Raw genomic sequence first — 45,492 nt, forward strand, 5'->3', positions numbered from 1 at the left:
CCTGCGCGAGCAGCCTGCCGCGTAACCCGTCAGATCTGAAACCCTCTTGCTCGGGTAAGAGGGTTTTTTATTGCCGTTTATCGGGCAGCCGCAACCTGCTGGAATGAAGCATCGACCAGATAGTAAATCTGCGAATCTTTCAGCGAGCCGTCCAGAAACAGCGTACTCCAGTGTGACTTGTTCAGATGTTCACTGGGAATGATGTCGCTATGCTCTTCGCGCAGTAATTCGGCCAGCGCAGGCGTCGATTTCAGCGAAACCGCTGGCCGCCCTTTTGCCTCATGCACCATTGCAAACAGCACACCGTTGCTTTTAATCTGCGTTGCCTTCCAGTCACTGTGGACGCTCTGCTCCGCGCCCGGCTTGCTCATGCAGTAGGTCAGTAAATCTGAGTTATTCATTACGACTCCCCTTGTAACGTAGCGACAATCCGCCTGGCACCGCCCTCAATGCGATGCTCGCCCAGCCAGATACCCTGCCAGGTGCCCAGCACCAGACGCCCCCGCTGAACCGGCAATAACAGCGAAACGCCTACAATCGATGATTTGATATGCGCCGGCATATCGTCACGCCCTTCGTAGTCGTGCTGATAAGGTGCGTTCTCCGGCACATGCCGCATGAAATGCTGCTCCATGTCGCTGCGCACCGTCGGGTCACAATTCTCATTTAAGGTTAACGATGCCGAGGTGTGCTGTAACAGCAGATGCAGCAGACCGGTTTTGATATCACGCAGTCCGGAGAGCGAGTTAACGATCTCATCGGTGACCAGATGAAATCCACGCGGCTTCGCGCTCAGCGTAATAGTTTGTTGATGCCACATAGCGTATTCCTGAAACGGTTATCCCGTTTAAGTGTGCAGCATGACGCCGAAAGGTAAACCCTGACCCATAAAAAAACCGCCAGAGCGAACCCTGACGGTTTTATTTACAGCCAGACAGCCGTTACATCACGGCGGCAAAGGCTTCAGCGACCTGATGCACGTTTTTGCTGTTCAGACCGGCCACACACATGCGGCCGCTGCCCACCAGATAGATGCCAAACTCGTTACGCAGACGATCGACCTGCTGCGCACTCAGGCCGGTATAGCTGAACATGCCACGCTGCTTCAGCAGGTAGTCAAAGTTTTTACCTGGCAGCGCGGTACTCAGCACATCCACCAGCGACTGACGCATCGCGAGAATACGCAGACGCATCGCTTCCACTTCAGCCAGCCAGCTGGCTTTCAGTGCCTCATCATTGAGAACGCGCGCAACCACCTGCGCACCAAAGTTAGGCGGGCTGGAGTAGTTGCGGCGAACGGTGGCTTTCAGCTGGCCCAGTACGCGCGCTGACTCTTCGGCGCTGTCACATACGATGGAGAGACCGCCTACGCGCTCGCCATAGAGCGAAAAGATTTTGGAGAAGGAGTTACTGACCAGCGCAGGCAGACCCGCCGCCGCGACCGCACGCAGTGCATAAGCGTCCTGCTGCATACCGGCACCAAAGCCCTGATAGGCGATATCAAGGAAAGGAATCAGCTGCTGTGCTTTCAGCACCTCAACGGTCTGATCCCACTGCGCATCAGTCAGGTCAGCGCCGGTCGGGTTATGGCAGCAGGGATGCAGCAGCACGATGCTCTGCGCAGGCAAGGTTTTCAGCGTGCTGATAAAGGCATCAAATCGCACACCGTGGGTCTCTGCGTCATACCAGGGATAGGTATTCACCTCAAAACCTGCACCATTAAAGATCGCGATGTGGTTTTCCCAGGTTGGATCGCTCACCCAGACTGCAGATTGCGGGAAGTAGCGCTTCAGGAAATCCGCGCCCACTTTCAGCGCGCCAGAACCACCCAGCGTCTGAATCGATGCAATCCGGCCCGCGTTTAACACCGGATGATCGGCACCAAACAGCAGTGGTGCAATCGCACTGCGGTAACTGTTCAGCCCTTCCATCGGCAGATAGAGGGAAGCCTGATGCGGCTCAGCATAGATCTGCTCTTCGGCAGCGGCTACGGCCTTCAGCTGCGGGATGATATTCTGTTCGTCGTAATAGAGCCCGATGCTCAGGTTAACTTTGTGTTCTCGTGGATCTTGTTTGAACGCTTCCATCAACGACAGAATCGGATCGCCAGCATAGGCATCAACGTTTTGAAACACGGTGTAGGTCTCCATGATTGGTCCAGAGTTCAGAGGCGGATTAAACCCGATAGCGTCCCGGACGATGGTTCATTGCAATTATCAGATTCAGGATCACCGCGCCCGCAATAGACGCAAGCAGGATGGGGCCGCTCACCACAAACAGTGAGGCCAGCACGACGAAGGTATCAACCGCCATTTGCAGTTTACCCGCGCGGATCCCAAAGCGATCCTGTAGCCACAGGGCCAGAATATTGATGCCGCCCAGGCTCGCCTTATGACGAAATAACACTATAAACCCGATTCCCATGATGACGTTACCGAACAGTGTCGCATAGAAGGGGTTAAGGTCAGAAAAGTGGACGAACAGCGGGTGCAGCTGGGTAAACAGCGACACCAGTCCGACGGCACAGAACGTTTTAAGGGTAAATTCCCAGCCCATGCGTTTTACCGCCAGCCAGTAAAAAGGGATGTTGATCAGGAAGAACGCACTGCCAAACGAAAGCGGCGAGAGATAACTGATCAGAAAGGCGATGCCTGCGGTGCTGCCGGTCAGTGCGCCCGCCTGTTTCAGCATAATGACGCCGAACGAGACCATCAGGGTGCCGAGCACCATCGCCAGCGCATCTTCAATGCGCGAATGTGGGACGCGGGAGGGTTCTGCGATGTTATCCATGGAGGTTTTCTCAGTGCAAAAGATGCCGTTTCTATGCAAAAAACACACCAGCGTCACAACCCTTAACGGCTGTAAACGAAGTGCCCGCGATATCCTGTTGATATCTAAGGCGCTTTATAACGGAAACGTGTGCACAAATTCTGGCCTGCACCATCAACCTATGCATTAAAGTCCGTTAACATGCGTGTTATTTGCATTTATTGCCGCAAGTGTGCACCAAAACCGCACGTCACGCACCTTTTTAGCGCGTCTTCTCTCCGGGGATCATCATCAGCCCGTTCTCTTTCATTCGTCCCAGTACTACCGAGGTTTTCACATGGGAAACGCTCTGGTGGCCCGCGACTAACTGGCTGATTAGTGCACTGAGGGAATTGAGATCGGCCACTGCCACTTTAAGCAGATAGTCAGCGTCGCCGGTCGTTTTGTAAGCGTCCACGATCGCCTGCTCCTGCTCCACCATGCGGTGAAAGCTCTCGACATATTCTGCGGTGTGGTTAATTAAGCGCACCTCAATTAATCCCACCATGCCAAGTCCGATCGCATCGGGCGACAACCGGGCGTGATAACCCAGGATGAGATTAGCCTGTTCCAGATTGATACGGCGGCGGGAACATTGTGAGGCGGAAAGGCCGACCAGATCGCTAAGTTCCTGATTGGTCAGACGGCCGTTAGATTGTAATAAAGTGAGGATTTTAAGGTCGTAATCGTCTACGTGAGTCATTCCGTTTCCACATCGGTCCAGGCGTCGCTTTATTACAGATAACCCGATAACCCGAGAGGTTGTCCAACACTATTTTCTGATGATGGGTGCTGTCATGCACAGATCGTGCATGACAGCACAAACCGGCGATTATTCGTCGTCGTATTGCGGGCCCGCGTAGTTATCAAAGCGCGACCACTGACCGTTAAAGGTCAGGCGTACCGTACCGATGGGACCATTACGCTGTTTACCCAGAATGATCTCTGCGATCCCTTTGAGATCGCTGTTTTCGTGGTAAACCTCATCGCGGTAGATAAACATGATCAAATCCGCATCCTGCTCGATCGAGCCCGATTCACGCAGATCCGAGTTGACCGGACGCTTGTCAGCACGCTGTTCCAGTGAGCGGTTGAGCTGCGACAGCGCCACCACCGGTACATTCAGCTCTTTGGCCAGCGCTTTCAGCGAGCGGGAGATCTCCGCAATTTCCAGCGTACGGTTGTCCGACAGCGCCGGCACACGCATCAGCTGTAAGTAGTCGATCATGATCATGCTTAAGCCACCGTTTTCACGGTAGATGCGCCGGGCGCGCGAACGCACTTCGGTAGGCGTCAGGCCAGAAGAGTCATCAATGTACATGTTCTTCTTCTCCAGCAGGATGCCCATGGTGCCGGAGATTCGCGCCCAGTCCTCATCATCCAGCTGTCCGGTTCGGATGCGGGTCTGATCGACGCGGGAGAGTGAGGCCAGCATACGCATCATGATCTGCTCGCTGGGCATCTCCAGACTGAATATCAGCACCGGCTTTTCCTGCAGCATGGCGGCGTTTTCGCACAGGTTCATCGCAAAGGTGGTTTTACCCATTGATGGACGTGCGGCGACAATAATCAGGTCAGAGCCCTGCAGGCCTGCGGTCTTTTTATTCAGATCCTGATAGCCGGTATCGACGCCGGTGACACCATCGTGCGGCGTCTGATAGAGCGATTCGATACGGGAGACGGTCGATTCCAGAATCTGCTCAATGTTTTTCGGGCCAGCATCTTTATCCGCGCGCGCTTCCGCAATTTTAAAGACGTTCGACTCGGCAAAATCGAGCAGCTCTTCGCTGTTACGTCCCTGCGGATCGTAACCGGCATCGGCAATCTGGTTGGCGACGGAGATCATCTCACGCACCACCGCACGTTCACGCACGATGTCAGCATACGCGCCAATGTTTGCCGCGCTCGGGGTGTTTTTCGCCAGTTCAGCCAGATAGGCGAATCCGCCCGCCATCTCCAGTTCACCACGGGTTTCCAGCGATTCAGAGAGCGTAATCAGGTCAATGGGTTTGCTGTTTTCCAGCAGCCGCTGCATCTCGGAAAAAATCAGCCGATGCGAGCGGTTGTAAAAGTCATTCGCGACGACGCGCTCAGAGACGTTATCCCAGCGCTCGTTATCCAGCATTAACCCACCGAGCACCGACTGCTCCGCTTCCAGAGAATGCGGGGGCATTTTCACGCCTGCGAGCTGGCGATCCTGCGTTTCGTTCGATTTGTTGGTGGGTTTATTTCCTGCCATAGTGAATGCATTACCGATCTTCTGTGGGGACGCGCAAGTATACCTTAGTTGGGGTGCGTGCCTCACCCTCATGATGAAACAATCACAGGAGTCAGAATGGCAAAGCGTATTCAGTTCAGCGCACATGGCGGTCCGGACGTTTTAGCGTGGACGGATTTTGAACCTGCTGACCCCGCTGAACATGAAGTGCAGGTTGAAAATCGCGCTATCGGGATTAATTACATCGATACTTATGTTCGCAGCGGGCTCTATCCGGTTGCCGATTTTCCCTCAGGCCTGGGGACGGAAGCCGCGGGCGTGGTGTCGCGCGTAGGCCATGGTGTGACCCTGTTTAAACCCGGCGATCGCGTGGTCTACTGCATGGCGGCTATGGGTGCTTACAGTGACGTGCACAACGTGGCGGAAGATCGCCTGATGCATCTTCCGGAAGCCATCAGCTTTGAGCAGGGCGCAGCCAGCTTTCTGAAAGGACTCACCACGCAATATCTGTTGCGCCAGACCTATAAAATCAGCGCCGGTGAGACCTTCCTGTTTCATGCTGCCGCCGGCGGCGTCGGGTTAATCGCCTGTCAGTGGGCAAAAGCGCTGGGTGCGCATTTGATCGGCACCGTGGGTTCAGCGGAAAAAGCCACAATGGCGAAAAATGCCGGCGCCTGGGCGACCATTAATTACCGCGAAGAGAACATTGCACAGCGCGTCAGCGAGCTGACTGAAGGGAAAAAAGTGGCCGTGGTGTATGACTCCGTGGGTAAAGATACCTGGGAGGCGTCGCTGGACTCGCTGCGCCGTCATGGCCTGATGGTCAGTTTTGGTAACGCATCGGGGCCGGTAACCGGCGTTGATCTCAGTATTCTGAATAAGAAAGGCTCACTGTTTGTGACACGCCCTTCACTCTTTGGCTATGTCACCAACCGTCAGGAGCTGGAAATCGCCAGCGCCGAACTGTTCTCTCTGCTGGCGAGTGGCGCAATTAAAGTGGATGTGCCGGAACAGCAGAAGTTTGCGCTGAAAGAGGCCAGCAAAGCGCACCAATTGCTGGAGAGCCGCGCCACGCAGGGATCCTGTCTGTTAATCCCGTAATTGCAGGCAACAAAAAGGGCTTCCCATAGGAAGCCCTCTTCTGTTTTTTATTTTTTGTTCGCGCTGGTGTAGGGACAGCGGCGATGAATTCATGTCGAGTCGATGGCACATCGATTTGACCTCAGGCATCCTGCCAGAAAACATAAGTAAAAAGTATGGTTAATTGCAGTTCAGCGCTGAGCAATCTCTCACAGTGTGATCATCACCGCATTTAGCGCCAGCCTTTACGGTCCAGCCTGTCGATTTTACGTCTCAGCTTACGACGCGCTCGCGCATCGCTGTCGCCAAAAAAGGCCCGATGCAGCCACACAGCAATCACCGCCAGCACCAGCCACGGCAACACTTTGATCACGAGTGCGAACAGTCCACCGACAAACATCACGATGGTTGCGACAACCAGTGCCGCCAGCACACCAATCAGCGAAACACCGGTCAGCAACAGCATCAGGAAAAACCCTAATACGAATAAAATTTCCACGTCAGCGCTCCTTTTTTGAAATCGATTGTTATAGCTATTACAAGAAGCGTGCCAACCATTAACTAATTGATTTTTATATAATAAAAATCAAAAGCCGCATGACGCTTTGGCGAAAAAAACCATAAAGTGGCGTAAAAAAAACCAGCCCTGATGGCTGGTTTTTCAGGACGGGATTGCAGATCAGGCTTCCTGCGGGATCTTATCCGCTACCAGCGCCAGCGCGGCTTCCAGCACACGGACATCAGCACCCGGTTTGTGGGCGTTTTCACTCAGGTGACGTCGCCACTGCCGAGCGCCGGGAATGCCCTGGAACAGTCCCAGCATATGGCGCGTGATGTGCCCCAGATAGGTGCCCTTCGCCAGTTCCGCTTCAATATAGGGATACATGGCGCGCACCACGTCCACCGGGTTAGCCGCCGGATGCTGACGACCAAACAACGTCTGATCGACCTGCGCCAGAATGCCGGGGTTTTGATAGGCTTCACGTCCCATCATCACACCATCGAGGTGTTGCAGATGAGTCTGTGCCTCTTCCAGCGTTTTCACGCCGCCATTCAGCGCGATCGTCAGATGCGGAAAATCGCGTTTCAGCTGATAGACGCGTGGATAATCCAGTGGGGGAATTTCGCGGTTCTCTTTAGGGCTGAGGCCAGAGAGCCAGGCTTTGCGCGCATGAATGATAAATGTCTCGCACTCGCCGCGTCCCGCCACCGTGCCGATGAAATCAGTCAGGAATTCATAGCTATCCAGCTCATCAATCCCGATGCGGGTTTTCACCGTGACCGGAATGGAGACCACGTCGCGCATCGCTTTAATGGCATCCGCAACGAGATTTGCCTCGGCCATCAGGCAGGCACCGAAACGACCATTCTGTACGCGATCGGAGGGACAGCCGACATTGAGGTTCACTTCATCGTAGCCACGCTGCTCTGCCAGCTTCGCGCATTGCGCCAGCGCCGCCGGATCGCTTCCACCGAGCTGCAATGCGACCGGATGTTCCGCCTCACTGTAAGCCAGGTAATCCCCTTTGCCATGAATGATCGCGCCCGTGGTCACCATTTCGGTGTAGAGCAGCGTATCGCCGGTCAGCTGACGATGAAAATAGCGACAGTGACGATCGGTCCAGTCGAGCATGGGGGCGATAGAGAAGCGTTGCGAAGAGAAATTAGACATGAAGCGCAGGCAATCCGGTAATTAAAGATGATGGAATTCTGTGCAAGGATAACACAAGGGCGGGCGATAGTGCATCGCCCGCCCCCGAACAGCCTGAATAACGCGGTTAGAAGTTAAAGCCGAGCTGCATCATCGCGCCCCAGGTGTTGTTAGCACCCACTGAGCCAGCCAGATCCAGATGGACGGCTTTGTTAAACGGTGACACACCAAAACCTGCTGTGGCGACATTCTCGTCGTGAGAACGCATGTCCGCACGATAACCGCCACGCAGCTGCAGCCAGTCAAATACGCGGTATTCCGCGCCCACAGCCGCATACTGGCTGTTATCCTGGCTTTTGAAGCGTTTGGTTTCCGTCAGATCCACATCGCCCGTCACGGTAAACGGGCCTTTATCCCAGGAGAGACCGCTGGTGACCAGCGGGCGAATCTGGTAGGTGTCGCGGTAACCATTAACCTCTTTGGTCTGCAGATCGCGTGAAACCAGGTTCTGTCCGGTCACGCCCAGCGTCCAGTTTTCGGCAAAGGTGGTCGCCAGACCGGCATCAACGTTAAAGCCGGTGTCGGTGCTGCGATACTGGCTATTGTTGATGTCGTTCTTGTCGTAGTTATAGATGCTGGCAGTGTAGTTGTAGAGCCAGGTTTTCTGCACTTTTGGCGTCACACCAACGGATACCGGCTGACCGGCGATGGTGAACTCATGCGCCACAGCCACACCGTAATCGGTGGTCAGCGCCGCTAAGCCATTTGCGCTGGAGCGCAGGTTATTTTGATCGCCCGGGCGTGGGAACCGCGTACCGTCAGCAACACCGCGCAGATAGTCGATATCACCCTGTACGACATTGGCGCGGACATGCGCCGTACCGTAGGCTTTGGTGATAAAGGCGAAAGGCAGGGTCTCATTGGGTATGGTCACGGCCACGGCCGCACCCGCACTGCCATCCGCTTTGTTGCCACGCAAATCGCTGAGTTTGTTGGCGACATCGCCGGAGGCGGCGCGTAATTCAGGGTAGCCGCGGAAGAAATCCGCTGGCGTAAAGTTATTCAGCACTGTGCGGTAACGATCCACGGTGTCCGTAATATCATCGACTTTATCAAGCAGGTGATCTTTGTCCGTCACCTGAATACCCGCTGAAGGAACAATAATGCTGACGTTATCGTCGGGTTTAGCACGCGTCATCAATGCCGGGTTCGCCAGCACTGCGGAACCATAAAGAGAAGATGCTACGCCGGTGCCACCCATGGCGTCATTCCGGGCATCGTACCAGGTCCCTGCCGCCATGGCGGAAGAAGAAAGGAAAAGCGCGGTCACTACAGCGGAGTACTTCAGCGCTGAACGTTGAGCGGATTTTTTCACCATTTGCCTGCCATCACCTGAGAAATTGTCATTGAAACATTCAACGACTGAATAGTTTGTTAGCCCTATTGTGAACCCTGGCTAACGCGTTATTGCTGTGAATTCAAAGGAAACAGTGTCTTAATTCAAAGGATTGGACGTTTTCCAATCAAAAAACCGTTGTAATAGTTCAGACTGCATCGGTGCATTTCAAACAATGCCAGACTTTTCTTAAGTCTTTCTGAACATTACTTCTTAACTCAGTGAGATGCAAAGCAAAATGCCAACAAATTCCGCTTCAGACGGTTGCAGAATGGATCTGAATTATCGTCAGATTTGAGATAAAGGGCGGACTGAACTCTAAATATGCTGCTTTATCAGGCGAATAATGCTGTTTTATCAGACGAAAACCAACCTCAGCACCGCGAAACTATGTGTGATAAAATAACATCACTTATCCAGCGGAGAATTCTCATGACCAACATGACATCGCAGCAAATTTTGATTCAGGCCGAAAAAATGTGCCTGCAGCGCGGTGTGCGTCTGACTTCGCAGCGTGCTGAGGTGTTGCGCCTGATGGCGGAACAACCGGGCTCTATCAGCGCCTACGACCTGCTGGATCAACTTCGCGTCAGCGAACCACAGGCTAAGCCGCCCACGGTCTATCGGGCGCTGGATTTCCTGCTGGAACAGGGTTTCATTCATCGGGTGGAATCCAGCAATAGCTACGTCATGTGTCACCACTTTGAAGCACCAGCACATACGTCGGTTATGCTGGTCTGTGACCGCTGTGCCGCCGTTACAGAGAAACAGGCACAGGGCGTAGAAAAGATTATCGCGACGCTGGCGGGTGAAGCGCAGTTTGCATTACGCCACAGCGTGATTGAAGCACATGGTTTATGTGAAAGTTGTGCCGTCGTTGAAGCCTGCACGCACCATGAGAGTTGCGATCATAATCATCAGGATGAGGGTAAAAAGCGGGGAAAACGCGGCTGACTGGCACATCCTTGTGCGGTTCCATCCCTGTACTGTTCCGGCGCAGGCGCGCCGGAACGATTTTCGCGGGCTATCGGGGAATGCGCTGATTACCAGCGGTGATCTTTATTGTTGCCTTCCCAGTCTGCTACTTCGCGCTCTGCTTCATCTTTTGCATAGCCGTAACGTTCCTGGATTTTACCGACCAGCTGATCGCGTTTACCTTCGATAACCTGCATATCATCGTCGGTCAGCTTGCCCCATTTCTCTTTCATTTTGCCTTTGAACTGCTTCCAGTTGCCGCTCGCTTCATCTTTGTTCATGGCAGACCTCCAATCCTCGGGTTAAATAATTATCTTGCTGCTTAACAAAATAACGATACAAAGCGCGGGTTAACTTCGCTTGTTAGAGTTAATTGTAGTAGCCAATTTCAAAAATGCAGAATAATACAGAATAATCCGTATCCCTCCGGGTCAGTGCTGCAGGATCACGCCTCAAACCAGCTGTTCTGACGCCAGTGCTTACGCCAGATAAGCCACAGTGACAGGCCGCGCAGCGCCAGAAATACCGTCACCGCCAGCCAGAGACCGTGGTTGCCCAGCAACGGTACGCTGAGCAGTGTCAGAAAGTAGCCAGCCGCCGCCACGACCATGCTGTTACGCATCTCGCGTCCACGTGTCGCCCCGATGAACATCCCATCCAGCAGATAACACCAGACGCCGATCAGCGGCATGATTATCTGCCAGACCAGATAGCGGTCAGCTGTCTGCTGCAGTGACTCAAGAGAGGTCAGCAGGGTAACAATCTGCGGGCCAAAAATGGCATAAACCAGCGAGAAGAAGAGCGCGACTACCAACGCCTGCCGACAGGCTGAGTGCCAGACGTGCTGCAATTTACTGCCATCTTTTGCGCCATGTGCTTCGCCGGCAAAAGCTTCAACCGCGTAGGCAAAACCATCCAGCGCGTAGGCAGTAAAGGTAATGAACATCAGTAATACCGCGTTAACCGCCACCACGTCCGGACCCAGCCGCGCACCCAGCACGGTCAGCGAGGCGAAACAGAGCTGCAGCATCAGAGAGCGCAACATGATATCCCGGTTCAGTCGCAGCAGTCGGCCGCTGTCACCGCGCCAGCTCTGCTTCAACAGATTAAACGTAATACCGCGCAGCTTTAACACCCGCCAGACCATGATGCCGCCGACGCCCAGCGTGATGTACTCCGCCAGCGCCGTGGCGGTTGCTGCTCCCGCGACACCCCAGTGCAGCCCCATCACCAGCCAGAGATCGAGCACGATGTTAACCAGATTGCCCACTATCAGCAGGATTACCGGCGCCCGCGCATATTGAACGCCGAGCAGCCAGCCCAGGATGACCAGGTTTGCCAGCGTGGCAGGTGCACTGAGCCAGCGAATCTGAATAAACAGCGCCGCCTGTTCCAGTACATCAGGATTGCCACCTACCAAATGGGTCGCCAGCTGAATAATCGGATAACGCAATGCGATGAACAGCACGCCGGCCAGCAGCGCAATGATCAGCGGCTGCGTCAGCGCGCGTGCCAGAGCGGTTTTATCGCCCGCACCAAACGCCTGCGCCGTCAGGCCAGTGGTACTCATTCGAAGGAAAAGCAGCAGCATAAAGAGGAAGCTGGTCACTGTGGTCCCGACCGCAACCCCGCCAAGATAGACAGGGCTGTCGAGATGACCAATAACTGCAGTATCGACCACGCCCAGTAAGGGAACGGTGATATTTGAAAGGATCATCGGCAGCGCAAGCCGCCAGAGATTTTTATCCGTTGCCGTGATAAAGCGCATTCGCCGTTCCGTGCTCAGTGTCGCTGCAGCAAAGCAGGCAACAAAATTAGGGCAGACAGAATAGCATCAGAAAAGGCGAATGCACGCAGGCCTCAGAATCAAAGCCACTCGCCGTTACGCACCACGCCAACCGCAAGACCTTCAATGGTCAGTGACTGCGCACGGGTGTCGACCACAATGGGATCAAAATCGCTGTTTTCAGGCAGAAGATGCACGATAGCACCCTGCTTTTTCCAGCGTTTAACGGTGACTTCATCATCAATACGTGCAACGACAACCTGACCGTTGCGCACATCCTGGGTTTTATGTACCGCGAGCAGGTCGCCGTCCATAATCCCGATATCTTTCATCGACATTCCGCTGACGCGCAGCAGGAAGTCGGCAGAAGGCTTGAACAGGCCTGGATCCACTTTGTAGTGGGTTTCGATATGTTCCTGCGCCATGATCGGCTCACCGGCAGCAACCCGGCCAATCAGCGGTAGTCCTTCTGAAACTTCTTCTTCCATTAACAGACGAATGCCGCGTGATGCACCCGAAACGATCTCAATGACGCCTTTACGCGCCAGCGCTTTCAGATGCTCTTCAGCCGCATTTGGCGAACGGAAGCCCAGTTGCGCGGCGATCTCTGCACGCGTAGGCGGCATGCCCGTTGAAGATATATGGTCGCGAATCAGGTCATAGACCTGCTGCTGCCTGCTGGTTAATGCTTTCATCCCGCCCCCTGGTTGTTTATACAGTCGCTGTGAGTATATACAGGTATTGGCGAAATGGAAACCGATTGTCAGGGAAAACGCGCCCTCAGGCGCGTTATGGAAGGCTTATCGCAAATGTGTCCAGAGCAGCGCGACCCAGACAAACAGGGCCAGTAAGATGCTGATCAGTACCGCCGCCGAGCCCATGTCTTTGGCCCGGCCCGCCAGGGGATGATGTTCCTGACCAATCCGGTCAACCACCGCTTCAATGGCGCTATTGAGGATTTCGACAATGACGACCAGCACCACGGCGCCAATCATGAGGATGCGGGCGATCACATCGACATCCAGCCAGCACGCGATAATAATAGCGGCCAGCGCAGCCAGTGCTTCCTGCCGAAATGCGGCTTCATGCTGCCAGGCGGCACGCAGTCCCTGCCAGGAGTAACCTGCGGCTTTTACTATTCTGATAAGTCCGGTGGCATTATTTGCCATGATGTGGGAACCCTTTCATTCGTTTGACGTCAATGTCTGGGCTGCGTGCAATTGGCACCACCACAGATCTTCGCTGCGCTTTCTGGTATGCTTGCGGCGCTTTGCTAACAAGAGGCTTCATGTTGTCTATGTCAGGTTGGCGTAAACTCTATTACAAATTACTTAATTTACCACTCTCCTTTTTGGTAAAAAGTAAGGCCATTCCGGCCGATCCCGTGTCTGAACATGGTCTGGATCCGACCCGACCTATTATGTATGTTTTGCCTTACGATTCGAAGGCTGACTTACTGACTTTACGCGCACAGTGTCTGCGGCATCATCTGCCCGACCCGCTCATTCCGCTGGAGATTGATGGTTCGCTGCTGCCGCGCCACGTGTTTATTCATAATGGCCCACGCGTATTCCCCTATTTTGTACCCAGCGTTGAATCGGTAAAAATCTTTCACGATTACCTCGATCTGCATCGCAATAATCCTGAGCTGGATATTCAGATGCTGCCGGTCACCGTGATGTTTGGCCGTGCGCCAGGACGTGAAGTCCAGGGCGAAGCTACGCCGCATCTGCGTGTGCTGAATGGGGTGCAGAAATTCTTTGCGGTCATCTGGCACGGACGTGACAGTTTTGTCCGCTTCTCGCCGACCGTCTCGCTGCGCCGCATGGCAACGGAACACGGTACGGACAAGTCGATTGCCCAGAAACTGGCTCGCGTGGCACGCATCCATTTTGCCCGTCAGCGACTGGCGGCGATCGGCCCGCGTTTACCGGCTCGTCAGGATCTGTTTAATCGTCTGCTGCAATCCAAAGCGATTGAAAAAGCCGTCGAAGATGAAGCGCGCAGCAAAAAAATCTCCCATGAGAAAGCCCAGCAGAATGCTGTTGAGATGATGGAAGAGATCGCTGCTAACTTCTCTTACGAAGCGATTCGCGTCACCGACCGTGTGATGGGCTGGCTCTGGAGTCGTCTCTACCAGGGCATCAACGTCAATGGCGGTGAAAAAGTTCGCCAGCTGGCGCAGGATGGCCACGAGATTGTCTATGTGCCCTGTCATCGCAGTCACATGGATTATCTGCTGCTCTCCTATGTGCTCTATCATCAGGGGCTGGTGCCGCCGCACATTGCCGCAGGTATCAATCTCAACTTCTGGCCAGCCGGCCCGATTTTCCGTCGTCTGGGCGCCTTCTTTATTCGTCGTACCTTTAAAGGCAATAAGCTTTACGCCACGGTATTCCGCGAATATCTCGGCGAGCTGTTCACCCGCGGCTATTCAGTTGAATACTTTGTCGAAGGAGGCCGTTCACGTACCGGTCGCCTGCTGGACCCGAAAACCGGCACCTTAGCCATGACCTTACAGGCGATGCTGCGCGGCGGAAATCGCCCCATCACGCTGGTGCCGATCTACATCGGTTATGAGCACGTGATGGAAGTGGGCACTTACGCCAAAGAACTACGCGGTGCAGCCAAAGAGAAAGAGGGCTTCATGCAGATGGTGCGCGGCTTACGCAAGCTGCGCAATCTCGGTCAGGGTTACGTTAACTTCGGCGAACCGCTGCCGCTGGTCAACTATCTCAATAAACGGGTGCCGGAATGGCGCGACGCGATCGATCCCATTGAGCCGCAACGTCCGAGCTGGTTAACGCCGACCGTCAATGATATCGCGGCCAGTCTGATGGTGCGTATTAATGAAGCGGGCGCGGCTAACGCCATGAACCTCTGTGTCACGGCGCTACTGGCGTCACGTCAGCGCTCACTAACCCGTGAACAACTGATTGAACAGCTGGAGTGCTATACCCAGTTGCTGCGTAATGTGCCTTATTCGCCCAATGCGACCGTACCCGATCTTTCAGCGGAAGCGCTGCTGGATCACGCCCTGGGTATGAACAAATTTGAGAGTGAAAAAGACAGTATTGGCGACATCATCATTCTGCCACGTGAGCAGGCAGTGTTGATGACCTACTACCGTAACAACATTCATCACATGCTGGTGATGCCGTCGCTGATTGCCGCCATTGTTCAGCAGCATCAGACGCTGAGTGAAGCGGAACTGCTGCGTCAGGTGAGCCTGGTCTATCCGATGCTGAAGAGTGAACTGTTCCTGCGCTGGCAGACCGATGAGCTGCCACAACTGCTGACTGACGTAAGTCAGGAGCTGGCACGTCAGGGCCTGATTACCGTCGAAGCGGGTGAGTTGCGCTTTACCGCAGCACGCTATCGCACGCTGCAACTGCTGGCTGCTGGTGTGCGCGAAACGCTGCAGCGTTATGCCATTACCTTCTCGATTCTCAGCGCCAAGCCGACGATTAACCGTGGCACGCTGGAGAAAGAGAGCCGGACGCTGGCACAGCGTCTGTCAGTGTTGCACGGAATCAATGCGCCGGAGTTCTTCGACAAAGCGGTCTTTACCTCACTGGTACTGACGTTGCGTGATGAAGGGTATATCAGCGACAGCGGTGATGCCGATGTCGCGCAGACCCTGGCGACCTGGCATATTCTGGCTGACCTGGTCACCAGTGATGTCCGCATGACCATTGAAACCGCGGTGGCGCACGACTGACCGCCGCGCGCATTGTAAAAAGGCGACCTCATGAGGTCGCCTTTTTTATGCCCAAAACTTTCAGAGCAGCTGACTGAACGGCGGCGTATTCATCAGTACGCCCAGGAACAGCACCATACCGACGTAGTTGTTATTCAGGAAAGCCTGGAAGCAGGGCTGACGTTCGCGCCCGGCGATCAGCTTCTGCTGATAAACAAACAGCGCAGCCGCCAGCAGCAGCGTCCAGTAGAAGGCACCATTCAGGTGCAGCATCATGCCCACCAGCGCCATCAGCAGCAGGGTCGCCAGTTGCAGCAGGCCAATGATCAGCTTGTCGAAGCGACCAAATAAAATCGCCGTCGATTTCACACCAATCTTCAGATCATCATCCCGGTCCACCATCGCATACTGCGTGTCATAAGCCACCGTCCAGCAGATGTTGGCAATAAATACCAGCCAGCAGACGAGAGGTAAGGACTCACTAACTGCGGACCACGCCATGGGAATTGCCCAGCCAAACGCGGCACCCAAAACGACCTGCGGCAGATGGGTATAGCGCTTCATAAAGGGATAGACCCAGGCCAGTGCCAGACCCACGACGGAGAGCATAATCGTCATCAGATTCATGGTCAGCACCAGCGCAAACGCCACCAGCGCCAGAATCACAAACAGCAGCTTAGCCTCTTTTGCACTGACCGCGCCGCTGGCCAGTGGACGGTGCTTTGTGCGCTCCACGTGACCATCGACTTTGCGATCGGCGTAGTCATTGATCACACAACCGGCTGCTCGCATCACAAAAACCCCGGCCACAAACACCGCCAGCACCGGCAGCGGCGGAATCGACATATCCGCCAGCCATAATGCCCAGAGCGTTGGCCACATCAGCAGCAGCGTACCGATCGGTTTGTCGATACGCATCAGGCGAGCATAGGCCCGCCACTTATTCATACTTACGCTATTTTGCACCACAGAATCCTCAGACCAGATCGCGATAGAGCGGCGATGCCGGCAAAAACAGTTCAGTCAGCAGCAGCGGTTTGCCGGAGAGACGCAGGCGTGAACGCCGTCCCCACAATCCCTCTACCTGGCCCGGATCAATAAAATCGCGGGTCAGCGTCGATGAGGAGAAGAGATAGCGCCCCAGAGGACGGGTGCCCAGCTGTTGCAGCATCGCCTCTGGCCCGTTGAGGGTACTTTCCGGCACCAGCGTGCGGCCAGCCAGCCAGGGCTGATCGTCGCCGAACAGCAGCACTTCACGCAGCCAGAAGCGTTCGTCGTCTGGCAATAATGCCCTTTCCTCACCCACCTCGCTGGCGTCGATAAAGCCTTCACGCAGCGGCTGAACCGTGACCCGCTGACAGTGCTGTTCAAAACGGCGCGTCATTGAATCCTCCTCCATCAGCCAGTCAAGCAATGGCGGCGCAAGGGTGGCCTGCGACGGAGAAAGCCAGTTGAGCGAACGTAATAAGCTGAGTGCGTCTTGCGACATAGCACCACTCCCGATAATTTTCAGGTCGCTAGTTTAGCGCAGAGAGGCGATGCGAACACCTGCCGTCGTGTCAGACGGCAGGAGAATTACTCGCGTTTCAGCCGGTTGCTGTTTGCCAGCCACAGGGTGACGACAAGAATCAGAATCGCCGCAGAGTAGCAGAGCGTATCGAAGGGATTTTTATGGTCGACGATGATCAGGCGGATAATAGCCGTGATCCCGATATAGACAAAATAGCGCAGGGGAAAATGATAGCCCGACTGAAAGTACTTAACAATCAGGGCGATAAATTCGAAATAGAGGAAATAGATGACGATTCCATCAATCAGCAGATAGGAGGAAGCCTGCTCGCTGGTGTTAAACAGCACGTTTGCCAGATGAATCGTTTCTTTGCCTAAAAAGACGATCAGGATAATCGCCAGACTCAGCAGCCCCAGATTCAGCACCCATTGCAGTACCGTTGCAAGGTGGCGGGCCAAAGGATTTTTGTCACTCATGTTGCGCCTTTAAAAAGGAGTTATTAGCGCAGCATCATGCGCGAGTGTGACGCAAATCACAATAACGCCTCAGGCCTCCACATCAACACAGAGCGCATCGTAACGCCAGTATTCACAATCGCAGTCAATCACCTCTTTTTGCTGATTGCGGTTGATACGGGTGATCAGCAAGCCAGGGCTGCCCGGTGCCACATTCAGTGTGGGCGCTGCGACCTCGGGTAAAGGGCCTGGCATAATCGTAAAACGCGCGCCGCCATAACGAATACCGTAGCGCTGATCATAGAGATCGGTCAGGGAACGGGTCAGGTCTTCATCAAGCAGGCCAGGGAAAAAACGTGGGTTGAGGTAGTGCTCAACATAGAGCACCGCACGCCCATCAATGCGCCGCAGGCGGCGTATGCAGTAAACCGCCGAGCCGGGTGCCAGCCGCAACGCAGTGGCTACGCTCTCGTGCGCCGCAACCTGCTCAGCGGCGATCACCTCAGTGGTTGCCTGACGCCCCTGCTGCGTCGCCATGGTATGAAAGTGGCTGTGATGCAGCGGGTTGTAGATCAGACGCGGCGGCGCGATAAACCAGCCACGACGCAGTTCCCGGTAGATCATCCCCTGCGCTTCCAGCTTGCCCAGCGCTTCCCGCAGAGTAATCCGCGTGGTGCTGAACGCCTCGCTTAAGGCACGCTCTGCCGGCAGGCGTCCGCCGCTGAACTCACCTGCCTGAATGCGTGTCAGCAGTGCGCTGGCTATCGCATCAGCCGTTTTGAGTGCTATCGACTCCACAACAGTAGCCTCATTTTGGTGCGACTTCGCACTTTTACTGGTCAGATAAACACGCCTGTGGCGGGCGAACGCGCCACGTCTTTCATCGCCCATTCCCCGCACAGCGCCGCTTTGTCATAAATCGTTCATATAGAGGGGCTACATTGGCTCGGTTCTTGCTGGACTAGACCAGCCAGGCCCATCAACTTACACCCGGAGCAACTGAGATGAAAGCGTTTATCGCCTCTGTAGTAGCCAGTGCTGTAGTCCTCACCCTGCCCGTTGCGCAGGCCGCCGATAACGACCTCGCCGCGCTGGAAAAAGCGGCGCGCAGTGAAGGTCAGGTCAACAGCGTCGGGATGCCAGACAGCTGGGCCAACTGGAAAGATACCTGGAACGACATCAGCACCAAATATGGCCTTAAGCACAGCGATACCGATATGTCATCGGCGCAGGAGCTGGCGAAATTTGATGCAGAGAAAGAGAACGCCAGCGCTGACATCGGCGACGTGGGCGCCGCCTTTGGTCCAATCGCTGTCGCGAAGGGTGTAGCCCAGCCCTACAAACCGACGCACTGGGATCAGATTCCGGCCTGGGCCAAAGATAAAGAGGGTAACTGGGCACTGGCTTACACCGGCACCATCGCTTTTCTGATCGACAAGCAGCAGGTTAAAGATATCCCCCACAGCTGGGCCGATCTGAAGAAAGGTAAGTATGTGGTTACTATCGGTGACGTCGGCGTGGCAGCTCAGGCGGCGAATGGCGTCCTGGCTGCCAACTACGCCTTAGGGGGTGATGAGAAGAACCTGAAACCGGCGCTGGCCTTCTTTGCCGATCTGGCAAAACAGGGGCGTCTTGGCGTGACCGATCCGGTGATTGCCAACATTGAAAAAGGTGAAGTGCAGATGGCAGTAGTGTGGGACTTTAACGCCCTTAACTACCGCGACCAGATTGACAGAAATCGCTACGAAGTGGTGATCCCGTCTGATGGCTCAGTGACCTCCGGCTACACCACTATCATCAACAAATATGCGAAACACCCTAACGCCGCAAAACTGACGCGCGAATATATCTTCTCAGACCAGGGACAGATCAATCTGGCTAAAGGCTATGCCCGCCCGATTCGTGCTGAGCATCTGACACTGCCAGCGGATGTTCAGGCTCGCCTGCTGCCGCAATCAGAATATAAAAATGCCCGTCCGGTTAAGGATCAGGCTGCCTGGGATAAATCGTCGAAAATGCTGCCGCGCCTGTGGCAGGAAAACGTCATCATCAACATGCAGCAGTAATTCGCGGCAGGGAGAACGGAATGAAGACCATCCTGATAGTGCTGGACGGCCTGAGCAATCAGGTCGCACAACATGCAATGGGTTACCTGCATGCCGAATGTTCACAGGGTAACGGGTTCTATTACCGTATGACCTGTGAATTGCCGTCGCTGTCGCGCCCGCTTTATGAGTGCATTCTGACCGGGGTTCCGCCGGTCAGAAGCGGCATTATTCATAATGGCGTCAGCCGGTTAAGCCGCGAGCGCAGCGTGTTTCATTTTGCGCGTGCGGCGGGCCTGACCACGGCGGCGGCGGCCTACCACTGGGTGAGTGAGCTTTACAACCGCACTCCGTTCGTTCCGGCGCGCGATCGTCACACCGATGCGCCGGACCTACCCATTCAGTTCGGCCACTTCTACTCTGACGATAGCTATCCTGACTCGCATCTGTTTGAAGATGCGGAGAGCCTGCGGCTGCGTCACGATCCCGATTTTCTGCTGATCCATCCGATGAATATCGACGATGCCGGTCATAAGTCGGGGCTCTCCTCGCCGCAGTACCGCAACCGGGCACGTATCGCCGACGGCCTGCTGTCGCAGTGGATGCCGCTGTGGCTGGCCGAGGGCTATCAGGTGATGGTGACCGCCGATCACGGCATGAATGACGATCGCTCCCACGGCGGGATTCTGCCGGAGGAGACCACGGTGCCGCTGTTTGTCTTTGGCCGGGCTTTCTCGCTGCAGCCTGACCTTGCGCCGCAGCAGACCGACCTGTGTGGCACGCTGTGTGAACTGCTTGAGGTGGCGCATGACAAGCCGGTCTGTCGCGGCCTGCTGGCGGAGTCACAAAGATGAAGGGAAAAGGCATCGCACTGCTGCTGCTGTTACCTTTCACCCTGTTCTGGATCGCCTTCCAGCTGGCACCGCTGTTGTGGATCGCCATCAACAGCTTCTGGAGTGACATGAACAGCCAGTGGGGCTGGGATAACTATCACGACATCCTCACCTCACCCTTCTACCAGCAGGCATTTCGCTTTTCGCTGGATATCTCGCTCTGGTCCAGCGTCTGGGGATTACTGATTGCGCTGGTCACCGGCTATTCGCTGCACCAACTCGGCGGCGGACGACTGCAGCGCTTTCTTATCTCCTTTACCAACATGACAAGTAACTTTGCCGGTGTCCCGCTGGCGTTTGCCTTTGTGATTCTGCTGGGGCTGAACGGCTGCCTGACGCTGCTGCTGCGCCATTATGGTGTGATTGAGAGCTTCAGACTCTTCTCGCGCAACGGCATGGTTCTGGTCTACACCTGGTTTCAGATTCCGCTGGGCGTGCTGCTGCTCTATCCGGCTTTCGACGGGCTGAAAAAAGAGTGGCAGGAGTCGGCTGCACTGCTGGGCGCCAGCCGCTGGCGCTACTGGTGGCACATCGGCCTGCCAATTCTGTTCCCGGCGCTGCTTGGAACCTTTGTGATCCTGCTGGCGAATGCCCTGGGCGCTTACGCCACGATTTACGCCCTGACCACCGGTAATTTCAACGTGGTTCCGGTGCGCATCGCTGCATTGGTTTCCGGTGATATCTCGCTGGATCCCAACACCGGCAGCGCGCTGGCAATGTTGCTGGTGGCTATCATGGCGCTGATTACCCTGGTACAGCAGTATCTGGTGCGCCGCAGCTATCTCAATGCGAAACAGCCATGAAAGGAGCCGTCATGTCACGTGCTGAGCACCTCTATCATCGAATCATGGTCGGGTTACTCTTTACCCTGCTGGCGCTGCCGTTGCTGGCCACGCTGCTTTATGCAATCTCCTCCGACTGGAGCAATACCATTCTGCCGCAGGGCTACAGCCTGAAGTGGTTCATCCAGCTCTGGAGCGACTCGCGATTTCTGACGGCGCTGGGCCATTCGCTGCTGATTTGCTTTGGTGCACTGCTGTTCTCGCTAGCGCTGGTGCTGCCTGCCATGTTTGTAATTGCTTACTACTTTCCCCGGCTGGATTCAGTAATGAACATCCTGATCCTGATGCCGTTCGCCGTGCCGCCAGTGGTGTCATCTGTGGGATTACTCCAGCTCTACTCGTCGTCACCACTGATGCTGACCGGTACGCCGTGGATCCTGATTGGCTGTTATTTCACTATCGCACTCCCCTTTATCTACCGGGCACTGGCGAACAATATGCAGGCGATCAATCTCAAAGAGCTGATTGATGCTGCACAGCTGCTGGGGGCCAGTACCTGGCAGGCAGCGATCTGGGTGGTGCTCCCCAACCTGCGCAAAGGGATGCTGATTGCCGTACTGCTCTCTTTCTCCTTTCTGATTGGTGAGTTTGTCTTCGCTAACCTGCTGGTCGGCAACCGCTATGAAACCCTGCAGGTTTACCTCTTCAACATGCGAAACGGCAGCGGTCACTTCACCAGCGCGCTGGTGATCTCCTACTTCTTTGTGGTGCTGCTGGTCACCTGGCTGGCCAACGCCCTGAATCCCGAACGAGGCTGAATATGAGTTACCTTGAGGTCAGAGAGCTGAACAAGTCCTATGGACCGACGCCCATTTTCGAGCAGATCGATTTCAGCGCCGCTGAAGGGGAATTTGTCACCCTGCTTGGCCCCAGCGGCTGCGGTAAATCAACGCTGCTGCGCTGTCTGGCGGGATTAACCAGCGTCGACAGCGGTGAAATCCGGCTGGAAGGCAAAGATATCGTGCCGCTGGCTCCGCAAAAGCGCGCCATCGGCATGGTGTTCCAGAGTTATGCGCTGTTTCCCAACATGACGGTTGAGAAGAACGTCGCGTTTGGCCTGAAGATGCAGAAACTACCCGAAGCACAAATCCGCCAGCGGGTGCTGGAGGTGCTGGAGCTGGTTGAACTCAGCGACTATGCGCGCCGTTATCCGCACCAGCTGTCGGGCGGGCAGTGTCAGCGCGTGGCGCTGGCGCGTTCACTGGTGACGCGTCCGCGACTGCTGCTGCTGGATGAGCCGCTGTCGGCACTGGATGCGCGTATCCGTCGTCATCTGCGCGATCAGATCCGGCGCATCCAGCGTGAGCTGAATCTCACCACCCTGTTCGTGACCCACGACCAGGAGGAGGCGCTGACGCTCTCCGATCGCATCGTGCTGATGAACCGGGGTAAAATCGTGCAGAACGGCGACGCCGAAGCACTCTACACCCAGCCGGTCGATCTGTTCGCCGCCGGATTTATTGGCAACTACAACCTGTTGAGTGCTGAACAGGCAACGCGACTGACTGGTCAGCCTTTTAATAGCCAGGTGGCCATTCGTCCGGAATCGATGCTGTTCACCGCGCCAGGCCAGGGCATTCCTGCGGAAATTCTCAGCCACAGTCTGCTGGGTAACGTGATCCGCTATCGGATCCGCGCGCATGACGTCGAACTTTCAGTGGATGTGCTAAACCGCTCGGCGGCGGATTTGCACCCCGCAGGCAGGAAGATTGGTCTACAATTAGAGATGTCGACTTTGCGCCAGGTTGCTTAAAACACAGGAAAAAATCACGCATAGTACGGCAATCCCCTTTCACAGATTGCTCTCTCTGTCAGGCTGGCAGTCTGTGCTGCTTGCAGCCTGACACAAGGAGCGACACCACGTGTTAACCCTGCTTAATCTACTCTCTGCAGTGGCCCTGCTGGTCTGGGGCACGCATATTGTGCGAACCGGCATCATGCGGGTCTATGGTGCCGACCTGCGCCGCGTCCTGAGCCGCAGCATAGAAAAAAAACCGATGGCGTTTCTGGCGGGCATCGGTGTGACCACCCTGGTGCAGAGCAGCAACGCCACGACCTTGCTGGTCACCTCGTTTGTGGCGCAGAATCTGGTCAGCCTGACACCCGCGCTGGTAGTGATTCTGGGTGCGGATGTCGGTACCGCCATCATGGCGCGTATCCTGACCTTTGATCTCTCCTGGCTTTCACCGCTGTTTATCTTTTTTGGCGTGGTCTTTTTCCTCAGCCGCAAGCAGACCCGCGCCGGTCAGTTAGGCCGGGCCAGCATTGGTCTGGGCCTGATTTTGCTGGCATTGCAGCTGATTGTTGAAGCGGCTCGTCCGATTACCCAGGCCGCCGGTGTCCAGGTCCTCTTCTCCAGCCTGACCGGCGACGTGATGCTTGATGCGCTGCTGGGTGCGGTGTTCGCCATTATCAGTTACTCCAGTCTGGCCGCCGTGCTGATCACCGCAACGCTGACCGCCACCGGGGTCATTTCCTTCAAGGTCGCGCTCTGTCTGGTGATTGGTGCCAACCTTGGGAGTGGCCTGCTGGCGATGATCAACGCCAGCGGCTCGAATGCCGCCGGTAAACGCGTGGCGCTCGGCAGCCTGCTATTTAAGTTCGTTGGCTGCATCGTGATCCTGCCGTTTGTCGATATTGTGGCAACCTGGCTTGATAAGCTGCCGGTCAACGATGAAGAGTTAGTGATTTTCTTCCATGTGTTTTACAACCTGATTCGCTGCGTGGCGATGGTGCCGTTTGCTGACCTGATGGCGCGCCTTTGCCGTCGTATGATTGCCGACGACGTCGATAACGCACTGCACCTCAAGCCTAAGCATCTTGATCGCAGCGCGCTGGATACCCCGGCGCTGGCGCTGGTGAATGCTGCACGCGAAGCGCTGCGCATCGGTGATGTGGTGGAACAGATGCTGGAGGCGTTTAATAAAGTCGTGCATGGCGAATCCCGCGAGGAGCGCACGGTGCGTCGGCTGGATGATGATGTCGATGTGCTCTATACCGCCATCAAGCTCTATCTGGCGCGGATGCCAAAAGAGGATCTGCCCGAAGAGGATTCGCGCCGCTGGGGCGAAATTATTGAGATGTCGCTGAATCTGGAGCAGGCCGGTGACATTATTGAACGGATGAGCGGCGATGTGGCTGACAAGTCGCTGGCAGCGGGCCGCGCGTTTTCTGCCGAGGGATTAAAAGAGCTGCAGGAGCTGCATGAGCTGTTGATTGCCAACCTCAGAATGAGCCTGTCGGTGTTTCTGTCGCACGATGTCACCAGCGCCAAACGGCTGCGCCGCGCGAAACATCGCTTCCGCCTGATGATTCGCCGCTACTCGCACGCCCATGTTGATCGCCTGCACCAGCAGAATGTGCAGAGCATTGAGACCAGCTCACTGCACCTCGGTTTACTCGGCGACATGAAGCGCCTGAATTCGCTGTTCTGCAGCGTGGCCTATACCGTGCTGGAACAGCCCGACGATGAGCGGGATTACGAATAAGGCGTGTGGACAGACCGTTGCGCCAGGCTGAAAACACCCGGCGCAACGATAATGAGAAGCGGCGCATCATCATCATGCGCCGCCACAGTTACTTCTTCTTAATCGGCTTACCGGACCAGTAACCCGCCAGCAGTGAACCTGACAGGTTGTGCCATACCGAGAACAGCGCACCCGGCAATGCCGCCAGCGGTGAGAAGTAGAGTTTGCCCAGCGTGGCCGCCAGCCCGGAGTTCTGCATGCCAACTTCCAGCGCCAGCGTACGGCAGGTCGACTCATCGAAACCAAACAGCTTGCCACCCCAGTAGCCACCAAGCAGGCCAATCGCGTTATGCAGAATTACCGCCGCGATCACCATCAGACCCACCGATCCAATAAAGCCCTGACTGCCCGCCACCACCGCGCTGATGATCAGCAGAATGCAGACCATGGAAAATGCAGGCAGCCAGGGTTCCACCCGGCGAACCACGCTGTTCATGCTGTGATGAATGATCAGCCCGAGGCTAATCGGGATCACCACAATCTTCACAATACTTAGCAGCATACCCACCACATCAACCTGAATGTGGGTATCAACGTAAAAGCGGGTTAACAACGGCGTGGCGAACACGCCCACCAGCGCAGAAACTGACGAGATCGTGACCGACAGCGCCACATCCCCTTTCGCCAGATAGATCATCACGTTGCTGGCGGTGCCACTGGCAACGGAGCCGACCAGAATCATGCCGGCTGCCAGATCGGGCGGCATATGAAACAGTTTTGCCAGTCCCCAGGCGGCTAACGGCATCACCAGATAGTGCAGAAAGGTTCCGGCAATCACCGGCGCAGGTCGGGTCAGCACCCGTTTGAAATCGTCGATATTCAGCGTCACACCCATGCCGAACATAATCAGCATCAGCAGATAGGTGACCCAGGGGCCGATGCCGAGAAAGGTTCCAGGAGAGTAATACGCGGCGACAGACAACAGCACGGCCCAGAGCGGGAACAGGCGGGTTAACGTGGCGAGCATAGCCAGACTTCCTTATAAGAATGTTATGTTTTATGCAGGTTTGCCATAGAGAATCGCCAGACAGGAACGACTGCCGTGACGAAGGCGGGATCATAACATTTCATTATCATGGCGTAAGGCGAAGATGGGGCGAGGCGGCAAAATGCGGATCGACTGCTGCCGATCCGCAGAATATTGGCGAAATTGCGCTGCTTTTTCCTCTAAACCGCGGTAGATCGAACCACCTTTCACGGCACCGATAATCGGCATTAACCAGAGGATTACTCGAACAGATTGCGATGCAGGGTACGTACCACGCTTTCCGCATCGTTGCCGGGCACCAGGAAGCAGAGATTGTAGCTGCTGGCACCGTAGCAAATCATCCGCAGGTTGAACGGATCGAGTACACCAAACACCTCTTTGCCGACACCGCACGCTTTTGACAGCTGATTGCCGATAATCGCCACCAGCGCCAGATCTTCTTCCACCTCTACCCGGCACAGCGACGAGAGTTCAGTCAGCAAGGCCTGGGTCAGCAGACTGGCGCTGGTTGAGGTCGAGCCGGTGGTGTCGAGGGTCAGCGCCACGCTCACTTCGGAGGTGGTGATCAGGTCAACCGAGACGTTGTGACGTGCCAGAATATTGAAGAGTTCGGCGAGGAAACCAAACGTATGCAGCATGTTAAGGCTATGCAGCGTTAACAGCGTCTGCTTGCGGCGTAAAGCCAGCGCCCGGAACAACGGCGGGTTACGGGTTTCGTTGCAGACGCGGGTTCCGCCCGCTGCCGGATCCTTGCTGGAACCGACGAAGACCGGAATACCCCGACGCACAGCAGGAAGCAGTGTCGCGGGATGCAGCACTTTCGCGCCAAACGTCGCCATTTCGGCGGCTTCTTCGAAAGTGATCTCATCAATGCGCTTCGCCGTCGGCACCACGCGGGGATCGGTGGTGTAGATGCCTGGCACATCTGTCCAGATATCCACCCGCGCCGCATTCAGCGCTTCGCCCAGCAGCGCGGCGGTGTAATCACTGCCGCCACGCCCTAAGGTGGTGGTGCGCCCCTCACGTTCACTGCCAATGAAGCCCTGAGTAATGACCAATGCCTGCCCGATGCGCGGCTGTAACTGCGCCGTCGCCTGCTCCGCCAGCACCTCAACATCCGGTACAGCCCGGCCAAAATGATCGTCGGTGCGCATCACTTTACGGACATCGAACCACTCCGCGTTAACCTGACGTTCACGCAGAATTTCCACAAACAGCAGTGATGACATCAGCTCGCCGTGGCTGACCAGTTCATCAGTCAGGGCGTTAGAGGTGGCCAGTGAAGCCGCTTCAGAGAGCATGCTGATATTGTCGATCATCCGATCGATTTCATCGCGGATCACTTCCGGATGCTGCAGGCGATCGACAATGGCATACTGAATACGGCGGATATCATCAAGCAGAACAGCGCGCTGCGGAGCCTGCTGGCCTTCAGCCAGCGCCACCAGCAGATTGGTAATGCCCGCCGAAGCAGAGAGCACAACCAGACGCGTACTGGCGTCCTGCAACACCACATCGGCGCTGCGGTTCATCGCTTCAAAATCGGCTACGCTGGTGCCGCCAAATTTTGCCACTATCAGAGTTTGAGACATGTAGGACCTCGTGTCAGGTTATCTTGTTCTCGCCGATGAAAGGGTCGAGAAACATTCTTTCAGCCAGGCACAAGGAAAGAGCAGAAACGGGCGGACAAGATCAGATAGACGAGTCACCCAGAAGCGCCCCACCTTGCGAAACGTCGACTGCAGACGTTTCTGGTGACAACCCAGAGGATTCAGCCCCTGTAGCCGACAGGCAGCACACCGCGTGCTGACCCACCTCGGCGTCGCTCCCCATTATGTGTTTTCACCGGATACGGTTCCTCCAACACACTACCTGGGCGACGCGCCTCTTCTGGCTTGCGCACAGGTGCGCAAGTAGGCGCATAGATTTAGCCTTTTCTGGACCTGCTGTCAATGTCAGCGATGGCTGGAGAGTCGCATCAGAAAACAAATTAACCCGCGCCGCAGCGGCTACAGTGCTTAATGGGTTCAGCACCTGCAGCAATCCCTGATACGGCACAACGTTTTGCGCAGACTTTTGCGCCACACTTTGCTGCGCGCTGGCTCTGTGCCCCGCGGGGTGTTCGCGCCAGTGAATGCTGACGATAAACCACAGCGTGCCGATCGCCTGTCCGGTACGCGCTGACAAAATTTTTCCTTTCAGTTACAACTGTGGTCATACTGAAACGCTAAACGGGCATGATGTGCCTCCGATGGAATGACGGTTCTTAATATCAACAAGAGTGTTGCCATGAAAAATATCAATCCGACACAAACCGCAGCCTGGAAAGCGCTGCAACAGCATTTTGAGCAGATGAAATCGGTAGAAATTGCCGATCTGTTCGCCCAGGATGCCGATCGTTTTGCCAAATTCTCTGCCACCTTTGATGATCAGATGCTGGTGGATTTCTCCAAAAACCGCATCACCCAGGAAACGCTCGATAAGCTCCAGGCGCTGGCCAAAGAGACCGATCTCAGCGGTGCCATCAAGTCTATGTTCTCGGGTGAGAAGATTAACCGCACTGAAGATCGTGCAGTGCTGCATGTCGCACTGCGCAACCGGAGCAACACGCCGATTCTGGTGGATGGCAAAGATGTGATGCCAGACGTCAACGCGGTGCTGGACAAGATGAAAGGCTTCTCAGAGCGCATCATCAGCGGTGAATGGAAAGGCTATACCGGTAAAGCGATCACTGACGTAGTGAATATCGGCATCGGCGGCTCCGACCTCGGCCCGTTTATGGTGACAGAGGCGCTGCGCCCGTATAAAAACCATCTGAACATGCATTTTGTCTCCAACGTTGACGGCACCCATATCGCCGAAACGCTGAAAGACCTCAGCCCGGAAACCACCCTGTTCCTGGTTGCCTCTAAGACCTTCACGACTCAGGAAACCATGACCAACGCCCACAGTGCGCGCGACTGGTTCCTGAAAACTGCTGGCGATCAGCAGCACGTAGCGAAACACTTTGCTGCGCTGTCGACCAACGCCAAAGCAGTGGGTGAATTCGGTATCGACACCAACAACATGTTTGAATTCTGGGACTGGGTTGGCGGCCGCTATTCACTGTGGTCAGCCATCGGTCTGTCGATCATTCTCTCGATTGGCTTCGAAAACTTCGAGCAGCTGCTGAGCGGCGCACATGCTATGGACCAGCACTTCGCAACGACCCCGGCTGAGCAGAACCTGCCGGTGCTGCTGGCGCTGATTGGCATCTGGTACAACAATTTCTTTTGTGCTGAAACCGAAGCGATTCTGCCTTATGACCAGTACATGCACCGCTTTGCCGCCTATTTCCAGCAGGGAAATATGGAGTCAAACGGCAAGTATGTGGATCGCGCCGGTCATCCGGTGGACTACCAGACTGGCCCAATCATCTGGGGTGAACCTGGCACTAACGGTCAGCACGCGTTTTATCAGCTGATCCATCAGGGCACCAAGCTGGTTCCGTGTGACTTTATTGCGCCGGCTATTACCCATAACGCGCTGACAGATCACCATCCGAAGCTGCTCTCTAACTTCTTTGCCCAGACCGAAGCGCTGGCGTTTGGTAAATCACGCGACGTTGTCGAGAAAGAGTTTACCGATGCCGGTAAATCTGCAGAGTCAGTGGCCCATATCGTGCCGTTCAAAGTGTTTGAAGGGAACCGCCCGACTAACTCCATCCTGTTGCGTGAGATCACCCCATACAGCCTGGGTGCGCTGATTGCCCTGTATGAGCACAAAATCTTCACTCAGGGCGCCATCCTGAATATCTACACTTTCGATCAGTGGGGTGTGGAATTAGGTAAGCAGCTGGCAAACCGTATTCTGCCGGAACTGGAAAATGAGGATGAAATTACCACTCACGACAGTTCCACCAATGCCTTAATTAATCGTTATAAATCCTGGCGTTAATCGGCATTAATTTTATCGGGCGGCAACCTTGTCGCCCTTTTTTTGTCTGTTTTAACGTTTTATTGGATAATTCATCAGGACAGAGATGCCCGCCAGCACGGGAAAAGTCTTAAAATACCCTAAGATAATTCTGAACATCACTCGCCGGAACAGCGCTTAATCCAGTATAAAGTGGATCTGATAATAGCGACGTTACAAGGTTAACTATTGATTCATAGCCATATTTAATTTTAGACCTTCTGAGTAAATTCTGATTATTCTTATTCCGTACCATTTATAAATAAAAAAGAATATTACGCTTTGCATTCCCCTTAGCTGCAGCGAAATATAGGGTATCAACCGGAAATACTCCGATATAAAAAGCAGTTATCCCCAATATTACTGATTAAATCACGCAATCATGCCGCCATTTCCCCTGGTTTTTATAGCACTGAACTCTGATATTTTGTTGCCCTATAATGAACGCGCCCGCAATGGGACTGTCCGTCGCACTGGTCGCAGCTTGTCTGCATAGCCATTGTCGCTGGTCAGAGATCCTTCATTCACTCAATGCAGGAAACGTTGTTATGAAAAAAACTATGGTTGCCGGTGCAGCCTTGATCCTCGTTGTCGCCTCCTCAAGCGCATTTGCTGCGCCGCAGGAAGCAGGTGAAGCAGGTACTGCAGCAGGCGCGCAGGCGGGAGCAATCTCTGCTGGTGCATCTACCGCTGTCGGTATCGGCGCACTTGGCGCGTTGGTCGGGCTCGGCATTGCCGCTTCTGGCGGTGGTGACGGTGCAAATACCGGTACAACAACCACAACCACGACGAGCACCACTCGTTGATGGATGCCCGAAACGCGTCTGATTACCGAACGGTAACAAACCGGCGAGGCTGAAACTCACTACGGTGAGGATTTCAGCGGAGCCACATTGTCTGCCGCTTTGCAGCCAGACGGTACGGGCAGAGCACCTTTAAACATAACCACACGCCTGTGTGGTTATTTTTACTTTGGCATGACTTATCAGGGACACACAGTGCGCCAACTTCCTCTGCTGCTCGCTTGCCTGCTGCTGCAGGCCTGTACACAAACGCAAAAAGGTCTTGAACAGACTTTGCTGCTCGCGGTTAACGGTCCGGATGACGTCACCGTTACCGATCAACAGGTCAACAATCTCCCCTATGCCAGTCTCTATGCTCGTCTGAATGACGGTTCGCGCATTTTTGTGGTGCTGGGCTACAGCGAGCAGGGACAGCAGAAATGGGTCACTCAGGATCAGGCGATGCTGGTAACACAGCATGGCCGTCTGGTTAAGACCCTGGGCTTACCCGATAACCTGCTGAGCGTCAGCAATCTGCAACAGGATCCGCTCGCTGACAGTCTGCATATCAGCAACGGCGCTGGCTGGACCCGCATCGTACAGTGGACCGAGCAGGGTAAGGTTCGCGGCGCGACCGTGCGTTCAACCTTCCAGCGCGGCACCGACGAGGTGCTGACGGTTGCAGGCAACCGCATCCCATGCCGCGTCTGGCATGAGCAGGTGAGCATCGACAGCAGTAACCGCGAGTGGGAAAACACCTTCTGGATCGATAACAGCAGCGGCGATGTGGTGCAGGCCCATCAGATGCTGGCGGCCGATGCCTTCCCTGTTGATATCACTATTCTGAAGCCGGCGAAATCATGAAAAAAATCACTATTTTGCTGGCCGGGCTGAGCCTGTTCAGCGTCGCAGGGGCGCAGGCTGCTGCGCAGGTTACTGTCCATACACCGCACAATGGCGGTCAGGCTGAGCTGAGCCAGATCACAGATCTCTCACAGCTGGTGACCCTGCCTCCACTGCAGGTCAACACGGACTGGCGCGGTACCTTTATTGCCGAGCGCGGTGCAACCGCAGTCGCCCGGCAGCAATATCAACAGACGATGGGCGCGTTGCGGGCCTGGCGTGCCGACAGCAGCGGCGATCGGGCGGTGGCCATTGATGAGGTGATTCGCCAGCTGAGCGCCATCAAAGTGACTGGTCGTCAGTTCACGTCGCTCGACCCGGACTGGATCCGCTTACATCCGGCGGACAACCGTCGGCTGGAAGGCAGCTATGACCTCTATCTGCAGGCGCCCACCGATTCTGTGCTGCTGCTCGGCGCACTCAGCGGCGCAGGCAAGGTGAGCTGGCAGCCGGGTAAATCAGTACGCGACTATCTGGATGGTCATGACGCACTCTCCGGGGCAGAACGCAATTTTGTCACGGTGATTGCCCCTTCAGGCGCCACACAGCAGGTGCCGGTTGCTTACTGGAATCGTCGCCATGCGGAAGTGGAGCCAGGCAGCGTTATCTGGCTGGGCTTTTCGTCATGGAGCCTGCCAGGCAGTGATGAAGACCTGAACGATCGCATCCTTTCCGTACTGACTCACCGGATACCAGACTGATGAAAAAACGTTATCTCTTCAGCCTGTTGGCTGTTTCTGTGGCGGCAGCCTGTCAGGCGCAGGCTGACACTTTCCCCGCGCCGGTGGGTCCTTCACAATCCGATTTCGGTGGTGTTGGCCTGATGCAGGTGCCGACGGCGCGCATGTCCAGAGAGGGTGAATTCAGCCTCAACGCCCGCGACAACGATCAGTATCGTTACTACTCTGCCTCACTGCAGCTCTTCCCCTGGCTGGAAACCACCGTGCGTTATACCGACGTGCGGACCCGTCAGTACAGTGCGGTATCAGAATTCAGCGGCACACAGAGCTACAAAGATAAAGCCTTCGATTTGAAACTGCGCCTGTGGCAGGAAGGTTTCTGGCTGCCAGAGGTGGCGGTGGGAACCCGCGATCTCGGCGGTACTGGCCTGTTCGACAGCGAATATCTGGTGGGAACCAAAGCCTGGGGACCGTTCGACTTTACGCTGGGCGTCGGCTGGGGCTACCTCGGCAACAGCGGCACGCTGAAGAACCCCTTCTGCTCATACAGCGACAGCTATTGTCAGCGTCCGAAAGTGGGCGAAGCGGGTTCCATCAATGGCTCGCAGATGTTCCATGGTCCGACTGCCCTGTTTGGCGGCGTGGAGTATCAGACGCCCTGGCAGCCGCTGCGCCTTAAGATGGAATATGAAGGCAACGACTACCAGAATGACTTTGCTGGCCGCCTTGATCAGCGCAGCAAGCTCAACGTCGGGGCAATCTATCGTGTGACCGACTGGGCCGACATCAACGCCAGCTACGAACGCGGCAATACCTTTATGTTTGGTGTCACCATCCGTACCAACTTCAACGATCTGCGTCAGGCGCACATCGACAGCGAGAAGCCGGCCTATAATCCGCAGCCGCAGCCGAAACTGCTGGAACCGACGGTAGTGGGCACGCAGCTGACTGATCTCAAGTACAACGCCGGCCTGGACGGTCCGCAGATTCAGACTCAGGGCCACACGCTCTATGTGTCAGGTGAACAGACGAAGTATCGGGATACCCGTGAAGGCGTCGATCGCGCTAACCGCATCATAATGAACCATCTGCCTGATGGTATCGACACCATCAGTGTCACTGAGTCACGCTTTAACATGCCGCAGGTCACCACTGAGACCCAGGTCGCCAGCCTGCGTAACGATCTGGAAGGCTATCCGCTGGGCCATGAGCAGCCGCTGCAACAGACCCGTAAAGAGCCGGTCGATCCGGGGAATACTGAGCAGGGTATGTTTATCCGTAAAGATCGCCTGAACTACAGCCTTTCTCCGGTGCTGAATCAGTCGGTGGGCGGCCCGGAAAGCTTCTATATGTATCAGGTCGGCGTCATGGCAAACGCGGATTACTGGCTGACAGATCACCTGCTGGTAGGCGGCAGCCTGTTTGGTAACCTCGCCAACAACTATGACAAGTTCAACTATAACGGCGCACCGGCTGACTCTTCACTGCCGCGCGTACGTACGCACATCCGCGACTACGTTGAGAACAACGTTTACGTCAACGATCTGCAGGCGAACTATATGGGCCACCTCGGTAATGGCTTTTATGGTCAGGTCTACGGCGGGTATCTTGAGACAATGTACGGCGGCGTGGGCGGCGAGCTGCTCTATCGTCCGGTCGATGCGAACTGGGCGGTGGGCGTCGATGCCAACTACGTCCGTCAGCGTGACTGGGACAATATGATGCAGTTTAACCGCTATAAAGCGGCAACCGGCAACCTGACGGGCTACTGGCGTCCATGGTTCATGCAGGATGTACTGGTGAAAACCAGCGTCGGTCAGTATCTGGCGAAAGATAAAGGCGTGACGGTTGATGTGTCGAAGCGCTTCGACAGCGGCGTGATGGTCGGTGTTTATGCCACCAAAACCAATGTGTCGTCTGAAGAGTATGGCGAAGGCGACTTCACCAAAGGCTTCTATATCTCCATCCCGATGGATCTGTTCACCGTGACGCCAACGCGTGGTCGCGCGCAGGTGAACTGGGTGCCGTTAACGCGTGATGGTGGTCAGATGCTGGGCCGTAAGTACCAGCTGTATGATCTGACGTCGGATCGCGACGCTCGCTTTAACTAAGCAGAGGCGGCCTTCGGGCCGCTCAACGCTGTTTACAGAAGCAGGCTCAGGGAGCAAACGCTCTGCGTAAAGACGCAAAAACGCCATCCGTGGCATGCTCAGCGCGGGCCATCCCTGGCGCGGGACGCTTTCCTCCTCTAACCGGGTTCCCTGGGCGTTGAGTTTCTTCATTGCTGCCAGATTTACCCGGAGCTGGATTTGTCAGCAGTCTGAAGCGGCCCTGTGGCCGCTTTTTATTTAGTCTGCATCGTAGCCGAGATTCGGCGCCAGCCAGCGCTCCACCTCCGTAACCGACATCCCTTTGCGTGCCGCATAATCTTCCACCTGATCACGCTGAATCTGCGCCACGGCGAAATAGCGGCTGTCAGGATGGCTGAAATACCAGCCAGACACCGCCGCACCCGGCCACATCGCATAAGACTCGGTGAGTTTCATGCCGGTCTGCGCTTCCACTGCCAGCAGACGCCAGATAGTGGCTTTTTCGGTATGCTCCGGGCAGGCCGGATAGCCTGGCGCCGGACGTATCCCCTGATAATTTTCGCGAATCAGCTCTTCGTTGCTGAGATTTTCGTTGGGCGCAAAGCCCCAGATCACCTTACGCACCCGCTCGTGCAGGTATTCGGCAAAGGCTTCTGCCAGACGGTCAGCCAGCGCTTTCACCATGATCTTGTTGTAGTCGTCGTGCTGACGATCATAAGCCTCCGCCAGCGCATCCTCTTCCAGTCCGCCTGTCACCGCGAACGCGCCAAGATAATCCGCTTTTCCGGAGGTTTTCGGCGCGACAAAATCCGCCAGGCAGTAGTTAGCGAAGTCGGTTTTCTCGGTCTGTTGACGTAAGTGATGACTCACACACAACACTTCATCGCGCCGCTCATCACTGTAGAGATGAATATCATCGCCGACCCGGTTCGCCGGGAAAATACCGACCACACCACGCGGTTTCAGCAGTGCCTGCTCACTTAATCTGTCGAGCATCGCATTGGCATCGGCGAACAGACGCTGCGCCTCTTCACCGACCACCTCATCTTCAAGAATGCGGGGATATTTGCCCGCCAGCGACCAGGTCATAAAGAATGGCGTCCAGTCGATGTAGTGGCGCAGCGTAGCAATGCTGGCCTCCACCTGGCTGACACCGAGACGGTGCGGCACTGGCGGCGAGTAGCTTTCCCAGTCAATCGACGTGGCGTTATCGCGTGCCGTCTGCAGCGAGACCGGCGGCGTGCGCGGCTTTTTGCGCGCATGCTGGATGCGTACGGTTTCGTACTCTTTGCGCGTTCGGGCAACGAAATCGTCTTTTAAGGTGGCGGAGAGCAGTGATGAAACGACGCCAACGGTGCGTGAGGCGTTCTGCACGTAGACCGTCGGGCCGCTGTAGTGCTGCTCAATTTTGACGGCAGTATGTGCCTTCGAGGTGGTCGCGCCGCCAATCAGCAGCGGTATGGTAAAGCCCTGACGCTCCATCTCTTTTGCCATATTGACCATCTCATCCAGCGACGGCGTAATCAGACCGGATAAGCCAATGATGTCCGCATTCACTTCGCGCGCCGTTTTAAGGATTTTTTCGCCCGGCACCATCACGCCAAGGTCGACAATTTCGTAGTTATTACACTGCAGCACCACGCCGACAATGTTTTTGCCGATGTCATGCACATCGCCTTTAACGGTGGCCAGCACGATTTTACCGTTGCTGCGCCCCGCCTCTTTGCTGGCTTCGATAAAGGGCTCCAGATAAGCCACCGCCTGCTTCATTACGCGTGCCGATTTCACCACCTGCGGCAGGAACATTTTGCCTTCGCCGAACAGGTCACCGACCACGTTCATGCCGGACATCAGCGGACCTTCAATCACTTCTATCGGACGCGGCACCTGCTGGCGCGCCTCTTCGGTATCCTGCTCAATAAACTCCGTGATCCCCTTAACCAGGGAATACTCCAGTCGCTTCACCACGTCCCAGCTTCGCCACTCGGCGAGCTGCTTTTCCTGCGCACCATCGCTTTTGCCGCCACGGTATTTCTCTGCCAGCGCCAGCAGCCGCTCGGTGCCATCATCCCGGCGGTTAAGGATCACATCTTCTACCGCCTCGCGCAGTTCTGTCGGCAGATCGTCATAGATGGCCAGCTGACCTGCGTTAACGATGCCCATATCCATGCCGTTTCGGATGGCGTAGTAGAGGAACACCGCGTGTATTGCTTCACGAACCGGATCGTTGCCCCGGAATGAAAACGATACGTTGGAGACGCCGCCGGAGATCATGGCATGGGGCAGTTCACGCTTGATATCTTCACAGGCACCGATGAAATCCATGGCGTAGTTGTTGTGTTCGTCGATGCCGGTGGCGACTGCAAAAATGTTGGGATCGAAGATAATATCTTCCGGTGGAAAACCGACCTGCTCGGTGAGGATCTGGTAAGCACGGCGGCAGATCTCAATTTTACGGGCGCGCGTATCCGCCTGGCCCACTTCGTCAAACGCCATGACTACCATCGCCGCCCCATAACGCCGGACCTGCCGCGCATGGTGGATGAAGGCGGCTTCACCCTCTTTCATCGAAATCGAGTTCACGATCCCTTTGCCCTGAATGCACTGCAGCCCTTTCTCAATGACCTCCCATTTGGAGGAGTCGATCATGATCGGCACGCGGGCAATATCGGGCTCGCCTGCAATCAGATTCAGGAAGCGCACCATCGCTGCTTCAGCATCGAGCATCCCTTCATCCATGTTGATGTCGATGATCTGCGCGCCGCTCTGCACCTGCTGCAGCGCCACTTCAAGCGCTTCGTTGTACTTCTCTTCTTTGATCAGCCGCTTAAATTTTGCGGAGCCAGTGACGTTGGTGCGCTCACCAACGTTAACAAACAGTGACTCTGCGGTGATGTTCAGCGGCTCAAGACCCGAGAGACGACAGGCCACTGGAATCGTCGGCAATGGACGCGGCGCAACACCGTCAACCGCCGCGACCATGGCAGCGATATGCTTCGGCGTCGTACCACAACAGCCGCCAATAATATTCAGGAAACCCGAGGTCGCCCATTCACCAATCTGCTGCGCCATCAACTCTGCATCAAGATCGTATTCGCCGAACGCGTTGGGCAGACCGGCGTTAGGATGGGCAGTCACGTAGCCTTCAGCAATGCGTGACAGCTCCGCCACATACTGACGCAGTTCATCCGGTCCCAGCGCGCAGTTCAGGCCAAAAGAGAGCGGTTCGGCATGGCGCAGTGAGTTGTAAAAGGCTTCCGTGGTCTGGCCGGAGAGCGTCCGGCCTGACGCATCGGTGATGGTGCCGGAGATCATCAGCGGCAGCGTGACACCCAGCGCTTCCATCTCGGTCTGCACTGCATAGATGGCGGCTTTGGCATTCAGCGTATCGAACACCGTTTCGATCATAATGATGTCGGAACCGCCCTCCACCAGCGCACGGGTTGATTCGCGGTATGCCTCTACCAGCTGATTAAAGGTGACGTTTCGGTAAGCCGGATCGTTGACGTCGGGTGAGATCGAGCAGGTGCGGTTGGTCGGGCCGAGCACCCCCGCGACATAACGCGGGCGGTCCGGTGTTTTCGCCGTCCATGCATCTGCGCAGGCTCGCGCCAGCCGGGCCGCTTCATAATTGATCTCCGCCGACAGACTTTCCATCTGGTAGTCCGCCATCGCAATCGACGTGGCGTTAAAGGTATTGGTTTCGAGGATATCTGCACCTGCAGCCAGATAAGCGTCGTGGATCTCGCGGATCACGTCCGATTTACTCAGCACCAGCAGATCGTTGTTGCCTTTGAGATCGCAGGGCCAGTCAGCAAAACGGCTGCCGCGATAATCCTCTTCCTCCAGCCGGTAACTCTGGATCATGGTGCCCATGCCGCCATCCAACACCATAATGCGTTGTGCGAGCTGCTGATGCAGCGCGTCGATTTTATTGCTCACTGTTGCCCCATTCACGTCAGTCTGCTGGCGGAAAACCCTGTTTTCCATTCTGGCACAACCCTGTCTGGCGACAAAGTAACCTCACCTGAGAGATTTTCAGATCACCGCCTCACAGGTCTGACCAGAAAACCAGCGTTTGCAAACCGCGTGATTAAAACGAAAATGATTTCCACAATGCAAAAGGAGAGACAACAATGGCCACGCCCGTTCCTGTTAAGCGCGGTAAGAAACCCCGCGGCACCCCTGTCGCCGCACCCGCGGGCGGTCAGGTTCAATCGCTGACGCGCGGCCTGACGCTGCTGGAGCTGATTGCAGATTCACATGGCAGCGTGGCGCTGACCGAGCTGGCGCAGCAGGCGGGTTTGCCAAACTCCACTACGCATCGCCTGCTCAGCACCATGCAGCAACAGGGCTTTGTCCGCCAGGTGGGCGATCTCGGGCTATGGACGATTGGCGCACACGCCTTTGTGGTTGGCAGCAGTTTCCTGCAAAGCCGTAATCTGCTGGCGCTGGTTCATCCGGTGTTGCGGAGCCTGATGGAGCAGTCCGGTGAAACAGTGAATCTGGCGGTGCTGGACCTCAGTGACTATCAGGCGGTGATCATTGATCAGGTGCAGTGCACCCAGCTGATGCGGATGTCAGCACCGATTGGCGGCAAGCTGCCAATGCATGCGTCAGGCGCGGGCAAAGCCTTTCTGGCCCATCTGGGTGAAGAACAGATTACTGCCCTGCTGCATCAGAAAGGATTGCACTACTACACGCCAAAAACCCTGATGTCGCCACAGAGTCTGAAAGAGAATCTGGCACAGGTGCGTAAAGCGGGCTTTTCGCTGGATGATGAAGAGCATGCACTCGGACTGCGCTGTGTCGCTGCACCCATCTATGATGAACATGGCGAGGCGTTTGCTGCCCTCTCCATCTCCGGCCCTATCGCCCGCATGACAGACGACAGGATTACGGAATTAGGTGCGCTGGTCATCCGCGAAGCGCGTCAGGTTACGCTGGCGTACAGCGGTCGCTAACCCTCTCTGGCGTATAGCAGACGCTGAAACGCTGCGTCTGCCGCCAGGCGATCACCTCTTCAACGTGGCCCTGCGCGATGCGCTGCTGCTGTGCGCGCCACCAGCTGGCGTCGAATATTTCCGGATGCAGTTCCAGCAGCAAAGCGCCGGTCGCGGTTTCGCTGCATAACGCATAGCGGAAGGTTTCGGGAAAGACATCGTCTGGCCCCACGCTGTACCACGGCTCGGCACTGAGTTCATCTTCCTCATAGCGTGCCGCGGGCACCTCCCGGAAGTTCAGCTCCTGCATCGGGCGGATCTCATCGTAATCGTAAAATATCACCCGCCCATGACGGGTTATGCCGAAGTTTTTAAACAGCATATCGCCGGGAAAGATATTGGCTGCCGCCAGTTGTCGAATGGCATTGCCATACTCTTCAATGGCATGACGTCGCTCGGCTGGGCTGGCCTGGGCAAGATAGAGATTCAGCGGCTGCATACGGCGCTCCAGCCACAGATGACGAATAATCAGGCGATCGCCTTCGATATACAGCTTCTCTGCCACACAGGCGTGGAGTTCCGCCAGCAGCGCCGGTGAGATGCGCGCCAGCGGCAGTGCAAACTGTTCAAACTCCTGGGTATCGGCCATGCGCCCCACGCGGTCGTGCTCTTTGACCTGCTGATAACAGGCGCGGACCTGTGCTTCCGTCACCTCTTTTTGCGGTGCGAAGCGATCCCTGATGACCTTGAATACCCAGTCAAAGCCCGGCAGCGTGAAGACCAGCATCACCATGCCGCGCACGCCAGGCGCGATCTCAAAGGCCGTTTCACTCTCTGCCAGCGCCTGAAGATATTCGCGATAGCTTTCCGTTTTACCGTGCTTCTGGCAGCCAATCGCCATATAGCGTTCGGCCAGTGTTTTAACGGGAAGAATGGGTTGCAGCCAGGCGACCAGTGCCGCAGGTACCGGGGCATACACCATGAAATAGGCGCGGGCAAAACCAAAGACAATGCTGGCGTCATTCACATCCGTCAGACAGGTGTCGATCCACAGTTCGCCGGTTTCCGTGCGTTGGATCGGCAACAGACAGGGAAAGATACCCGCTGGCAGATGCAGACGCGCCACCAGCCAGGCCGTTTTGTTGCGATAAAAGAGCTCACTGTTGACCTCGAGCCATGCCTCGCTCAGCCGGGGAAAATGCGACTCCAGGTGGCGGACAATCCAGCCCACATCACGCGCGCGGTGCTGCCACGGTAGCGTCAGCGGTAAATCCTCCAGTATCTGATCTACCAATGCCCGCCAGCCCCGCTCCGGCTGGTAACGCCGTGATAAGGGGCGCAGAGGTGTGACCGGCACGGTCAGGGACTGAGAGCTGAAGATAAACAGCCGGTCAGGTTGCAGGTCAGCATGTCCGTGTAGCCGGCAATAGACGGAATTAAAGAAGCTTTCGGCAATTTCGTGCCGGGGATAGCCAGGCAGCAGGCTTTGATAGTGATCCTTGACCCTCAGCCAGAACATCGCATCCCAGCTTGCCGCACCGTTCAGCACGCGCAGTTGATCGGCAACCAGGCTGACGTGATGATCATAGAGATGAATGCGAGCCTTCATGGCATGCTGCACTGCCTGCCATTCCGCCTGCTCAAAGCGCTGCTGCGCACCGGCAGTAATATCCAGAAAGCGGCCATACTGAGCATCAAATCCCTGCAGGATAGTGTGGGCAATCAACGATTCGCGTGGCGGCATAGTCAGCTCCGGTCAATGCCCGCCCGCATGGTGCGGGCGGGGAACCCATCAGAGGAGAAGCGTCAGAACTGGTGCTCTTCGGTCGAGCCGGTGAGCGCGGTGACCGAGGATTTACCGCCCTGAATGATGTTGGTCACCTGATCGAAATAGCCGGTGCCCACTTCCTGCTGATGTGACGAGAAGCTATAACCGCGATAGCGGGCCGCGAACTCAGGCTGCTGAACCTTTTCCACATAGTGGCGCATCCCTTCACCCTGCGCGTAGGCATGGGCCAGATCGAACATGTTGAACCACATGCTGTGGATGCCTGCCAGCGTGATGAACTGGAAGCGATACCCCATGTCGCTGAGCGCCTGCTGAAATTGCGCGATAGTGCGGTCATCGAGGTTCTTTTTCCAGTTAAACGAGGGCGAGCAGTTGTAGGCCAGTAGCTTGCCGGGGAAACGCGCATGAATAGCGTCAGCAAAACGCTGCGCCATCGCAAGATCCGGTGTTGAGGTTTCACACCACAGGATGTCTGCATAAGGTGCATAGGCCAGTCCGCGACTGATCGCCTGTTCAATACCGGCATGAGTGCGGAAGAAGCCTTCTGCCGTCCTGTCGCCCCGGATAAAGGGACGATCGTATTCATCGCAGTCTGAGGTAATCAGGTCAGCGGCGTCGGCGTCGGTGCGAGCCAGCAGCACGGTTGGCACACCCATCACATCGGCCGCCAGTCGTGCCGCCACCAGTTTCTGAATCGCTTCCTGGGTCGGTACCAGCACTTTGCCACCCATGTGACCGCATTTTTTAACCGCCGCCAGCTGGTCTTCGAAGTGGACAGCCGCCGCCCCCGCCTGAATCATCGCCTTCATCAGCTCATAGGCATTGAGCACGCCGCCAAAACCGGCTTCAGCATCGGCAACAATCGGCAGGAAGAAATCAGTATGCCGGCTGTCGCCCTCTTCAATGCCGCTGGACCACTGAATCTGATCGGCACGCTGAAACGTCTGGTTAATGCGGGTCACCACTTCCGGTACGGAGTTCACCGGGTAGAGCGACTGATCGGGATACATCTGTCCTGCCACATTGGCATCCGCAGCCACCTGCCAGCCAGAGAGATAGATCGCTTCAATGCCCGCTTTGGCCTGTTGCAGTGCCTGCCCGCCACTGAGCGCACCCAGGCTGTTGATGTAACCTTTCTTCGCCTCGCCGTTCAGCAGCGCCCATAACTTTTCGGCACCGCGCTCTGCCAGCGTACAGGCAGGCAGAACGGAGCCGCGCAGATTAACCACCTCTGCTGCGCTGTAAGGGCGGATAATGCCCTCCCAGCGTGCGGTCTGCCAGAGTTGTTCCAGTTGATCGATCTGTTGAGTACGTGTCATGGCAATAGCTCCTCTGTTCAGGGGATCAGGCGGTAGCCTGGCAGGGTAAGAAAGGAAACCAGTTCGCGTTCGGTGGTGATCTGCGCCATCAGCTGTGCCGCGTCGTCATAGCGACCAGCGCTGAAGTGGGCTTCGCCCAGCGCGTTTTGCAGCAGATGCAGCTCTTCGTTCAGCCAGCGCAGAAACAGTTCGGCCGTAACCTGCTGGCCGTTGTTCAGGATTTGCTGATGACGAATCCATTGCCAGATTGAGGTCCGTGCAATCTCAGCGGTGGCGGCATCCTCCATCAGCCCGTCAATCGGCACACAGCCGTTACCGCTGATCCAGGCTTCAAGGTATTGCAGCGCGACGCGGATGTTGGCGCGCATCCCCGCTTCGGTGCGCTCACCCTGACAGGGCGCAAGTAACTGCTCCGCCGTGATCGGGGCATCCTCTTCCCGCATAACATGCAACTGGTTGGGTTGGTCGCCCAGCACGGCATTGAAGACCGCCATAGCGGTGTCTGCCAGGCCCGGATGCGCAATCCAGGTTCCGTCATGCCCGTTGCCCGCCTCACGCTGTTTATCTTCCGTCACGCGCTGCAGTACCCAGGCATTACGTGTTGGGTCTTTAGCAGGAATCAGGGCTGACATTCCCCCCATCGCGAAGGCTCCCCGACGGTGACAGGTTTTAATCAGCAGACGTGAGTAAGCATCCAGAAACGGCTGCGACATAGTGACTGACTGGCGATCCGGCAGAACGCGATCCGCATGCTGTTTCAGGGTTTTGATGTAGCTGAAGATGTAATCCCAGCGGCCGCAGTTGAGGCCCACAATGTGATCGCGCAGATTCCACAGGATCTCATCCATCTGAAACACAGCGGGTAACGTTTCAATCAGGACGGTAGCCTTGATCGTACCGCGCGGCAGATCGAACTGATCCTCGCTGAAACTGAAGATCTCACGCCACCAGGCGATCTCCTGCCAGCTCTCTGTTTTCGGCAGATAGAAGTAAGGTCCGCTGCCTTTGGCCAGTAAAGGCCGGACGTTGTGGAAGAAATAGAGCGCGAAATCAAACAGCCCGCCCGGAATCGCCTCACCCTGCCAGCTGACATGTTTCTCTGACAGATGCAGACCGCGAACCCGGCACATCAGCACCGCTGGATTTGCGCCGAGCTGATAAATTTTGCCTTTGTCGCTGGTGTAACTCAGCGTACCCTGCACCGCCTCGCGCAGTGTCAGCTGCCCTTCCATCAGTTTTGACCACTCTGGTGACAGCGAATCCTCAAAGTCGGCCATAAAGACTTTTACGTTTGAGTTCAGGGCATTAATGACCATTTTTCGATCCGGTGGGCCGGTGATCTCAACCCGACGATCTTCTAAGTCGGCCGGAATGGATTGAATACGCCACGCACTCTCTCTTATGGAAGCGGTTTCCATATCGAAGTCTGGCAGATAGCCCAGGTCATAGCGTTGCTGACGCTGCTGGCGTGCCAACAACAGCTCGTTGCGTTGCGATGCAAAGCGTGCGACCAGCGCTTCCAGAAAAGAAACCGCTTCGGGCATTAACAGCTGTTGTTCGGCATGGCTAAAGGGCTGGCTGAAATTCAGCGCAGGGCTGATCACTGAGTCTGTCATGCTGGCGTTCTCCTGTATTCAAAGGATCGAATGCAGCGGATCCACACGGTGTTTATTTTGTGAGCTACAGGATCAGAGCATAAGCATTTATTTATCTAAATCAAAAACTATTTCCATTTTTATAAATTAAACTATCTATCCTGATGTTTTATATGGATTTAAAGTTTTATTTATTAAAGGAACGACTTTCATTGCTGTTTTTCAGGCGAAAAAAAACCGTGTTGCCATCGGCTAACACGGTTCAGTTGATCGTTGGGCGGGACTATTCCAGCGTCGGATTCATGCGACGCAGATCGAATGGCGTAATCTGATAAACGTAGTAGTTGAGCCAGTTGGAGAACAGCAGATTACCGTGGCTACGCCAGGTCGCGCGAGGTGGCAGGGCCGGATTATCCTGTGGGAAATAGTTATAGGGGACTTCCGGATTCACACCCGCTTCATAATCACGATGATACTCACCAGACAGCGTCAGCGCGTCATACTCCGGATGGCCAGTAACAAATACCAGGCGTTTGTCTTTACTCGCCATCAGATAGGCACCGGTCTGTTCCGATTCAGCAAACAGCTCAAGATCGGTGTAATCCGTGATCAGTTGAGTAGGAAAATCAGCATAACGAGAGTGTGGTGCGAGGAAATTATCATCAAAACCCCGGGTCAGTAAGGCATGAGGATGCAATATCTGATGCTCATAGACGCCGGACAGTTTGTTATGCCGGGTTTGCTTGGGAATGCCATACAGAATATTAAGCGCCGCCTGCACGGCCCAGCAGACAAACAGCGTTGAGGTGACGTGCTCATTTGCCCAGTGCAGCACGCGCTGAATCTGGGGCCAGTAAGCAACATCATTAAAATCGACCAGCCCCAGTGGCGCACCTGTCACGATTAAGCCGTCATAGTTGTCATGCTGGATATCTTCAAAATTGCAGTAGAAGTTGTTGAGGTGCTCAGTGGGCGTATTGCGTGACTCGCGGCTGTCGATGCGCAGCAGCTGAATATCGATCTGTAAGGGCGAGTTGGAAAGCAGACGCAGAAACTGATTCTCTGTTTCGATCTTTTTCGGCATCAGATTCAGTATGAGCACTTTAAGCGGTCGGATCTCCTGAACACTGGCGCGCGACGACGTCATGACAAAGACGTTTTCGTCACGCAAAAAATTCACTGCCGGTAATTCGTCGGGAACCCTGATTGGCATAACCTGCTCACCTCTCGCAACCATATAAACGTTTAGACATCTGGATGCCCAACATTAGCCTGATCGTTGTGAGATGTCGAGGTTTCATGCAGAAAATGAAAATGTTTCAGCTTAAAGGGGCATAGTGTTAAAGGGATATAGCACAGACGCAAATAATGCAGACGTAAAAAAGCCCCGCACTTCCGTGCGGGGCTTCTTCACTTATATAATGCCTGGCAGTTCCCTACTCTCGCATGGGGAGACCCCACACTACCATCGGCGCTACGGCGTTTCACTTCTGAGTTCGGCATGGGGTCAGGTGGGACCACCGCGCTAAAGCCGCCAGGCAGATTCTGTTCTCCGCGCCGCCC

At 55.6% G+C, this 45,492-nt stretch carries 40 protein-coding genes, 1 rRNA gene and 1 riboswitch (1 of these 42 cut by a window edge); of the genes, 16 read left to right on the forward strand and 25 right to left on the reverse strand.

Translation table 11 applies throughout. The annotated features are described in order from the left end of the window. Nucleotides 1-25 carry the 3' portion of an NAD(P)-dependent alcohol dehydrogenase gene (locus P2R09_RS19325; protein ID WP_275772043.1) on the forward strand. 1,040 nt of this gene lie to the left of the window's left edge, so 25 of the gene's 1,065 nt are visible here — the last part of the coding sequence; the start codon falls outside the window, past its left edge; it ends in the stop codon at nucleotides 23-25. 52 nt (nucleotides 26-77) lie between these two features. Here P2R09_RS19325 and P2R09_RS19330 read toward each other — a convergent pair whose 3' ends face one another. The 6 genes from P2R09_RS19330 to dnaB all read right to left on the reverse strand — a co-directional run bounded on the left by P2R09_RS19330 (nucleotide 78) and on the right by dnaB (nucleotide 5,047). Further along, nucleotides 78-401 carry an MmcQ/YjbR family DNA-binding protein gene (locus P2R09_RS19330; RefSeq protein ID WP_003855748.1) on the reverse strand — a complete coding sequence of 108 codons (324 nt, stop codon included), beginning with the start codon at nucleotides 399-401 and terminating at the stop codon, nucleotides 78-80. Next, entirely contained in the window at nucleotides 401-820 is a 420-nt protein-coding gene (locus tag P2R09_RS19335) for a secondary thiamine-phosphate synthase enzyme YjbQ (RefSeq protein WP_003855749.1), read from the reverse strand. Before P2R09_RS19335 ends, P2R09_RS19330 begins: the two co-directional genes overlap by 1 nt. Nucleotides 821-941: 121 nt before the next feature. Then, nucleotides 942-2,135, reverse strand: coding sequence for an amino acid aminotransferase (locus P2R09_RS19340; RefSeq protein ID WP_139364724.1), 1,194 nt, complete (start codon nucleotides 2,133-2,135; stop codon nucleotides 942-944). A 40-nt stretch (nucleotides 2,136-2,175) separates the two neighbouring features. Continuing rightward, nucleotides 2,176-2,790: a YitT family protein gene (locus P2R09_RS19345; RefSeq protein WP_275772047.1), complete on the reverse strand. Its 615-nt coding sequence runs from the start codon at nucleotides 2,788-2,790 to the stop codon at nucleotides 2,176-2,178. Nucleotides 2,791-3,031: 241 nt separating this feature from the next. Then, nucleotides 3,032-3,511 (reverse strand): Lrp/AsnC family transcriptional regulator, encoded by a 480-nt coding sequence (locus tag P2R09_RS19350; RefSeq protein ID WP_003855753.1) that lies wholly within the window; start codon nucleotides 3,509-3,511, stop codon nucleotides 3,032-3,034. 129 nt (nucleotides 3,512-3,640) lie between these two features. Further along, nucleotides 3,641-5,047 (reverse strand): replicative DNA helicase, encoded by a 1,407-nt coding sequence (dnaB, locus tag P2R09_RS19355; RefSeq protein ID WP_003855755.1) that lies wholly within the window; start codon nucleotides 5,045-5,047, stop codon nucleotides 3,641-3,643. A gap of 96 nt (nucleotides 5,048-5,143) precedes the next feature. On the opposite strand from dnaB, the gene P2R09_RS19360 reads away from it, so the two are divergent. Then, the gene (locus tag P2R09_RS19360) at nucleotides 5,144-6,127 is read left to right on the forward strand and encodes a quinone oxidoreductase (RefSeq protein ID WP_003855757.1); all 984 of its coding nucleotides are present in this window, start codon (nucleotides 5,144-5,146) and stop codon (nucleotides 6,125-6,127) included. A 211-nt stretch (nucleotides 6,128-6,338) separates the two neighbouring features. Here the strand turns inward: P2R09_RS19360 and pspG are convergent, their stop codons facing one another. The 3 genes from pspG to P2R09_RS19375 form a co-directional block, all read right to left on the reverse strand. Next, nucleotides 6,339-6,605 (reverse strand): envelope stress response protein PspG, encoded by a 267-nt coding sequence (pspG, locus tag P2R09_RS19365; RefSeq protein ID WP_003855759.1) that lies wholly within the window; start codon nucleotides 6,603-6,605, stop codon nucleotides 6,339-6,341. A gap of 180 nt (nucleotides 6,606-6,785) precedes the next feature. Then, nucleotides 6,786-7,778 carry a tRNA dihydrouridine(20/20a) synthase DusA gene (dusA, locus tag P2R09_RS19370; protein ID WP_275772052.1) on the reverse strand — a complete coding sequence of 331 codons (993 nt, stop codon included), beginning with the start codon at nucleotides 7,776-7,778 and terminating at the stop codon, nucleotides 6,786-6,788. Between the two features lie 106 nt (nucleotides 7,779-7,884). Continuing rightward, complete coding sequence (locus tag P2R09_RS19375) at nucleotides 7,885-9,135, reverse strand: conjugal transfer protein TraF (RefSeq protein WP_275772053.1); 1,251 nt, start codon at nucleotides 9,133-9,135, stop codon at nucleotides 7,885-7,887. Between the two features lie 450 nt (nucleotides 9,136-9,585). On the opposite strand from P2R09_RS19375, the gene zur reads away from it, so the two are divergent. After that, nucleotides 9,586-10,107 carry a zinc uptake transcriptional repressor Zur gene (zur, locus tag P2R09_RS19380; RefSeq protein WP_275772055.1) on the forward strand — a complete coding sequence of 174 codons (522 nt, stop codon included), beginning with the start codon at nucleotides 9,586-9,588 and terminating at the stop codon, nucleotides 10,105-10,107. 89 nt (nucleotides 10,108-10,196) lie between these two features. Here zur and P2R09_RS19385 read toward each other — a convergent pair whose 3' ends face one another. From P2R09_RS19385 to P2R09_RS19400, 4 genes are all read right to left on the reverse strand, one after another. After that, the gene (locus P2R09_RS19385; protein ID WP_275772057.1) at nucleotides 10,197-10,409 is read right to left on the reverse strand and encodes a CsbD family protein; all 213 of its coding nucleotides are present in this window, start codon (nucleotides 10,407-10,409) and stop codon (nucleotides 10,197-10,199) included. Nucleotides 10,410-10,573: 164 nt separating this feature from the next. Then, nucleotides 10,574-11,896, reverse strand: a complete 1,323-nt coding sequence (gene dinF, locus P2R09_RS19390; protein ID WP_275772059.1) for an MATE family efflux transporter DinF — start codon at nucleotides 11,894-11,896, stop codon at nucleotides 10,574-10,576. 98 nt (nucleotides 11,897-11,994) lie between these two features. After that, complete coding sequence (gene lexA / locus P2R09_RS19395) at nucleotides 11,995-12,609, reverse strand: transcriptional repressor LexA (RefSeq protein ID WP_003855777.1); 615 nt, start codon at nucleotides 12,607-12,609, stop codon at nucleotides 11,995-11,997. 105 nt (nucleotides 12,610-12,714) lie between these two features. Beyond that, nucleotides 12,715-13,083 carry a diacylglycerol kinase gene (locus P2R09_RS19400; protein WP_003855779.1) on the reverse strand — a complete coding sequence of 123 codons (369 nt, stop codon included), beginning with the start codon at nucleotides 13,081-13,083 and terminating at the stop codon, nucleotides 12,715-12,717. Between the two features lie 128 nt (nucleotides 13,084-13,211). On the opposite strand from P2R09_RS19400, the gene plsB reads away from it, so the two are divergent. Further along, complete coding sequence (plsB, locus tag P2R09_RS19405) at nucleotides 13,212-15,635, forward strand: glycerol-3-phosphate 1-O-acyltransferase PlsB (protein ID WP_105099482.1); 2,424 nt, start codon at nucleotides 13,212-13,214, stop codon at nucleotides 15,633-15,635. Nucleotides 15,636-15,695: 60 nt separating this feature from the next. Here plsB and ubiA read toward each other — a convergent pair whose 3' ends face one another. The 4 genes from ubiA to P2R09_RS19425 all read right to left on the reverse strand — a co-directional run bounded on the left by ubiA (nucleotide 15,696) and on the right by P2R09_RS19425 (nucleotide 18,377). After that, nucleotides 15,696-16,580, reverse strand: a complete 885-nt coding sequence (gene ubiA / locus P2R09_RS19410) for a 4-hydroxybenzoate octaprenyltransferase (protein WP_275772061.1) — start codon at nucleotides 16,578-16,580, stop codon at nucleotides 15,696-15,698. A 10-nt stretch (nucleotides 16,581-16,590) separates the two neighbouring features. Continuing rightward, on the reverse strand, nucleotides 16,591-17,103 hold the full coding sequence (gene ubiC / locus P2R09_RS19415; protein ID WP_275772063.1) for a chorismate lyase: 513 nt from the start codon (nucleotides 17,101-17,103) through the stop codon (nucleotides 16,591-16,593). Nucleotides 17,104-17,189: 86 nt separating this feature from the next. Continuing rightward, nucleotides 17,190-17,600, reverse strand: coding sequence for a phosphate-starvation-inducible protein PsiE (gene psiE / locus P2R09_RS19420; protein WP_003855792.1), 411 nt, complete (start codon nucleotides 17,598-17,600; stop codon nucleotides 17,190-17,192). Between the two features lie 69 nt (nucleotides 17,601-17,669). Then, nucleotides 17,670-18,377 (reverse strand): UTRA domain-containing protein, encoded by a 708-nt coding sequence (locus P2R09_RS19425; protein WP_275772151.1) that lies wholly within the window; start codon nucleotides 18,375-18,377, stop codon nucleotides 17,670-17,672. A 206-nt stretch (nucleotides 18,378-18,583) separates the two neighbouring features. On the opposite strand from P2R09_RS19425, the gene P2R09_RS19430 reads away from it, so the two are divergent. From P2R09_RS19430 to P2R09_RS19455, 6 genes are all read left to right on the forward strand, one after another. After that, nucleotides 18,584-19,645, forward strand: a complete 1,062-nt coding sequence (locus tag P2R09_RS19430; protein ID WP_275772065.1) for an ABC transporter substrate-binding protein — start codon at nucleotides 18,584-18,586, stop codon at nucleotides 19,643-19,645. A gap of 20 nt (nucleotides 19,646-19,665) precedes the next feature. Next, complete coding sequence (locus P2R09_RS19435) at nucleotides 19,666-20,478, forward strand: alkaline phosphatase family protein (protein ID WP_275772067.1); 813 nt, start codon at nucleotides 19,666-19,668, stop codon at nucleotides 20,476-20,478. Further along, nucleotides 20,475-21,320 carry an ABC transporter permease subunit gene (locus tag P2R09_RS19440; protein WP_275772068.1) on the forward strand — a complete coding sequence of 282 codons (846 nt, stop codon included), beginning with the start codon at nucleotides 20,475-20,477 and terminating at the stop codon, nucleotides 21,318-21,320. The genes P2R09_RS19435 and P2R09_RS19440 overlap by 4 nt, the downstream gene beginning before the upstream one ends. A gap of 11 nt (nucleotides 21,321-21,331) precedes the next feature. Then, the gene (locus P2R09_RS19445; RefSeq protein ID WP_275772070.1) at nucleotides 21,332-22,117 is read left to right on the forward strand and encodes an ABC transporter permease; all 786 of its coding nucleotides are present in this window, start codon (nucleotides 21,332-21,334) and stop codon (nucleotides 22,115-22,117) included. Nucleotides 22,118-22,119: 2 nt separating this feature from the next. Then, nucleotides 22,120-23,112 carry an ABC transporter ATP-binding protein gene (locus P2R09_RS19450; RefSeq protein ID WP_275772072.1) on the forward strand — a complete coding sequence of 331 codons (993 nt, stop codon included), beginning with the start codon at nucleotides 22,120-22,122 and terminating at the stop codon, nucleotides 23,110-23,112. 109 nt (nucleotides 23,113-23,221) lie between these two features. Beyond that, nucleotides 23,222-24,847, forward strand: coding sequence for a Na/Pi cotransporter family protein (locus P2R09_RS19455; protein WP_275772074.1), 1,626 nt, complete (start codon nucleotides 23,222-23,224; stop codon nucleotides 24,845-24,847). 88 nt (nucleotides 24,848-24,935) lie between these two features. Here the strand turns inward: P2R09_RS19455 and panS are convergent, their stop codons facing one another. Together panS and lysC are read right to left on the reverse strand one after the other, a co-directional pair. Continuing rightward, nucleotides 24,936-25,853: a ketopantoate/pantoate/pantothenate transporter PanS gene (gene panS, locus P2R09_RS19460; protein WP_003855809.1), complete on the reverse strand. Its 918-nt coding sequence runs from the start codon at nucleotides 25,851-25,853 to the stop codon at nucleotides 24,936-24,938. Between the two features lie 260 nt (nucleotides 25,854-26,113). Further along, nucleotides 26,114-27,466, reverse strand: a complete 1,353-nt coding sequence (lysC, locus tag P2R09_RS19465) for a lysine-sensitive aspartokinase 3 (protein ID WP_003855819.1) — start codon at nucleotides 27,464-27,466, stop codon at nucleotides 26,114-26,116. 113 nt (nucleotides 27,467-27,579) lie between these two features. Then, nucleotides 27,580-27,772, reverse strand: a riboswitch (Lysine riboswitch). Between the two features lie 391 nt (nucleotides 27,773-28,163). On the opposite strand from lysC, the gene pgi reads away from it, so the two are divergent. From pgi to P2R09_RS19490, 5 genes are all read left to right on the forward strand, one after another. Continuing rightward, nucleotides 28,164-29,810 (forward strand): glucose-6-phosphate isomerase, encoded by a 1,647-nt coding sequence (pgi, locus tag P2R09_RS19470; protein WP_275772076.1) that lies wholly within the window; start codon nucleotides 28,164-28,166, stop codon nucleotides 29,808-29,810. A gap of 566 nt (nucleotides 29,811-30,376) precedes the next feature. Next, complete coding sequence (gene yjbE / locus P2R09_RS19475; RefSeq protein WP_275772078.1) at nucleotides 30,377-30,634, forward strand: exopolysaccharide production protein YjbE; 258 nt, start codon at nucleotides 30,377-30,379, stop codon at nucleotides 30,632-30,634. Nucleotides 30,635-30,826: 192 nt separating this feature from the next. Beyond that, the gene (locus tag P2R09_RS19480) at nucleotides 30,827-31,474 is read left to right on the forward strand and encodes a YjbF family lipoprotein (protein ID WP_275772080.1); all 648 of its coding nucleotides are present in this window, start codon (nucleotides 30,827-30,829) and stop codon (nucleotides 31,472-31,474) included. Continuing rightward, complete coding sequence (locus P2R09_RS19485; protein WP_275772082.1) at nucleotides 31,471-32,214, forward strand: capsule biosynthesis GfcC family protein; 744 nt, start codon at nucleotides 31,471-31,473, stop codon at nucleotides 32,212-32,214. The genes P2R09_RS19480 and P2R09_RS19485 overlap by 4 nt, the downstream gene beginning before the upstream one ends. After that, nucleotides 32,214-34,304 carry a YjbH domain-containing protein gene (locus P2R09_RS19490; RefSeq protein WP_008926595.1) on the forward strand — a complete coding sequence of 697 codons (2,091 nt, stop codon included), beginning with the start codon at nucleotides 32,214-32,216 and terminating at the stop codon, nucleotides 34,302-34,304. Before P2R09_RS19485 ends, P2R09_RS19490 begins: the two co-directional genes overlap by 1 nt. Nucleotides 34,305-34,541: 237 nt before the next feature. Here the strand turns inward: P2R09_RS19490 and metH are convergent, their stop codons facing one another. Next, a complete protein-coding gene (metH, locus tag P2R09_RS19495) occupies nucleotides 34,542-38,225 on the reverse strand; it encodes a methionine synthase (RefSeq protein ID WP_033743441.1) in 3,684 nt (1,227 codons plus the stop codon). Nucleotides 38,226-38,419: 194 nt separating this feature from the next. Here metH and iclR point away from each other — a divergent pair, with 194 nt between their 5' ends. Continuing rightward, on the forward strand, nucleotides 38,420-39,247 hold the full coding sequence (gene iclR, locus P2R09_RS19500) for a glyoxylate bypass operon transcriptional repressor IclR (protein WP_003852768.1): 828 nt from the start codon (nucleotides 38,420-38,422) through the stop codon (nucleotides 39,245-39,247). Here the strand turns inward: iclR and aceK are convergent. The 5 genes from aceK to rrf form a co-directional block, all read right to left on the reverse strand. After that, the gene (gene aceK, locus P2R09_RS19505; protein ID WP_008926592.1) at nucleotides 39,222-40,970 is read right to left on the reverse strand and encodes a bifunctional isocitrate dehydrogenase kinase/phosphatase; all 1,749 of its coding nucleotides are present in this window, start codon (nucleotides 40,968-40,970) and stop codon (nucleotides 39,222-39,224) included. The genes iclR and aceK overlap by 26 nt on opposite strands. Before the next feature lie 62 nt (nucleotides 40,971-41,032). Continuing rightward, nucleotides 41,033-42,334: an isocitrate lyase gene (gene aceA, locus P2R09_RS19510; RefSeq protein WP_008926591.1), complete on the reverse strand. Its 1,302-nt coding sequence runs from the start codon at nucleotides 42,332-42,334 to the stop codon at nucleotides 41,033-41,035. A gap of 17 nt (nucleotides 42,335-42,351) precedes the next feature. Then, on the reverse strand, nucleotides 42,352-43,950 hold the full coding sequence (gene aceB, locus P2R09_RS19515) for a malate synthase A (RefSeq protein ID WP_275772087.1): 1,599 nt from the start codon (nucleotides 43,948-43,950) through the stop codon (nucleotides 42,352-42,354). Nucleotides 43,951-44,212: 262 nt separating this feature from the next. After that, nucleotides 44,213-45,142 (reverse strand): homoserine O-succinyltransferase, encoded by a 930-nt coding sequence (gene metA, locus P2R09_RS19520; protein ID WP_090963629.1) that lies wholly within the window; start codon nucleotides 45,140-45,142, stop codon nucleotides 44,213-44,215. Nucleotides 45,143-45,352: 210 nt separating this feature from the next. Further along, a 5S ribosomal RNA gene (rrf, locus tag P2R09_RS19525) occupies nucleotides 45,353-45,468 on the reverse strand. Between the last annotated feature and the right edge of the window lie 24 nt (nucleotides 45,469-45,492).

It is taken from the genome of Pantoea sp. Cr_R13 (assembly GCF_029222565.1).
Lineage (GTDB): Bacteria > Pseudomonadota > Gammaproteobacteria > Enterobacterales > Enterobacteriaceae > Pantoea > Pantoea eucalypti.

Excerpts from the sequence above, each read along its gene's own strand:
- P2R09_RS19430 (WP_275772065.1), top strand. The coding sequence starts at position 18,584 with ATGAAAGCGTTTATCGCCTCTGTAGTAGCCAGTGCTGTAGTCCTCACC.
- pgi (WP_275772076.1), top strand. The coding sequence starts at position 28,164 with ATGAAAAATATCAATCCGACACAAACCGCAGCCTGGAAAGCGCTGCAA.
- dnaB (WP_003855755.1), bottom strand. The coding sequence starts at position 5,047 with ATGGCAGGAAATAAACCCACCAACAAATCGAACGAAACGCAGGATCGC.
- P2R09_RS19385 (WP_275772057.1), bottom strand. The coding sequence starts at position 10,409 with ATGAACAAAGATGAAGCGAGCGGCAACTGGAAGCAGTTCAAAGGCAAA.
- P2R09_RS19485 (WP_275772082.1), top strand. The coding sequence starts at position 31,471 with ATGAAAAAAATCACTATTTTGCTGGCCGGGCTGAGCCTGTTCAGCGTC.
- P2R09_RS19330 (WP_003855748.1), bottom strand. The coding sequence starts at position 401 with ATGAATAACTCAGATTTACTGACCTACTGCATGAGCAAGCCGGGCGCG.
- P2R09_RS19490 (WP_008926595.1), top strand. The coding sequence starts at position 32,214 with ATGAAAAAACGTTATCTCTTCAGCCTGTTGGCTGTTTCTGTGGCGGCA.
- metA (WP_090963629.1), bottom strand. The coding sequence starts at position 45,142 with ATGCCAATCAGGGTTCCCGACGAATTACCGGCAGTGAATTTTTTGCGT.
- plsB (WP_105099482.1), top strand. The coding sequence starts at position 13,212 with ATGTCAGGTTGGCGTAAACTCTATTACAAATTACTTAATTTACCACTC.
- panS (WP_003855809.1), bottom strand. The coding sequence starts at position 25,853 with ATGCTCGCCACGTTAACCCGCCTGTTCCCGCTCTGGGCCGTGCTGTTG.
- P2R09_RS19335 (WP_003855749.1), bottom strand. The coding sequence starts at position 820 with ATGTGGCATCAACAAACTATTACGCTGAGCGCGAAGCCGCGTGGATTT.
- dusA (WP_275772052.1), bottom strand. The coding sequence starts at position 7,778 with ATGTCTAATTTCTCTTCGCAACGCTTCTCTATCGCCCCCATGCTCGAC.
- P2R09_RS19435 (WP_275772067.1), top strand. The coding sequence starts at position 19,666 with ATGAAGACCATCCTGATAGTGCTGGACGGCCTGAGCAATCAGGTCGCA.
- iclR (WP_003852768.1), top strand. The coding sequence starts at position 38,420 with ATGGCCACGCCCGTTCCTGTTAAGCGCGGTAAGAAACCCCGCGGCACC.
- lysC (WP_003855819.1), bottom strand. The coding sequence starts at position 27,466 with ATGTCTCAAACTCTGATAGTGGCAAAATTTGGCGGCACCAGCGTAGCC.
- P2R09_RS19360 (WP_003855757.1), top strand. The coding sequence starts at position 5,144 with ATGGCAAAGCGTATTCAGTTCAGCGCACATGGCGGTCCGGACGTTTTA.
- aceK (WP_008926592.1), bottom strand. The coding sequence starts at position 40,970 with ATGCCGCCACGCGAATCGTTGATTGCCCACACTATCCTGCAGGGATTT.
- P2R09_RS19345 (WP_275772047.1), bottom strand. The coding sequence starts at position 2,790 with ATGGATAACATCGCAGAACCCTCCCGCGTCCCACATTCGCGCATTGAA.
- yjbE (WP_275772078.1), top strand. The coding sequence starts at position 30,377 with ATGAAAAAAACTATGGTTGCCGGTGCAGCCTTGATCCTCGTTGTCGCC.
- P2R09_RS19350 (WP_003855753.1), bottom strand. The coding sequence starts at position 3,511 with ATGACTCACGTAGACGATTACGACCTTAAAATCCTCACTTTATTACAA.
- zur (WP_275772055.1), top strand. The coding sequence starts at position 9,586 with ATGACCAACATGACATCGCAGCAAATTTTGATTCAGGCCGAAAAAATG.
- aceA (WP_008926591.1), bottom strand. The coding sequence starts at position 42,334 with ATGACACGTACTCAACAGATCGATCAACTGGAACAACTCTGGCAGACC.
- P2R09_RS19375 (WP_275772053.1), bottom strand. The coding sequence starts at position 9,135 with ATGGTGAAAAAATCCGCTCAACGTTCAGCGCTGAAGTACTCCGCTGTA.
- P2R09_RS19450 (WP_275772072.1), top strand. The coding sequence starts at position 22,120 with ATGAGTTACCTTGAGGTCAGAGAGCTGAACAAGTCCTATGGACCGACG.
- ubiC (WP_275772063.1), bottom strand. The coding sequence starts at position 17,103 with ATGTCGCAAGACGCACTCAGCTTATTACGTTCGCTCAACTGGCTTTCT.
- P2R09_RS19400 (WP_003855779.1), bottom strand. The coding sequence starts at position 13,083 with ATGGCAAATAATGCCACCGGACTTATCAGAATAGTAAAAGCCGCAGGT.
- dinF (WP_275772059.1), bottom strand. The coding sequence starts at position 11,896 with ATGCGCTTTATCACGGCAACGGATAAAAATCTCTGGCGGCTTGCGCTG.
- aceB (WP_275772087.1), bottom strand. The coding sequence starts at position 43,950 with ATGACAGACTCAGTGATCAGCCCTGCGCTGAATTTCAGCCAGCCCTTT.
- psiE (WP_003855792.1), bottom strand. The coding sequence starts at position 17,600 with ATGAGTGACAAAAATCCTTTGGCCCGCCACCTTGCAACGGTACTGCAA.
- P2R09_RS19440 (WP_275772068.1), top strand. The coding sequence starts at position 20,475 with ATGAAGGGAAAAGGCATCGCACTGCTGCTGCTGTTACCTTTCACCCTG.
- P2R09_RS19445 (WP_275772070.1), top strand. The coding sequence starts at position 21,332 with ATGTCACGTGCTGAGCACCTCTATCATCGAATCATGGTCGGGTTACTC.
- lexA (WP_003855777.1), bottom strand. The coding sequence starts at position 12,609 with ATGAAAGCATTAACCAGCAGGCAGCAGCAGGTCTATGACCTGATTCGC.